Source organism: Nocardioides sp. FY1077 (assembly GCF_058681775.1).
Map to the genome: position 1 here is coordinate 59226 of NZ_JBZWDB010000002.1, position 56152 is coordinate 115377.

54 protein-coding genes, 1 tRNA gene and 1 rRNA gene (2 of these 56 only partly in view) are annotated in these 56152 nt (G+C 74.2%); 36 read left to right on the top strand and 20 right to left on the bottom strand.

The features are described 5' to 3' along the window. On the bottom strand, window positions 1-420 hold the 5' portion of the coding sequence (locus tag AC4OR8_RS05185; protein ID WP_492164526.1) for a hypothetical protein. Its footprint begins 414 nt before the window's first position; the window shows 420 of its 834 coding nt (coding positions 1-420); the start codon lies at window positions 418-420; the stop codon falls past the left edge of the window. Between the two features lie 369 nt (window positions 421-789). Here AC4OR8_RS05185 and rrf point away from each other — a divergent pair. Then, window positions 790-906, top strand: a 5S ribosomal RNA gene (gene rrf, locus AC4OR8_RS05190). 160 nt (window positions 907-1066) lie between these two features. On the opposite strand, the gene AC4OR8_RS05195 is transcribed toward rrf, so the two are convergent. Then, the gene (locus tag AC4OR8_RS05195) at window positions 1067-1309 is read right to left on the bottom strand and encodes a hypothetical protein (RefSeq protein WP_492164476.1); all 243 of its coding nucleotides are present in this window, start codon (window positions 1307-1309) and stop codon (window positions 1067-1069) included. Between the two features lie 55 nt (window positions 1310-1364). On the opposite strand from AC4OR8_RS05195, the gene AC4OR8_RS05200 reads away from it, so the two are divergent. Then, complete coding sequence (locus tag AC4OR8_RS05200) at window positions 1365-1676, top strand: DUF4229 domain-containing protein (RefSeq protein WP_492164477.1); 312 nt, start codon at window positions 1365-1367, stop codon at window positions 1674-1676. A 16-nt stretch (window positions 1677-1692) separates the two neighbouring features. Here the strand turns inward: AC4OR8_RS05200 and AC4OR8_RS05205 are convergent, their stop codons facing one another. From AC4OR8_RS05205 to AC4OR8_RS05215, 3 genes are read right to left on the bottom strand one after another with little or no spacing between them, the layout of a single operon-like run. Next, entirely contained in the window at window positions 1693-1827 is a 135-nt protein-coding gene (locus AC4OR8_RS05205) for a hypothetical protein (protein ID WP_492164478.1), read from the bottom strand. Between the two features lie 9 nt (window positions 1828-1836). After that, window positions 1837-2724: a 1,4-dihydroxy-2-naphthoate polyprenyltransferase gene (locus AC4OR8_RS05210; protein ID WP_492164479.1), complete on the bottom strand. Its 888-nt coding sequence runs from the start codon at window positions 2722-2724 to the stop codon at window positions 1837-1839. 28 nt (window positions 2725-2752) lie between these two features. Further along, window positions 2753-4033 (bottom strand): MFS transporter, encoded by a 1281-nt coding sequence (locus tag AC4OR8_RS05215; protein ID WP_492164480.1) that lies wholly within the window; start codon window positions 4031-4033, stop codon window positions 2753-2755. A gap of 37 nt (window positions 4034-4070) precedes the next feature. On the opposite strand from AC4OR8_RS05215, the gene AC4OR8_RS05220 reads away from it, so the two are divergent. The 5 genes from AC4OR8_RS05220 to AC4OR8_RS05240 all read left to right on the top strand — a co-directional run bounded on the left by AC4OR8_RS05220 (window position 4071) and on the right by AC4OR8_RS05240 (window position 10059). Then, on the top strand, window positions 4071-5135 hold the full coding sequence (locus AC4OR8_RS05220; RefSeq protein WP_492164481.1) for an AMP-binding protein: 1065 nt from the start codon (window positions 4071-4073) through the stop codon (window positions 5133-5135). Beyond that, entirely contained in the window at window positions 5132-6112 is a 981-nt protein-coding gene (locus AC4OR8_RS05225; protein WP_492164482.1) for an o-succinylbenzoate synthase, read from the top strand. Before AC4OR8_RS05220 ends, AC4OR8_RS05225 begins: the two co-directional genes overlap by 4 nt. Next, complete coding sequence (gene menD, locus AC4OR8_RS05230; protein WP_492164483.1) at window positions 6109-7728, top strand: 2-succinyl-5-enolpyruvyl-6-hydroxy-3-cyclohexene-1-carboxylic-acid synthase; 1620 nt, start codon at window positions 6109-6111, stop codon at window positions 7726-7728. The genes AC4OR8_RS05225 and menD overlap by 4 nt, the downstream gene beginning before the upstream one ends. A 35-nt stretch (window positions 7729-7763) precedes the next feature. Further along, on the top strand, window positions 7764-8108 hold the full coding sequence (locus AC4OR8_RS05235; RefSeq protein WP_492164484.1) for a hypothetical protein: 345 nt from the start codon (window positions 7764-7766) through the stop codon (window positions 8106-8108). A gap of 88 nt (window positions 8109-8196) precedes the next feature. Continuing rightward, window positions 8197-10059 carry a Na+/H+ antiporter gene (locus tag AC4OR8_RS05240; RefSeq protein ID WP_492164485.1) on the top strand — a complete coding sequence of 621 codons (1863 nt, stop codon included), beginning with the start codon at window positions 8197-8199 and terminating at the stop codon, window positions 10057-10059. Between the two features lie 37 nt (window positions 10060-10096). Here AC4OR8_RS05240 and AC4OR8_RS05245 read toward each other — a convergent pair whose 3' ends face one another. From AC4OR8_RS05245 to AC4OR8_RS05255, 3 genes are read right to left on the bottom strand one after another with little or no spacing between them, the layout of a single operon-like run. Next, window positions 10097-10957, bottom strand: a complete 861-nt coding sequence (locus AC4OR8_RS05245) for an NAD(P)H-binding protein (RefSeq protein ID WP_492164486.1) — start codon at window positions 10955-10957, stop codon at window positions 10097-10099. Continuing rightward, entirely contained in the window at window positions 10954-12150 is a 1197-nt protein-coding gene (locus tag AC4OR8_RS05250) for a cytochrome P450 (protein ID WP_492164487.1), read from the bottom strand. The genes AC4OR8_RS05245 and AC4OR8_RS05250 overlap by 4 nt, the downstream gene beginning before the upstream one ends. Then, window positions 12147-12659, bottom strand: coding sequence for a GNAT family N-acetyltransferase (locus AC4OR8_RS05255; protein WP_492164488.1), 513 nt, complete (start codon window positions 12657-12659; stop codon window positions 12147-12149). Before AC4OR8_RS05255 ends, AC4OR8_RS05250 begins: the two co-directional genes overlap by 4 nt. Window positions 12660-12698: 39 nt before the next feature. Between AC4OR8_RS05255 and AC4OR8_RS05260 the strand changes: the two genes are divergently transcribed. Continuing rightward, entirely contained in the window at window positions 12699-13334 is a 636-nt protein-coding gene (locus AC4OR8_RS05260) for an MBL fold metallo-hydrolase (RefSeq protein WP_492164489.1), read from the top strand. Window positions 13335-13362: 28 nt separating this feature from the next. Here AC4OR8_RS05260 and AC4OR8_RS05265 read toward each other — a convergent pair whose 3' ends face one another. Then, window positions 13363-14688, bottom strand: a complete 1326-nt coding sequence (locus AC4OR8_RS05265; protein WP_492164490.1) for an isochorismate synthase — start codon at window positions 14686-14688, stop codon at window positions 13363-13365. A gap of 60 nt (window positions 14689-14748) precedes the next feature. Between AC4OR8_RS05265 and AC4OR8_RS05270 the strand changes: the two genes are divergently transcribed. Beyond that, window positions 14749-15381 (top strand): hypothetical protein, encoded by a 633-nt coding sequence (locus AC4OR8_RS05270; protein WP_492164491.1) that lies wholly within the window; start codon window positions 14749-14751, stop codon window positions 15379-15381. 30 nt (window positions 15382-15411) lie between these two features. On the opposite strand, the gene AC4OR8_RS05275 is transcribed toward AC4OR8_RS05270, so the two are convergent. After that, a complete protein-coding gene (locus AC4OR8_RS05275; RefSeq protein ID WP_492164492.1) occupies window positions 15412-16341 on the bottom strand; it encodes a L,D-transpeptidase family protein in 930 nt (309 codons plus the stop codon). A gap of 176 nt (window positions 16342-16517) precedes the next feature. On the opposite strand from AC4OR8_RS05275, the gene AC4OR8_RS05280 reads away from it, so the two are divergent. From AC4OR8_RS05280 to AC4OR8_RS05355, 16 genes are all read left to right on the top strand, one after another. Beyond that, window positions 16518-17207, top strand: coding sequence for a demethylmenaquinone methyltransferase (locus AC4OR8_RS05280; protein WP_492164493.1), 690 nt, complete (start codon window positions 16518-16520; stop codon window positions 17205-17207). 233 nt (window positions 17208-17440) lie between these two features. Beyond that, the gene (locus AC4OR8_RS05285; protein ID WP_492164494.1) at window positions 17441-17800 is read left to right on the top strand and encodes an NADH-quinone oxidoreductase subunit A; all 360 of its coding nucleotides are present in this window, start codon (window positions 17441-17443) and stop codon (window positions 17798-17800) included. A gap of 142 nt (window positions 17801-17942) precedes the next feature. Continuing rightward, entirely contained in the window at window positions 17943-18497 is a 555-nt protein-coding gene (locus AC4OR8_RS05290; protein ID WP_492164495.1) for a NuoB/complex I 20 kDa subunit family protein, read from the top strand. Continuing rightward, window positions 18494-19252, top strand: a complete 759-nt coding sequence (locus AC4OR8_RS05295; RefSeq protein WP_492164496.1) for an NADH-quinone oxidoreductase subunit C — start codon at window positions 18494-18496, stop codon at window positions 19250-19252. Before AC4OR8_RS05290 ends, AC4OR8_RS05295 begins: the two co-directional genes overlap by 4 nt. Window positions 19253-19274: 22 nt before the next feature. Then, window positions 19275-20615, top strand: coding sequence for an NADH-quinone oxidoreductase subunit D (locus tag AC4OR8_RS05300; RefSeq protein ID WP_492164497.1), 1341 nt, complete (start codon window positions 19275-19277; stop codon window positions 20613-20615). Then, window positions 20612-21406 (top strand): NADH-quinone oxidoreductase subunit NuoE, encoded by a 795-nt coding sequence (gene nuoE / locus AC4OR8_RS05305; protein WP_492164498.1) that lies wholly within the window; start codon window positions 20612-20614, stop codon window positions 21404-21406. Before AC4OR8_RS05300 ends, nuoE begins: the two co-directional genes overlap by 4 nt. 59 nt (window positions 21407-21465) lie before the next feature. After that, window positions 21466-22779, top strand: coding sequence for an NADH-quinone oxidoreductase subunit NuoF (nuoF, locus tag AC4OR8_RS05310; RefSeq protein ID WP_492165304.1), 1314 nt, complete (start codon window positions 21466-21468; stop codon window positions 22777-22779). After that, window positions 22776-25235 carry an NADH-quinone oxidoreductase subunit G gene (locus AC4OR8_RS05315; protein ID WP_492164499.1) on the top strand — a complete coding sequence of 820 codons (2460 nt, stop codon included), beginning with the start codon at window positions 22776-22778 and terminating at the stop codon, window positions 25233-25235. The genes nuoF and AC4OR8_RS05315 overlap by 4 nt, the downstream gene beginning before the upstream one ends. Next, window positions 25232-26563, top strand: coding sequence for an NADH-quinone oxidoreductase subunit NuoH (gene nuoH / locus AC4OR8_RS05320; RefSeq protein ID WP_492164500.1), 1332 nt, complete (start codon window positions 25232-25234; stop codon window positions 26561-26563). The genes AC4OR8_RS05315 and nuoH overlap by 4 nt, the downstream gene beginning before the upstream one ends. Then, window positions 26563-27231 (top strand): NADH-quinone oxidoreductase subunit NuoI, encoded by a 669-nt coding sequence (gene nuoI, locus AC4OR8_RS05325; RefSeq protein WP_492164501.1) that lies wholly within the window; start codon window positions 26563-26565, stop codon window positions 27229-27231. Before nuoH ends, nuoI begins: the two co-directional genes overlap by 1 nt. Then, on the top strand, window positions 27228-28058 hold the full coding sequence (locus tag AC4OR8_RS05330; protein ID WP_492164502.1) for an NADH-quinone oxidoreductase subunit J: 831 nt from the start codon (window positions 27228-27230) through the stop codon (window positions 28056-28058). Before nuoI ends, AC4OR8_RS05330 begins: the two co-directional genes overlap by 4 nt. Further along, window positions 28058-28357 carry an NADH-quinone oxidoreductase subunit NuoK gene (nuoK, locus tag AC4OR8_RS05335; RefSeq protein ID WP_492164503.1) on the top strand — a complete coding sequence of 100 codons (300 nt, stop codon included), beginning with the start codon at window positions 28058-28060 and terminating at the stop codon, window positions 28355-28357. Before AC4OR8_RS05330 ends, nuoK begins: the two co-directional genes overlap by 1 nt. 23 nt (window positions 28358-28380) lie before the next feature. Beyond that, entirely contained in the window at window positions 28381-30312 is a 1932-nt protein-coding gene (nuoL, locus tag AC4OR8_RS05340) for an NADH-quinone oxidoreductase subunit L (protein ID WP_492164504.1), read from the top strand. Further along, complete coding sequence (locus AC4OR8_RS05345; RefSeq protein WP_492164505.1) at window positions 30312-32075, top strand: NADH-quinone oxidoreductase subunit M; 1764 nt, start codon at window positions 30312-30314, stop codon at window positions 32073-32075. The genes nuoL and AC4OR8_RS05345 overlap by 1 nt, the downstream gene beginning before the upstream one ends. 3 nt (window positions 32076-32078) lie before the next feature. After that, entirely contained in the window at window positions 32079-33671 is a 1593-nt protein-coding gene (gene nuoN / locus AC4OR8_RS05350) for an NADH-quinone oxidoreductase subunit NuoN (protein ID WP_492164506.1), read from the top strand. Beyond that, window positions 33668-34681, top strand: coding sequence for a polyprenyl synthetase family protein (locus AC4OR8_RS05355; protein WP_492164507.1), 1014 nt, complete (start codon window positions 33668-33670; stop codon window positions 34679-34681). The genes nuoN and AC4OR8_RS05355 overlap by 4 nt, the downstream gene beginning before the upstream one ends. Window positions 34682-34703: 22 nt before the next feature. On the opposite strand, the gene AC4OR8_RS05360 is transcribed toward AC4OR8_RS05355, so the two are convergent. Then, on the bottom strand, window positions 34704-35201 hold the full coding sequence (locus AC4OR8_RS05360; protein ID WP_492164508.1) for a MarR family winged helix-turn-helix transcriptional regulator: 498 nt from the start codon (window positions 35199-35201) through the stop codon (window positions 34704-34706). 117 nt (window positions 35202-35318) lie between these two features. On the opposite strand from AC4OR8_RS05360, the gene AC4OR8_RS05365 reads away from it, so the two are divergent. After that, window positions 35319-36281, top strand: a complete 963-nt coding sequence (locus AC4OR8_RS05365; protein ID WP_492164509.1) for an NADP-dependent oxidoreductase — start codon at window positions 35319-35321, stop codon at window positions 36279-36281. 39 nt (window positions 36282-36320) lie between these two features. Here AC4OR8_RS05365 and rarD read toward each other — a convergent pair whose 3' ends face one another. Continuing rightward, entirely contained in the window at window positions 36321-37229 is a 909-nt protein-coding gene (rarD, locus tag AC4OR8_RS05370) for an EamA family transporter RarD (RefSeq protein ID WP_492164510.1), read from the bottom strand. 101 nt (window positions 37230-37330) lie between these two features. On the opposite strand from rarD, the gene AC4OR8_RS05375 reads away from it, so the two are divergent. Both AC4OR8_RS05375 and AC4OR8_RS05380 read left to right on the top strand, forming a co-directional pair. Then, on the top strand, window positions 37331-37765 hold the full coding sequence (locus tag AC4OR8_RS05375) for a hypothetical protein (RefSeq protein WP_492164511.1): 435 nt from the start codon (window positions 37331-37333) through the stop codon (window positions 37763-37765). Between the two features lie 175 nt (window positions 37766-37940). Next, window positions 37941-38396, top strand: coding sequence for a hypothetical protein (locus AC4OR8_RS05380; RefSeq protein WP_492164512.1), 456 nt, complete (start codon window positions 37941-37943; stop codon window positions 38394-38396). A 42-nt stretch (window positions 38397-38438) separates the two neighbouring features. Here the strand turns inward: AC4OR8_RS05380 and AC4OR8_RS05385 are convergent, their stop codons facing one another. Together AC4OR8_RS05385 and AC4OR8_RS05390 are read right to left on the bottom strand one after the other, a co-directional pair. Beyond that, entirely contained in the window at window positions 38439-39542 is a 1104-nt protein-coding gene (locus tag AC4OR8_RS05385; protein WP_492164513.1) for a 2-oxoacid:ferredoxin oxidoreductase subunit beta, read from the bottom strand. Further along, a complete protein-coding gene (locus AC4OR8_RS05390; RefSeq protein WP_492164514.1) occupies window positions 39539-41581 on the bottom strand; it encodes a 2-oxoacid:acceptor oxidoreductase subunit alpha in 2043 nt (680 codons plus the stop codon). The genes AC4OR8_RS05385 and AC4OR8_RS05390 overlap by 4 nt, the downstream gene beginning before the upstream one ends. Before the next feature lie 281 nt (window positions 41582-41862). Between AC4OR8_RS05390 and AC4OR8_RS05395 the strand changes: the two genes are divergently transcribed. Genes AC4OR8_RS05395 through AC4OR8_RS05410 form a run of 4 tightly spaced genes read left to right on the top strand, consistent with a single transcriptional unit; the run spans window position 41863 to window position 45679 of the window. Beyond that, complete coding sequence (locus AC4OR8_RS05395; RefSeq protein WP_492164515.1) at window positions 41863-42912, top strand: sulfate ABC transporter substrate-binding protein; 1050 nt, start codon at window positions 41863-41865, stop codon at window positions 42910-42912. Then, entirely contained in the window at window positions 42909-43808 is a 900-nt protein-coding gene (cysT, locus tag AC4OR8_RS05400; protein WP_492164516.1) for a sulfate ABC transporter permease subunit CysT, read from the top strand. Before AC4OR8_RS05395 ends, cysT begins: the two co-directional genes overlap by 4 nt. Then, entirely contained in the window at window positions 43801-44631 is an 831-nt protein-coding gene (locus AC4OR8_RS05405; RefSeq protein WP_492164517.1) for a sulfate ABC transporter permease, read from the top strand. Before cysT ends, AC4OR8_RS05405 begins: the two co-directional genes overlap by 8 nt. Window positions 44632-44650: 19 nt before the next feature. Further along, window positions 44651-45679: a sulfate/molybdate ABC transporter ATP-binding protein gene (locus tag AC4OR8_RS05410; protein ID WP_492164518.1), complete on the top strand. Its 1029-nt coding sequence runs from the start codon at window positions 44651-44653 to the stop codon at window positions 45677-45679. A gap of 54 nt (window positions 45680-45733) precedes the next feature. Here the strand turns inward: AC4OR8_RS05410 and AC4OR8_RS05415 are convergent, their stop codons facing one another. Further along, window positions 45734-46225, bottom strand: a complete 492-nt coding sequence (locus tag AC4OR8_RS05415) for a YajQ family cyclic di-GMP-binding protein (protein ID WP_492164519.1) — start codon at window positions 46223-46225, stop codon at window positions 45734-45736. A 126-nt stretch (window positions 46226-46351) separates the two neighbouring features. On the opposite strand from AC4OR8_RS05415, the gene AC4OR8_RS05420 reads away from it, so the two are divergent. Beyond that, window positions 46352-46433: transfer RNA gene (locus AC4OR8_RS05420), tRNA-Tyr, on the top strand. Between the two features lie 89 nt (window positions 46434-46522). Here AC4OR8_RS05420 and AC4OR8_RS05425 read toward each other — a convergent pair. The 3 genes from AC4OR8_RS05425 to AC4OR8_RS05435 form a co-directional block, all read right to left on the bottom strand. After that, entirely contained in the window at window positions 46523-48331 is a 1809-nt protein-coding gene (locus AC4OR8_RS05425; RefSeq protein ID WP_492164520.1) for a thiamine pyrophosphate-requiring protein, read from the bottom strand. After that, window positions 48328-49287, bottom strand: coding sequence for an SDR family NAD(P)-dependent oxidoreductase (locus AC4OR8_RS05430; protein ID WP_492164521.1), 960 nt, complete (start codon window positions 49285-49287; stop codon window positions 48328-48330). The genes AC4OR8_RS05425 and AC4OR8_RS05430 overlap by 4 nt, the downstream gene beginning before the upstream one ends. Before the next feature lie 86 nt (window positions 49288-49373). Next, a complete protein-coding gene (locus tag AC4OR8_RS05435; protein WP_492164522.1) occupies window positions 49374-50429 on the bottom strand; it encodes an SDR family NAD(P)-dependent oxidoreductase in 1056 nt (351 codons plus the stop codon). A gap of 191 nt (window positions 50430-50620) precedes the next feature. Here AC4OR8_RS05435 and AC4OR8_RS05440 point away from each other — a divergent pair, with 191 nt between their 5' ends. Further along, complete coding sequence (locus tag AC4OR8_RS05440) at window positions 50621-51364, top strand: hypothetical protein (RefSeq protein ID WP_492164523.1); 744 nt, start codon at window positions 50621-50623, stop codon at window positions 51362-51364. Window positions 51365-51530: 166 nt separating this feature from the next. Then, the gene (gene mptB / locus AC4OR8_RS05445) at window positions 51531-53126 is read left to right on the top strand and encodes a polyprenol phosphomannose-dependent alpha 1,6 mannosyltransferase MptB (protein ID WP_492164524.1); all 1596 of its coding nucleotides are present in this window, start codon (window positions 51531-51533) and stop codon (window positions 53124-53126) included. Here mptB and AC4OR8_RS05450 read toward each other — a convergent pair. Further along, a complete protein-coding gene (locus AC4OR8_RS05450; protein WP_492164525.1) occupies window positions 53048-54211 on the bottom strand; it encodes a fumarylacetoacetate hydrolase family protein in 1164 nt (387 codons plus the stop codon). The two genes, mptB and AC4OR8_RS05450, sit on opposite strands and share 79 nt — an antisense overlap. After that, the gene (locus tag AC4OR8_RS05455) at window positions 54208-55041 is read right to left on the bottom strand and encodes a hypothetical protein (protein ID WP_492164526.1); all 834 of its coding nucleotides are present in this window, start codon (window positions 55039-55041) and stop codon (window positions 54208-54210) included. The genes AC4OR8_RS05450 and AC4OR8_RS05455 overlap by 4 nt, the downstream gene beginning before the upstream one ends. Before the next feature lie 143 nt (window positions 55042-55184). On the opposite strand from AC4OR8_RS05455, the gene AC4OR8_RS05460 reads away from it, so the two are divergent. Next, a protein-coding gene (locus tag AC4OR8_RS05460; protein WP_492164527.1) for a glycosyltransferase crosses the window boundary here: on the top strand, window positions 55185-56152 show its 5' portion. Its footprint extends 148 nt past the window's final position; 968 of the gene's 1116 nt are visible here — the first part of the coding sequence; its start codon is at window positions 55185-55187; its stop codon lies beyond the right edge, outside the window.

Sequence of the window (56152 nt, forward strand, 5' to 3'; positions counted from 1 at the left end):
GCGCGACGGGCCGGGGCCTGCTGCGCCCGTGGGCGCTCCCACGGGCACCCCGACGTGCACGGCGACGTCGTCGGCGAGGTCGCCGGCCGCCCGGGCGGCGTCGACGGCGGCGACCACGCGCCGGGCGTTGCCGGCGGGGTCGTCGTGGTCGCGCAGGGTCACCTCGAGGCGGGCCAGCGGCACGTCGTGCCGGGCGCACCAGCGCGCCGGCCCGGCCACCTGGCCGGCCCCGCCCGACAGCACCACCGCGAGCGGCACCTCGTCCGGCCGGGGCAGGCCCGGCAGGCCCGGCAGCTCGGTGTCGGGGACCACGTGGGTCCCGACCAGCGAGCGCTGCGGCCCGTCGTACGTCGGCGGGGAGGCGGGCGCGACGCCGACGGCGAGCAGGGCGTCCCAGGGGTGCGCGGGTGCGGTGGACACGTCGGCACCCTAGGCCGCCGGCCCGCGACGGCGCGGCGAGCCCCGGTCACCGCCGTCGTGGCCTCCCGAAGCAGCGGGCGGCAGTCATCGGGGCTCCACCTGGCCCCACCCACCCGTTCACCTGACCACGCGACGTTGGCGCCGTGCGTATCGCCCAGCTGGCCAACTTCATCGGACCGTCCTCAGGAGGCATGCGCACGGCGGTGGCCGCGCTCGGCGAGGGGTACGCCGCCGCGGGCGCGCAGCGGCTGCTGGTGGTCCCGGGCCCGACCGATGCCCGCGAGAGCACCCCGGCCGGCGACGTCGTGCAGGTGCGGGCGCCCCGGGTGGGCGGCGGCTACCGGCTCATCGTGGAGCGTCCGTCAGAGTTACGGCGGCCATGGCGAAAGGGAAACACCCGGTCCCATCCCGAACCCGGAAGTTAAGCCTTTCAGCGCCGATGGTACTGCAACCGAGAGGTTGTGGGAGAGTAGGACGCCGCCGGGCATCTTTTTCCTCGTGGGGCCACCCGACTTCGGTCGGGTGGCCCCACGAGTCATTTCAGGGCATTCCCGCGTGGGGTCGTCGAGGCGCTCGGGGGTCGCCGTGAATGCAGAAGGCCCACCACGTGGTCGTGGTGGGCCTCTCGTGCGTCCGCGGTTCGCTGCTAGGGGGTGCTGCCCGCAGCGGGCGGGGCGTCCGGGTCGTCAGGGTGCAGCCGCTTGCGGTCGAGGTCGCGCAGGAAGTCCTCGTCGTCGTCCGGGGCCACCAGCTTCGGCTTCGCCGGCGGGCGCTGCCGGGCGGCGGGCCGCTGGGGTGCCTGGGGCAGCAGGCCGCGACGCTGCACCGCACGGATGGTGAGGTAGGTCGCGAGCCCGATGAGGGCGACGACGAGCAGGAGCCTGAGCACCCTTCCAGCGTAGGTCGGGAGTGGTGAGCAGCACAGGGGCGCCTAGGCTGGGGGTGTGAAGGAGTTCCTCGTCTACACCGTGCTGCGCCTGCTGCTGTTCCTGGCCGCGCTGGGGGTCGTCCTCGGCGGGTGGCTGCTGATCGCCGGCAAGGCCAACCTGCTGGGGTCGTTCGTGCTGGCCCTGGTCATCAGCGGCATCGGGTCCTACTACCTCCTGCGCACCCCGAGGGAGGCGTTCGCCCAGCGGGTCGACGAGCGGGCCCGGCGCGCTGCAGCGCGCTTCGAGGAGATGAAGGCCCGCGAGGACGACGAGGCGGCCGAGCAGGCCGAGGCCGAGCGGCGGCAGGGCCGGACGCCCCCGGCCTGAGCCGACCAGCGGTGGGTCAGCGCTTGCGGCGGTCGATCGCGCGCTGCACCCGGGTCTCCGACTGGCCCAGCACCTTGGCCATGATCGGGACGCGGAGCTTCCACGCGACCGCGGCGGCGACGACGACCAGGACGAAGATCAGGAAACCCATGCCTGGAGCCTACGCAGCCAGGACCAGCGCCGCAGCGACGAGCGCCGCCCACACCAGCTCTGCCGCGCCGGTGGAGGCCAGCACCGGCACCAGCTCGCGACCGGTGGCTCGTCCGAGCACCAGTCGCAGGCCCGGAGCGGCGGGTAGCAGGAACGTCAGGCCCACCAGCGCCCACCACGTGGTGAGGGCGGCCACGGCCACCACCGCTGCCGCGGCCAGGACGACCAGCGCGGTGTAGAGGCCGCGGGTGCGGGCCTGACCCAGCAGGACGGCCAGGGTGCGCTTGCCGGCGACGGTGTCGCCGGGGATGTCGCGCAGGTTGTTGACCACGAGGATCGCGCAGGCCAGCGCCCCGATGCCGACCGCGGCGGCCCACGCCGGGCCGAGGTCGTCGAGGTCGGTGCTCTCGACCTGCACGTACGTCGTACCGACCACGGCGACCAGCCCGAAGAACACGAAGACCATGACCTCGCCGAGGCCGAGGTAGCCGTAGGGGCGCGCCCCGCCGGTGTAGAACCAGGCCGCCAGCACGCTGACCAGCCCCACCGCCACCAGCCACCACGCCGTGGTCGCGGCGAGCACGAGCCCGGCCGCGGCGGCGACACCGAAGGCGAGGAACGCCGCCCGCTTCACCGCGGCGGCCGGCGCGGCGCCCGACCCGACCAGCCGCATCGGGCCCACCCGGGCGTCGTCGGTGCCGCGGATGCCGTCGGAGTAGTCGTTGGCGTAGTTGACCGCCACCTGCAGGGCCAGGCTCACCACCAGGGCCAGCAGCGCCTTCCACCACACCGCCTCGTCGACGTGGGCGGCGACGCCCGTGCCGGCGAGCACGGGGGAGACGGCAGCGGGCAGGGTGCGCGGGCGCGCACCGGCGAGCCACTCGGAGGGGGTTGCCACCCGAGGATTCAAGCAGCCGCGGGTCGGCTCACCGCGCCGGGTCGAGGTCGTGACGGACCAGGAAGCGCTGCGCGGCCCGGGCGGAGGGGTGCAGGGCCACGGTCGCTGCCAGCACGAGCGCGGCGATGGTCAGCCATCCCGCGGCGCCCCACTCGAGGGCGAGGAACGTGTAGAGCGCGGGCGCCCAGACGTAGCCGAGCTGGCCGCCCAGGTTGCCGGCGCCCTGGTACTCCCCGCGGCGGTCGGGATCGGACAGCTCGGACTCGAACGACCAGCTCGCGGCCGACAGGAAGAGCTCGGCGCCGGTGACGGTGACGTGGCCCAACCAGATGAGCGCGATGGTGAGCAGGCCGACGGTCTCGTGGGTGACCAGCGTGATGACGCACGAGACGACGAAGAAGGCGCTGCTCACCCGGGTGGCCCGCAGGGCGGTGCCGACGTCGCGCACGCCGCGCGCGGCCGCCATCGGCAGGAAGATGCACATCACGGTGTTGGTGCCGAACAGCAGCGCCAGCAGCACCCGCGGCGCGTCGGTCTCCTCCACCAGCCACAGCGGGATCACCAGGTGCAGCAGCACCTGGTTGGTCTCCAGCACGCCGGCGAAGAACGAGGTGGCGAGGAAGCCCCGGTTGCGCAGCGCCCCCGGCACGTCGACGGCCGCCCCGGCCACCGGTGCCTGCAGCGCCGTGCGCCGCGTGCGGTGCGGCGCGGCCGGCAGCCGGGTGATCCACCAGGCGTTGGCGGCGACGAGCAGCGCCGTCAGCCAGGGCAGCGCCCGGATGACGGAGTCGTCCTCGAAGGCCAGGGCGATGCCGCCGAGCGCGGCACCGAGGGTGAAGCCCAGGTTGAGCGCGGAGTACATGTAGGCCTGGGAGCGCACCCGCTCCGCCCGGGGGAGCAGGTCGAGCACGTAGGCGCCGCGCCCGGCGTTCCCGGCGCTGTTGACCACCTCCAGCACGATGCTCATGGCCAGGAACGCGGTGAACCCGTCGATGAACGGCCACACGGCGTACATCCCGGCGGTGCCGAGCGCGCCGAGGGCCCAGGTGTGCTGTGGGCCGATCCGGTCGGCGAGGCGGCCCGCGGGGACGGCGACGAGCATCGAGACGACGCCGGCGATGGTGATGCCGAGCCCGACCTGGGCCGCGGAGAGCCCGACGACCTGGGTGAAGAAGACCGCGCTGGCGGTCATGAAGGTGCCGTCACCGATGGCGTAGAGCACCGACTGCACCGAGAGCCGACCGGCCAGCGGCGTGGGCGGCGCGGCCTTGCGCGCCCGCGCACGCACGGCGCCGAGGAGGGTGCTCACGCGGAGCATGGAACCACGCGTGGTTAGGGTCGGTCGCGTGGATATCGGCGGCACGACGCGCGAGGTGGTCGAGGCCCTGCGCGGGTGGCTGTCGACCGAGCCCGGGCGCGATCCCGAGCCGCTGGTGGTGAGCACGTCGGGCTCGACCGGCCGGCCCAAGCGGGTGCTGCTGTCGCGCCGGGCGGTGCTCGCGTCGGTGGCGGCCACCGAGCGGCGGCTCGGGTCGAGCGGCCCGTGGCTGCTGGCGCTGCCGGCGACCTACGTGGCCGGGGTGCAGGTGGTGGTGCGCTCGCTGGTGGCCGGCCACGACCCGGTGCTGCTCGAGGACCACGGGTCGTTCGCGCAGGCGAGCGCCGAGCTGGTGCGCCGCGGGCCGTTCGCCACCGGGGCCGCCCAGCAGGCGGGGCAGCGCGGAGACCGGTTCGTCTCGCTGGTGCCGACGCAGCTGCACCGGCTGCTCGACGACCCCGACGACGTCTGGGCGCTGCGCAGCTTCCGCACCGTGCTCCTCGGCGGCGGTCCGCTCGACCCGGCCCTGCGCGCCCGCGCCGAGGCCGCCGGCGTGCGGGTCGTGGCGACGTACGGCGCGGCGGAGACCGCAGGGGGCTGCGTCTACGACGGGGTGCCGCTCGACGGGGTGGCGCTGGCGCTGGGGCGCGACGGGCGGGTGCGCCTGGCCGGCCCCACCCTGTTCGACGGCTACGACGGCGACCCCGTGCTGACCCGTGAGGTGCTGGTGGACGGCTGGTTCCTCACCGCCGACGCCGGACGCCTCGACGCCGACGGACGCCTGGAGGTGCTGGGCCGCCTCGACGACGTGGTGGTCAGCGGCGGGGTCAACGTGCCGGCCCCCGCGGTGGCGGCGCGGCTGCGCGAGCACCCCGCGGTGGAGGCCGCCGAGGTGCTCGGGGTGCCCGACGAGGAGTGGGGCCACCGGCTGGTGGCGTTCGTGGTGGGCGACGTCGACCTGGAGGCCCTGCGCTCCTGGGTGGTCGAGACCTGCCCGCGAGCGTGGGCGCCGCGCCAGCTCGTGACCCTCGACGCCGTGCCGCTGCTCGCCAACGGCAAGCCCGACCGGCTGCGGCTGCGGGGCCTGGCGTGACGCCCGGTGCGGTGCGCGTGGTCGCGGTGCCGATGACGACCCGCTTCCGCGGCATCACCGTGCGCGAGGCGGTGCTGCTCCAGGACCCCGCGACCGGTGGGTGGGGCGAGTGGAGCCCCTTCCTCGAGTACGACGACGCGGTGGCCGAGCCGTGGCTGCGCTGCGCCGAGGAGGCCGCGGCCGGCGACTGGCCCGCCGCCGTGCGCACCAGCGTGCCGGTCAACGTGACCGTGCCGGTGGTGGGCCCGGAGCAGGCCCATGCGCTGGTGCTGCGCGGCGGCTGCCGCACCGCGAAGGTGAAGGTGGCCGACCCCGGCACCACCCTGGCCGACGACCAGGCGAGGCTGGAGGCCGTGCGGGACGCGCTGGGGCCCGAGGGCCACGTGCGCATCGACGTCAACGGGCTGTGGTCGCTGGAGGAGGCCCTGGCCGCGATCCCGGTGCTCGACCGCGCCGCCGGCGGCCTCGAGTACGTCGAGCAGCCCTGCGCCGCCGTGGAGGACCTCGCCGCGGTGCGCCGCCGCCTCGACGTGCCGGTGGCCGCCGACGAGTCCATCCGTCGCGCCGCCGACCCCTACCGCGTGCGCGAGCTCGAGGCCGCCGACGTGGCGGTGCTGAAGGTGCAGCCGCTCGGCGGGGTGCGGGCGTGCCTGCGCATCGCCGAGGACATCGGCCTGCCCGTGGTGGTCTCCTCGGCACTGGAGACGTCGGTCGGCATCGCTGCAGGGGTGGCCCTGGCCGCCGCGCTGCCCGAGCTGCCCCACGCCTGCGGGCTGTCCACCGTGCAGCTGCTCACCGACGACGTGGTGACCGAGCCGTTGCTGCCCGTCGACGGCGCCCTCCCGGTGCGCGCGCCGGCGCCCGATCCGGCCGCGCTCGACCGGCTCGCCGCCTCCCCCGACCGGGTCGCCCACTGGGAGGCCCGCCTCGCCCGGGTGCGCGCCCGGCGGGCGGTCGGGCAGGATCGGCCGCTGTGAGCACCTCCACCGACCTCGCCCGTGCCGTGGTGACCGCGCTGGTGCGCTCCGGCGTCACCGAGGTCGTGGTGGCCCCCGGCTCGCGCAACGCGCCGCTGTCGTTCGCGGTCTGGGACGCCGCGGCCGCCGGGCTGCTGCGCCTGCACACCCGCGTCGACGAGCGCTCCGCCGGCTTCCTCGCCCTCGGCCTGACCCGCGTGGGCGCGCGCGCCGCGGTGGTCTGCACCTCCGGCACGGCCGTGGCCAACCTGCACCCCGCGGTGCTGGAGGCCGCACACGCCGCCCAGCCGATGGTGGTCGTCACCGCCGACCGCCCGACCCGGCTCAGCGGCACCGACGCCAACCAGAGCACCGACCAGGTGGGGGTGTTCGGGCGCCTCGTGCCGACGCGCGACCTCGCCGACGCGGTCGACGTGCCGGTGCTCGACGACCCCTGGCAGCCCACCCACCTCAACGTGCGCCTCGACGAGCCGCTGCTGCCCGACGCCCCGTGGCGACCCGCTCTCGACCCGGCCGTGGAGCCCGGTCCGCGCCCGCCTCGGCCCGGGGCGGGCCCCGACGAGGAACCCGAGCGGCTCGCCCTGGGGCCGCGCACGGTGGTGGTCGCCGGGGACGACGCCGGCCCGCGCGCCCGCCGTCTCGCCGAGCGTGCCGGGTGGCCGCTGCTCGCCGAGCCGTCGAGCGGCTCGCGCACCGGCACCCACGCGCTGCGCTGCTACCGGCTGCTCCTCGACACCGACCTCGGCCGCAGCGTGCAGCGCGTCGTGGTGGCCGGGCACCCCACGCTGTCGCGCCCGGTCAGCCGGCTGCTGGCCCGCGACGACGTGGAGGTGGTGGCGACCCCGGGTCGCGGGGTCTGGTCGCGCCGGCCCTACCGCGTCGACCGCACCCTGGCCTCCGACCACGTGGCGGCCGAGGGCGAGGACGACCCGGCCTGGCTCGCCGCCTGGCGCGACGCCGACCGCGACGTGGGCCGGCGCCTCGACGCCCTGCTGGCCGCCGAGCCCGCCCTCACGCCGTACGCCGTGGCGGGTGCGGTGGCCCGCGCCGTGCCACCGGGCGGGCTGCTGCACGTCGGCGCCTCCCACCCGGTGCGCGACCTCGACCTGATGCTGGGCGGACCCGGGAGCCGCTTCGGGGTGGGGGAGCGGCGCTTCGTCTCGGCCAACCGCGGGCTCGCCGGCATCGACGGGGTGGTCTCGACCGCCGTCGGTGCGGCGCTGGGGCGGCCCCGCAGCACCCGTGCGCTGGCGCTGATGGGCGACGTCACGTTCCTGCACGACAGCAACGGGCTGGTGCTCGGCCCCGACGAGCCGCGCCCCGACCTGACCGTCGTCGTGGTCAACGACGACGGCGGCTCGATCTTCTCCGTGCTCGAGCAGGGCGCCCCCGCCCACGCCGACCGCTTCGAGCGGCTCTTCGCGACCCCCCACGGCGTCGACCTCGCCGCGCTGTGCGCCGCCACCCGCACGCCCCACTGGCGCGTCGACAGCCTGCCCGAGCTCGAGCAGGCGCTGGCCTCCCCGAACGGTGGCATCGACGTGGTCGAGGCACGGGTCGGCCGCAGGGATCGCCGCGACCTCGACGCGCGCATCCGCGCGCTCGCCGACGGCTGAGGCGTGAGGCGGGCGGGAGGGGGCAGGATCTCGGTGTGAGCGAGCTGTCCAGGACCCCCGGCGTCATCGCGTACGTCGACCACCACGAGGGGCCGCGGCGCGCCCTCACCCTGCACCTCAGCGGTGGGGAGCGCTTCCTGCTCTCGCGCCACCGTCCGGTCGTCAGCATCGACGGCCGCCAGTACGTCGTGGTGTGGGGGCAGGTGACCTTCGAGGTGCCGGCCGACCGCAACGTGCACCTCAGCGTGCACCTCGAGGCCGAGGCCATCGTCGGGGTGGCCTCGGCGCTGCTGCCGCCCGGCGGCGAGGAGCTGGTGCTGACCTGGACCGTGCAGGGCTCGGGCACCGGCCTGCTCAGCCCGGGAGGCGCCGTCCGCTGAGCCGCCGTCGGCCGGGCCGACGGCTGGGCGGCGCCCACCGCGCGGCGCTCGGTCGGCCGCACGCCCGGCGGGCTGGGAGGATGGGGGCGTGGAGATCGCCCTGCTGCTGTGCGGACTGGCCGCCGGCGTCCTCGTGTGCACCGTGCTCGCCGAGCGCCTGGAGGTGCCGGCGCCGTTCCTGCTGATCGCGGTGGGGGTCGCGGCGTCGTACGTGCCGCAGGTGCCGCAGGTCTACCTCGACCACGACGTGGTGCTGCTCGGCCTGCTGCCGCCCCTGCTCTACGCCGCGGCGCAGCAGACCTCGCTGGTCGACTTCAACGCCAACCGGCGCTCCATCCTGCTGCTGTCGGTCGGGCTGGTGGTGTTCACCGCGGTCGGCGTGGCCTGCGTCGTCAGGCTGCTGCTGCCGGAGGTGTCGTGGGCGCTGGCGCTGGCCGTCGGGGCCGTGGTCGCCCCGCCCGACGCCGTGGCCGCGACCGCGATCGGTCGCCGCATCGGCCTGCCGCGCCGGGTGGTGACGATCCTCGAGGGCGAGTCGCTGTTCAACGACGCCACCGCGCTGGTCTTCCTGCGCACCGCCCTGGCCGTGGCCGCCGGCACCGGGCTGGACGCCGGGGGCGTGGCCGCCGACTTCGTGCTGGCCGCCGGCGGCGGGGCCCTGGTCGGGCTGGCGATGTTCGTCGTCGTCGCCAAGGTGCGCCGCCGCCTCACCGACCCCGTGATGGACTCGGCGATGTCGCTGGTCGTGCCGTTCGCGGCGTACGTGCTGGCCGAGGAGATCCACGCCTCGGGCGTGATCTCGGTGGTGGTCGCCGGCCTGCTGCTGGGGCACAAGGCGCCCGTCCTGCAGACCGCGCAGTCGCGGATCGCGGAGCGGCTGAACTGGCGCACGGTCGCCTACGTCCTGGAGAACGCCGTCTTCCTGCTGATCGGGCTGCAGGCGTGGTGGATCGTCGAGGGCGCCGTGGACTCCGACCTCGGGCTCGGCCGGATCGCGGGGGTGTGCCTGGCCACCCTCGTCGCGGTCATCGTGCTGCGGCTGGCCTGGGTGTTCCCGGCGCGCTACCTGCTGGTGCGCCCGGGCCCCGACCCCGACCTCGGCCACGACGCGCCGTGGACCTACACGTTCGTCCTCGGCTGGGCCGGCATGCGCGGGGTGGTCACCCTCGCCGCGGCGTTCGTCATCCCCGAGGAGACGCCGTACCGCGAGGTGCTGCTGCTCATCGCCTTCACCGTCGTGGCGGGCACCCTGTTCGTGCAGGGGATGACGCTGCCCCTGGTGGCGCGGCGGCTCCGGGTGCCCTCGCCCGACCCCGCCGAGGACGCCCTGGCCCGCGCCACGCTCCTGCAGCAGGCGTCGAAGGCCGCCCTCGAGGAGCTCGACCGCATTGAGTACGACGACCAGCACGGCGCCGTCGACCTGATCCGCCAGCGCCTCGACCAGCGCAACTTCGCCGCCTGGGAGCGACTCGCCACCGTCGGCGGCCAGGAGTCGCCCAGCGACCTCTACGCGCGGGTGCGCCGCGCCATGCTCGCCGCGGAGCGGAGCCGGGTGCTGGAGATCCGCAGCGCCGGCACGACGCCGGCCGAGGTGGTCGCCGACGTGCTGGCGATGCTCGACGTCGAGGAGTCGATGCTCGACGTCGCCAGCGAGGAGCGCGAGGAGCTGCGCGCCACCGCGACCGGGCGTCCGGGCCAGTCCTGCCACGACCTCGGCGAGCACCCCGCGGTGGAGACCCCGCCCGACCCGGTGTGCGAGGGCTGTCTGGTCGACGGCACCCGGTGGGTCGCGCTGCGCCAGTGCCTGAGCTGCGGCCACGTCGGCTGCTGCGACTCCTCGCCGGCACAGCACTCCACGCGCCACTTCCACGACACCAGCCACGCGGTGATCCAGTCGGCCGAGCCGGGCGAGAACTGGCGCTGGTGCTTCGTGCACCACCTCACCGCCTGACCGGTCGGGCGGTGCGCGACGGGAGGAGGCGGGGCGATCAGCCCTGCAGCGCCTGCTCGAGGGTGCGGGGGTCGCGGCCGGTGACGCGGCGCACGTCGTCGGTGACCTCGGCGCACGACCCGTCGGCGATGGCGGTGTAGGTGCTGACCCAGGCGTCGAGCTGCCAGTCCGGCACGTCGTGGGCGGCGCGGCGCGAGGCGTAGGCCTCCTCGAGCGTCTCGTGGTGGAAGCGCAGGTCGCGCCCGAGCACGGCGCCGGCGCGCGTCGCCACCTCGTCCAGCGTGAGCGCCTCCGGCCCGGTGAGGGTGTACGTCGCGCCGGCGTGCGGGTCGGGGTCGCGCAGCACGGCGGTGGCGACGTCGGCGACGTCGGCGCGGGCCACCGCGGCGACCCGTCCCTCGCCGGCGGGGCCTCGGACGACGCCCTCGGCGTCGGCGAAGAGCGGGAGCACGTCGGCGTAGAAGTTGTCGCGCAGCAAGGTCCACGCCATGCCCGACTCGCGGATCGCGACCTCGGTGTCGTGGTGGTCGCGACCCAGGGTGAAGGTGGCCTCGGGTGCGGCGCCGGAGAACGAGGTGTAGACGACGTGGCGCACCCCGGCGTCGGCGGCGGCCCGCACGAACGTGCGGTGCTGCGCACGGCGCTCGCGGTCCTCGGAGGCCGAGACCATCAGCAGCGTCTCGACCCCGCGCAGCGCCTCCACCGACGCGGCGTGGTCGGCGTAGGTGCACTCGCGCACGTCGCAGTCGACGTCGGGCGCGCGGGCCGCGTCGCGCACGAGCATGCGCAGGTCGAGGCGGAAGTCGGCGCCGGCCAGCGCGCGCACCACCAGGCCGCCCACCGCCCCGGTGGCGCCGGTGACGCCGATCGTGCGCTGGCTGGTCTGGGGGCTGGTCATGGGCGGTCCTCGGGTCGGAAGCGGATGGGGAACTCCAGGGGGCCGGTGTTGCCGGAGACCGGCATCCAGCGGCCCGGGCCGTCGGGGCGGGCGTCGGGCATCCGACGGGCCAGCAGCGGCAGCGCGACGGCCAGGTCGGTGCGGGCGACGGCGTGGCCCAGGCAGTGGTGGACCCCCGCGCCGAAGCCGTGGTGGGGCGGGCGCTCGCCGCGCGCCTGCGCCTCGATGTCGAACCCGGGCACGGCCACGGCCGCGGGGTCGGTGCCCGCGGCGTGCGAGAGCACCTGCACGATGCCACCGGCCGGCACCCGCAGGCCGTGCAGGTCGACGTCGACGAGCGCCTCGCGGGTCACCCAGGTGACCGTCGGGTTGACCCGCATGACCTCCTCCACGGCCGCGGCGCCGAGGTCGGGGCGCTCGGCCAGCAGCCGCCACTGGTCGGGGTGCGCCAGCAGCGTCTGCAGGGCCAGCCCGAGCTGGTTGCGGGTGGTCTCCATGCCGGCGAAGGCGAGGAAGACCAGGGCGACCCCGAGCTCGCGGGAGGACAGCCGCTCCCCGTCGTCGCTGGCGCGCACCAGCGTGGTGACCAGGTCGTCGCGCGGGTGGGCCCGCCGGTCGGCCACCACCTCGTCGACGTAGGAGGTGAGGCCGGCCAGCGCCGCCTCGATGCGGGGCAGCTGCGCGGCGACGTCGACGGAGAACGACGCCCCGAGGTCGTCGGCCCAGCGGGCGACCTGGGGCCACCGGTCCTCGTCGAGACCGAGCAGGAGGCAGATGATGTGGGCGGCGTACGGCTCGGCGAAGTCGTGCACCAGCTCGACCCGGCCGGTGGGGGCGAACCCGTCGACCAGCTCGTCGGCCAGGGCCCGGAAGCGCGGCACCATCGCGTCGACCGCCTTCTTGCGGAACGCCGGCACCATCAGCCGGCGCAGCCGGGCGTGGTCGTCGCCCTCCAGGCTGAGCAGCGTCTCGGCCCACCAGTCGGAGAACAGCCCGGAGTGGATGCCGTTCTGCCCGGGCCAGCGTGCGTTGCCCTGCGCGAAGCGGCGGTCCTTCAGCACCTCGGCCGCCTCGGCGTGGCGCAGGACGGCCCACCCCCAGGTGGTCTCGACGTACCAGTCGCGCTCGCGCGCCTCGAGCACGGTCGGCGAGGTCACGTCGAAGGTCGGGTCGCCGAGGTCGAGCACGCTCACGTGCCGGCCCGCAGCATCCGCACGTGGCGACCGTCGTCGAGCTCGTCCTCGGTGCCGTCGAGGCGGAAGCCCTGGCGCTCGTAGAAGCCGATCGCGCGCTCGTTGCCGGCGAGCACCCACAGGTAGGCGGCGCGGTCGCCGATCGCCGCCCGCAGCAGCGTGTGGCCGACGCCGGTGCCCCAGCGCCGGGCCCGGACGTAGAGCGACCACAGCTCGGTCGGGGTGTCCACGTCGTTGTCGCGTCCCGGGCCGGCGCTGGCGAAGCCCACCAGCTCCTCGCCCTCGGGCCCCTCCTCGACGGCCAGCCACAGCGGCTCGGCCCGCTCCCCGCGCAGGATGGTGCTCCACCGCTCGACCCGGCCGGCCACGTCGGCGCGACGCTCGTCGAGCACCCGCTGGTCCATCAGGCCGGTGTAGGCGTCGTCCCACACGTCGAGGTGCAGGTGGGCCAGCGCCTCGGCGTCCTCGGGGGTGGCGTGGCGCAGCACGACGTCGGGTCGGGGGCTCATCGCGCCATCGTAGGGACCCTGCGGCACTACCGTGGCGCCATGCGTCTCACCAAGCACGGGCACGCCTGCGTCCGCATCGCGCACGGCGGCACCACCGTCGTGATCGACCCCGGCGCGTTCACCGCGCCCGGCGCCGTCGACGGCGCCGACGTCGTCCTGCTCACCCACGAGCACCCCGACCACTACCTCGTCGACCACCTGCGCCGCACCGACGCACGAGTCGTCACCGTGGCCGCGGTGGCGGCGCGGATGCGCGACGAGGCGCCCGACGTCGCCGAGCGGCTCACCGTGGTCGCCCCCGGCGACGAGCTCGACGTCGGGCTGCCGGTGCGGGTGGTGGGGGAGCGGCACGCCGTGATCCACCCCGAGCTGCCCCGCGTCGACAACAGCGGGTACGTCGTCACCTGCGGCGACCAGCGGGTCTACCACCCCGGCGACGCGCTCACCGGCCCCGGCGAGCACGTCGACGTGCTGCTGTGCCCGGTGAGCGCCCCCTGGCTGAAGGTGTCCGAGGCCATCGACTTCGCCCGCGACGTGGCCGCCCCCCGGGTGCTGGCGATCCACGACGCGATCTACTCCGAGGTGGGCCTGGGCGTCGTCGACGGCCACCTCGACCGGTTCCTGTCGCCGCGCGGGCAGACCTACGTCCGCCGCGGTGCCGGCGAGGACCTCTGAGCGCCCGGCCCGCCCGTGGGGTCCCGGGTCAGCCGGCGCTGACGGCGTCGCGCACCGGCACGAACTTGGCCTGCGCCTCGGCCAGCTCCGACTCGGGCGCGGAGTCGCCGACGATCCCGCAGCCGGCGAACAGGCGCACGGTCGCGCCGTCGACCGAGGCCGAGCGCAGCGCGATGCCCCACTCGCCGTCGCCTGAGGCGTCCATCCAGCCCACCGGCGCGGCGTAGCGGCCGCGGTCCATGCCCTCGATCTCCTCGATCAGGGCGGTGGCGGCCGCGGTGGGGGTGCCGCCGACGGCGGCCGACGGGTGCAGCGCCTCGGCCAGCTGCAGCGACGACACCGTGGCGGCGTCGTGCACCACGCCGGCGACGTCGGAGGCGAGGTGCATGACGTTCGGCAGGTGCAGGACGAACGGCGCCTCGGGCACGTTCATCGACGAGCAGTGCGGCTCCAGCGCGTCGGCGACCGAGCGCACGGCGTACTCGTGCTCCTCCAGGTCCTTCGACGACCGGGCCAGCTTGGCGGCCAGCGCCAGGTCGCGCTGGTCGTCGCCGCTGCGCCGGATCGTGCCGGCCAGCACCCGCGACGTCACCAGACCGCGCTCGCGGCGCACCAGCATCTCGGGGGTGGCACCGAACATGCCGTCGACGTGGAACGTCCAGCACATCGGGTAGTCCTCGGCCAGGCGCCGCAGCGGCCACCGCACGTCGACCGGCTCGCTGGCGGTGGCCAGCAGGTCGCGGGCCAGCACCACCTTCTCCAGGTCGCCGGCCGCGATGCGGGCCACGGCGTCGGCCACGACCGCCATCCAGCGCTCGCCGTCGAGCGCCCCGTCGACGAAGGTGACCCCCACCGGGGGACGCGGCACGTCGGCGGGCACGAGGCGGACGTCGCTCGCCCCGGGCTCGTCGGCGGGGCCGACGGTGGTGACCCACGCCCGGTCGCCGCGTCGACCGACGACCACCGCCGGCACGACCAGCACCGAGCCGGCGGACGCGCCGGGGTCGCCGGGGCCGCTGGGACCACGGGGCTCGTCGGCGAAGGTGAACGAGCCGAAGCACACCGGGCCGGTGCCGGGCTCCTCGACGTCGTCGGCGACCTCGCAGCGCGCGACCAGCTCCGTCCACCACTTCGCGGCGTCGGCGAAGCGGGTGGGGCCGTCGGTGCGCACCTCGGCGGCCACGCCCCAGCCGACCAGGCCCTCGCCGCGGCGCAGCCAGGTGACGGGGCGGTGTGCGGGGAGCAGGGCGAGCAGGTCGTCGACGGCGTCGGCGGCGACCGCGACGGTGCGGGCCACCAGGGGGCCGGCGACCCGGGGGTCCCCGGTCGCACCGGGCGTCGTACCACTGCTCACGTCGCCGAGCGTACTCAGCCGCCGGTCGGTCGCGACCCGGACGTGGGTAACGTCACCGGGGTGACCACCACTCCCACGATCGTCCGCAGCCGGGTGCTCGGCGTCCTCGGCGGCGCCGTCCTCCTGGCCCTCCTCATCGTCTTCGCCGTGGTGCTGCCGCGCGCCGACGGCGGCTCCGCGAGCGGCTCGGCCGCCCTGCCCGACGAGCTGCCGGGCGGGCTGCGGGCGCTCGACCTCGGCGACATCGAGCCCACCGAGGAGCGCACCGCGGAGCAGGTGGCCGAGGTGGCCGAGCGCCAGGTGGGCCTGCAGGACTCCGCCGCGGAGCGGCTCGAGGAGCTCTACGACACCACGGCGCAGGTGCGCACCTACGCCGACGCCGAGCTGCAGGCCCAGGCCGCGGTGGCGGTCGTCGACGTGCCCGCCGGGCTGTTCCTGCCCGGTGCGCTGCCGGTCGACCCGGGCCTGCTGGGCCTCACGCGCAACGCCTCCGACCTGCAGCGGGTCGGCGACGCGGTGTGCGAGCTGACCTGGGGCCAGCCCGTCGCGGAGGGCCAGGAGGTCCCCGAGGGCGACCCCTCGTCGGTCACCTGCCAGCTCGACGGCGACGAGGCGACGTACTGGATCCAGGGCGGCGGCCTCAGCGCCGAGGAGGCCGCGGCGGTGCTCGACGACATCGCTGCCGCGGCCTGACCCCGGGACGAGGGCAGCGCGCGACCCGGCTCAGGACCAGTACACGACGACGTCGTCGCCGACCTGCACCTGGGCGAAGAGCGCGGCGACGCCGGCCTCGTCACGGATGTTGACGCAGCCGTGGGAGGCGCCGGCGTACCCGACGGCGGCGAAGTCGGGCGAGTAGTGCACGGCCTGGCCGCCGGAGAAGAACATGGCGTAGGGCATCGGGGTGTCGTAGAGGCTCGACACGTGGTCGCGGTTCTTCAGGGTGACCTGGAACGCACCGTCGCGGGTCGGGGTGGCCGCGCCGCCGAAGCGGGCGTCGAGGGTGGTGAGCACCTCGCCGTCGACCACCCAGCGCAGCGTGCTCGACGACTTGTCGACGCACAGGACCCGGCCGGTGAGGCACCGCGGGTCGAGCGGCGCGGCCGGCTGCGTGGCGTCGGTCGACGGGTCGAGCCCGCTCAGCTCGGCGGCGCTGGGCTCGGTCGTCATCGCGAGCAGCCGGTCCTGCGTGCGCCCGTCGACCTCGCCGGTCACCGGGATCTCGCGCTTGGCCTGGAACCCGCTCACCGCGGCCTCGGTGACCTCGCCGTAGAAGCCGGTGACGCCCGCGTCGAACCAGTCGACCTGCGCGAGCCGTGCCTGCAGCTCGCGCACCGCGTCGCCCTCGTCGCCGGGGGTGAGCAGGGCGGGTCCGGGCACGAGCTCCGGGGCCGGCCGAGGTGCCGGTGCGGGGGCCGGCGTGGGCCGGACTGGCGGCGTGCGCCGGGCCACGGGCGAGGGCCGGGCCCCGGGGACGTCGGCCCGCGGGGCCTGCGCGGCCTGCGGGGCCGGGGTGGCCACCGCGCCGCTGCGGTCGGGCCGGTCTCGACCCAGCCCGACCGCGAGGGCGGAGGCCCCGAGGAGCACGGCGACCCCGAGCGCGAGGACGACGACCAGGGCGAGGCGGCGGGCGGGTGTCCGGGCGGGTGACATGGCGGGTCCTCCGGGAGGGGCCGGTGCGGCCGGCGGGTGGGGCCGACGGGTGCCGGTCACCTGGGAGACGCCCCAGCAGCCCGCTTGGTTGCACCGCCCGCGCATCCGGCCCCCGTTCACGGCCGGGCGCCGGAGCCGGATCGGCCGGGGGAGGGGCCACCGCCTAACCTCGGGGTGTGGCCCGTGCGCAGCTCGACAAGCAGCCCTCCGACGTCCGACGGATGTTCGACACCGTCGCCCGTCGCTACGACGTCACCAACGACGTGCTGTCGTTGGGCCAGGACCGCCGCTGGCGCCGTGACGTGATCGACGCCGTCGCGCCGGTCGCCGGCGAGCGGGTGCTCGACCTCGCGGCCGGCACCGGCACGTCGAGCGAGCCGTTCCACGACCGTGGCGCCACCGTCGTGCCGTGCGACTTCTCCCTCGGCATGCTGCGGGTCGGCAAGCAGGCCCGCCCCCACCTGCCCTTCACCGCCGGCGACGGCACCCGCCTGCCCTTCGGCGACGCCACCTTCGACGCGGTGACCATCTCCTTCGGCCTGCGCAACATCGTCGACCCGCTGGCCGGGCTGCGCGAGCTGCGTCGGGTCACCCGGCCCGGCGGGCGCCTGGTCGTCTGCGAGTTCAGCCACCCCACCTGGGTGCCGCTGCGCACGGTCTACCTCGAGTACCTGATGAAGGCGCTGCCGCCCGTGGCGCGCACGGTCTCGTCGGCCCCCGACGCCTACGTCTACCTCGCCGAGTCGATCCGCGCCTGGCCCGACCAGCAGGGGCTGGCCGACCTCGTCGCGGAGGCCGGCTGGGCCGGCGTCGAGTGGCGCAACCTGAGCGGCGGCATCGTCGCCCTGCACCGCGCCACCGCCTGACGCCGGTCCGTCGGCCCGGCAATTACGGCACGCCGTCGTGACGTAACTGCGCAGGTCAGCGCACTGTCGGGGCCCTGGTGTGGTCTGGGACACCCCGGGTCGCCACACCCGAAAGGGAGTGGCAGTATGTGTTCCGCGCCACTTAGTGATTCTCTTCACAAGGCCACAAGCGGGCCCGCGGAGCATCACCCGGACCGGCGCGGACGACCCCGACGGAGACGGAAGGCCCGGCCATGGAGCTCTACACCCCGGTGCTGGTGCTGGCCCTGCTGGCAGCAGGGTTCGCCGTGTTCTCCGTCGCGGTCAGCACGCTGACCGGGCCCAAGCGCTACAACCGCGCCAAGCTCGACTCCTACGAGTGCGGCATCGAGCCCACTCCGCAGCCCGTCGGCGGTGGCCGCTTCCCGGTGAAGTACTACATCACCGCGATGCTCTTCATCGTCTTCGACATCGAGATCATCTTCCTCTACCCCTGGGCCGTGCACTTCGACGCCATGGCGCTCTTCGGGCTGGTCGAGATGGTCATCTTCATCGCCACCGTGTTCGTCGCCTATGCCTACGTGTGGCGACGCGGCGGCCTCGAATGGGATTGAGCGCCGCCATGCGCGCACATCGCCAGCGTTGTCGTCGGTCGACGGCCGCTCCGCTGCGCTCCGCTGAAGGCCGCCTTCCCTCCTCCGCCTTGGCGCTGCGCGCGCCTGGCGACGCTCAACCGCTGCAGAGAGGACCGTCCTGATGGGTATCGAGGAGAAGCTGCCGAGCGGCGTCCTGCTGACGACCGTCGAGGGCGTCGCGGGCTACATGCGCAAGGCGTCGTTCTGGCCGGCCACCTTCGGCCTGGCCTGCTGCGCCATCGAGATGATGACCAGCGGCGGCCCCAAGTACGACCTCGCCCGCTTCGGCATGGAGGTCTTCCGCGCCAGCCCGCGCCAGGCCGACCTGATGATCGTGGCGGGCCGGGTGAGCCAGAAGATGGCGCCGGTGCTGCGCCAGATCTACGACCAGATGGCCGAGCCCAAGTGGGTGCTGGCCATGGGCGTGTGCGCCAGCAGCGGCGGCATGTTCAACAACTACGCGATCGTGCAGGGCGTCGACCACGTCGTGCCGGTCGACATGTACCTGCCCGGCTGCCCGCCGCGCCCCGAGATGCTCATCGACGCCATCCTCAAGCTCCACGACCAGGTGCAGGCCACCAAGCTCGGCGCCAACCGCAAGGCCCAGATCGTCGAGCTCGAGGCCGAGGCCCGCGCCGCGCTGCCGACCTCCGACATGCGGGGCCTGCTGCGATGAGCCCCGAGGAGCCCACGCAGGGCGGCGCCCGGGGCGCGGTCGAGCAGCCCGCCACCGACCAGAGCCCCGAGAACCTCCCCTCGCCCCCCGACGGTCCGGGCGTGCGCCGTGCCGGCGAGCGCCGGGGCATGTTCGGGGTCAAGGGCACCGGCGACACCAGCGGGTACGGCGGCCTGCGCGCGGCGACCACCTACCCCGCGCTGAGCGCGCGGCCCTACGGCGGCTGGTTCGACGAGGTCGCCGACGCCCTCGAGTCCGCGAGCGCCGCCGCCGGCCTCGCGCCCGCGGTCGAGGGCGTCGTCGTGCACCGCGGCGAGATCACCTTCCACGTGCGCCGCGACGACCTGCTCGCGCTGGCCCGGCTGCTGCGCGACGACCCGCGGCTGCGCTTCGAGCTGCTCTCCGGTGTCAGCGGGGTGCACTACCCCGCCGACAGCGGGCGCGAGATGCACGTCGTCCACCACCTGCTGTCGATGACCCACAACCGGCGCATCCGCCTCGAGGTGTCCGTGCCCGACACCGACGCCCGCCTGCCCTCGGTGGTGCCGGTCTACCCGACCGCCGACTGGCACGAGCGCGAGACCTACGACATGTTCGGCATCGTCTTCGAGGGCCACCCGTCGCTGACCCGCATCCTGATGCCCGACGACTGGCCGGGCCACCCGCAGCGCAAGGACTACCCGCTCGGCGGCATCCCGGTCGAGTACAAGGGCGGCTCCGTGCCGCCCCCCGACCAGCGCCGGTCCTACACCTGATGGCCCCCCGGGAGACGCAGCGATGACCACGCAGGACGACATGTACGCCGGCACCAGCGAGACCACCGAGGGGCGGGTCTTCACCGTCACCGGCCAGGACTGGGACCAGATCGCCGACGGCCTGGCCGAGGACGCCGAGGAGCGCGTCGTGGTCAACATGGGCCCGCAGCACCCCTCGACCCACGGCGTGCTGCGGCTCATCCTCGAGCTCGAGGGGGAGACGGTCACCGAGGCCCGCTGCGGCATCGGCTACCTGCACACCGGCATCGAGAAGAACATGGAGTACCGCTCCTGGGTGCAGGGCGTCACGTTCTGCACCCGGATGGACTACCTCAGCCCGTTCTTCAACGAGGCGACGTACGTGCTCGGCGTGGAGCGGCTGCTCGACATCGAGGACCAGGTGCCGGAGAAGGCCCGGGTCATGCGGGTGCTGCTCATGGAGCTCAACCGGATCTCCTCCCACCTGGTGGCCATCGCCACCGGCGGCATGGAGATCGGCGCGCTGACGGTGATGACCATCGGCTTCCGTGAGCGCGAGCTGGTGCTCGACCTGTTCGAGCTGATCACCGGCCTGCGGATGAACCACGCGTTCATCCGCCCCGGCGGGGTCGCCCAGGACCTTCCCGACGGCGCCCTCGACGACGTCGCGGCCTTCGTGGCCCTGATGAAGAAGCGGCTGCCCGAGTACGCCGCGCTGTGCAACGCCAACCCCATCTTCAAGGCCCGCCTCGAGGGCGTGGGCCACCTCGACCTCGAGGGCTGCCTGGCCCTGGGGCTCACCGGCCCCCCGCTGCGCGCCAGCGGCTACCCGTGGGACCTGCGCAAGACCCAGCCCTACAGCGGCTACGAGGACTACGACTTCGACGTGCAGACCTGGGACACCGCCGACGCCTACGGCCGCTTCCGGGTGCGCCTGGCCGAGATGTGGGAGTCGCTGCGCATCGTCGAGCAGGCCGCGGCCCGCCTCGCCGACCTCGAGGGCGCGCCGGTGATGGTCGGCGACAAGAAGATCGCCTGGCCCAGCCAGCTGGCGATCGGCTCCGACGGCATGGGCAACAGCCTCGAGCACATCCGCCACATCATGGGTGAGTCGATGGAGGCGCTGATCCACCACTTCAAGCTGGTCACCGAGGGCTTCCGGGTGCCGGCCGGCCAGGCGTACGTGCCGGTCGAGTCGCCCCGCGGCGAGCTCGGCGCCCACGTGGTCTCCGACGGCGGCACCCGCCCGTTCCGCGCGCACTTCCGCGACCCGTCGTTCACGAACCTGCAGGCCACCAGCGTGATGAGCGAGGGCGGCATGGTCGCCGACGTGATCGTCGCGATCGCCAGCATCGACCCCGTCATGGGAGGCGTCGACCGATGAGCATCACCCAGGAGACCTACGACGAGCTCACCGCGATCGCGGCGCGCTACCCCGAGGCCCGCTCGGGGCTGCTGCCGATGCTGCACCTCGTGCAGTCGGCCCAGGGGCGGGTCACCCCGGAGGGGATCCAGACCTGCGCCGACATCCTCGGCCTCTCCGCCGCCGAGGTCAGCGGGGTCGCCACCTTCTACACGATGTACAAGCGCAAGCCGGTCGGCGACTACCACGTCGGGGTCTGCACCAACACGCTGTGCGCGGTGCTCGGCGGCGACGAGATCCTGGCCCGACTGCAGGACCACCTCGGCGTCGGCAACGACGAGACCACCGCCGACGGCACGATCAGCCTCGAGCACGTCGAGTGCAACGCGGCCTGCGACTACGCCCCGGTGATGATGGTCAACTGGGAGTTCATGGACGACATGACGCCCACCTCGGCCGTCGACCTGGTCGAGGACCTGCGGGCGGGCCGCGAGGTCCGCTCCACCCGCGGCGCCCGCATCTGCACCTGGCGCGAGGCCGAGCGGGTGCTCGCCGGCTTCCCCGACGGCCGCGCCGACGAGGGCCCCTCCGCGGGGCCGTCGTCGCTGGCGGGGCTCACGATCGCCCGCGAGCGCGGCTGGGGCGCCCCGGCGTCCGCCACGGCGCAGGCCGACCACCAGGACGTGCCGGAGGAGCGCGGCGAGGAGCTCGCCGCGGCACGGACCTCCGACGACCACCAGGCCGAGCAGGCCGTGGTGGAGGAGAAGAGCGGCACCAGCGAGACCGCCGCGGAGAAGGGAGAGGCCCAGTGAACGCCTCAGTGAACAGCCCCGTGGCCACCACGGCACCCGAGCCGGGCGGCAGCCCGGCGATCGACACGCTGACGCCCGTGCTGACCGACAACTGGGACGCCGAGCGCAGCTGGACCCTGGCCTCCTACGAGCGCCAGGACGGCTACCAGGCGCTGCGCCGCGCGCTGACGATGACCCCCGACGACGTGATCACCGCGGTCAAGGACTCCGGGCTGCGCGGCCGTGGCGGCGCGGGCTTCCCCACCGGCATGAAGTGGGGCTTCATCCCCCAGGACAACCCCAAGCCCAAGTACCTCGTGGTCAACGCCGACGAGTCGGAGCCGGGCACCTGCAAGGACGTCCCGCTGATGATGGCCAGCCCCCACACCCTCGTGGAGGGCGTGATCATCAGCTCCTTCGCCATCCGCGCCCACACCGCGTTCATCTACATCCGCGGCGAGGTGCTCCACGTCGTGCGCCGGGTGCAGGCCGCGGTCGCCGAGGCGTACGCCGCAGGCCACCTCGGCAAGGACATCCACGGCTCGGGCTTCGACCTCGACGTGGTGGTGCACGCCGGGGCCGGTGCCTACATCTGCGGGGAGGAGACCGCGCTGCTCGAGGGGCTCGAGGGCCGCCGGGGCCAGCCGCGGCTGCGCCCGCCGTTCCCCGCGGTCGCCGGGCTCTACGCCAGCCCCACGGTGATCAACAACGTGGAGTCGATCGCCTCGGTGCCGAGCATCGTGCGCCACGGCGCCGACTGGTTCTCCTCGATGGGCACCGAGAAGTCGAAGGGCTTCGGCATCTTCTCGCTCTCGGGCCACGTCACCCGGCCCGGGCAGTACGAGGCGCCGCTCGGCATCACCCTGCGCGAGCTCGTCGACCTCGCCGGCGGCATCCGCGAGGGCCACCGGCTGAAGTTCTGGACGCCCGGCGGGTCGTCCACGCCGCTGCTCACCGACGAGCACCTCGACCTCCCGCTGGACTTCGAGGGGATGGCCGCGGCCGGCACCATGCTCGGCACCCGCGCCATCCAGCTCTTCGACGAGACCACGTGCGTGGTGCGCGCGGTGCTGCGCTGGACGGAGTTCTACAAGCACGAGTCGTGCGGCAAGTGCACGCCGTGCCGCGAGGGCACCTGGTGGCTGGTGCAGACCCTTGCCGCGCTGGAGCGCGGCCAGGGCACCGAGGCCGACCTCGACCTGCTGCTCGACCAGTGCGACAACATCCTGGGCCGCTCGTTCTGCGCCCTCGGCGACGGCGCCACGAGCCCGGTGTCGAGCTCGATCAAGCACTTCCGCGAGGAGTACCTCGACCACCTGCGCCACGGCGGGTGCCCGTTCGACGCGGCCGCCTCCACCGTGTGGGCCCGCGAGAGCGTCGGGGCCGGACGATGACGACCACCCCCTCGACGTCGCAGGCACCGGCCGTCGTCACGCCGCCCGACCTCGTCACCGTCACCATCGACGGCATCCAGGCGAGCGTGCCGCGCGACACCCTGGTCATCCGTGCCGCCGAGCAGGTCGGCGTGCAGATCCCCCGCTTCTGCGACCACCCGCTGCTGGCCCCGGTGGGGGCGTGCCGCCAGTGCCTCGTCGAGGTGCCGGACGCCGGCAACGGCCGCGGGTTCCCGAAGCCGCAGGCCTCCTGCACCCTGCCCGTGGCCGACGGCATGGTGGTCAGCACGCAGCTGACCAGCGAGGTCGCCGACAAGGCCCAGCAGGGCGTGATGGAGTTCCTGCTGGTCAACCACCCCCTCGACTGCCCGGTGTGCGACAAGGGCGGGGAGTGCCCCCTGCAGAACCAGGCGATGAGCAACGGCCGTGGCGAGTCGCGCTTCACCGGCTCCGGCTCGGGCGGGGTCAAGCGCACCTTCCCCAAGCCGATCAACCTCTCCCCGCAGGTGCTGCTCGACCGGGAGCGCTGCATCGTGTGCCAGCGGTGCACCCGCTTCGCCGAGGAGATCCCCGGCGACCCGTTCATCGCGCTGGTCGAGCGCGGCGCCCAGCAGCAGATCGGCATCGCCGAGGGTGCGCCGTTCCTGTCGTACTTCTCCGGCAACACCATCCAGATCTGCCCGGTCGGCGCGCTCACCTCGCAGTCCTACCGGTTCCGCTCGCGCCCCTTCGACCTGGTCTCCACGCCGTCGGTCGCCGAGCACGACGCGTGCGGCTCGGCGGTGCGCGTCGACCACCGTCGCGGCAAGGTCGTGCGCCGCCTGGCCGGCAACGACCCCGAGGTCAACGAGGAGTGGATCACCGACAAGGACCGCTTCGCCTTCACCTACGCCACGCAGCCCGACCGGCTCGCCTACCCGCAGGTCCGCGACACCGACGGCTCGCTGCGCCCGGCGTCGTGGCCCGAGGCCTTCGCGGTGGCCGCCCGGGGGCTGGCCGCCGCAGGACGGGCGGCGGTGCTCACCGGCGGTCGGCTGACCGCCGAGGACGCCTACGCCTACGCCAAGCTCGCCCGCGTGGGCTTGCGCACCAACGACGTCGACTTCCGCGCCCGGCCGCACTCCGCCGAGGAGGCGTCGTTCCTGGCCGCCCACGTCGCGCTCACCGGCCCCGACGACGGCGCGGTGACCTACGCCGACCTGGAGGCCGCCTCGTCGGTCGTGCTGGTCGGGTTCGAGCCCGAGGAGGAGGCCGGCGCGGTGTTCCTGCGGCTGCGCAAGGCCACCCGCCGCGGGCTGCGCGTGGTGGCGCTGGCGCCGTTCACCACCCGCGGCCTGGCCAAGCTCGACGCCACCGTGCTGCGCACCCGACCCGGTGACGAGCCGGAGGCGCTGCGCTCGCTGCTGGGCCACGCCGACCACGGCGTCGACGCGCGCGCGGTCGTGCTGCTCGGCGAGCGCCTGGCCGGCGTGCCCGGGGCGCTCAGCGCCGCCGTCGAGCTGGCCGCGAAGACCGGTGCCCGGCTGGCCTGGGTGCCGCGCCGCGCCGGCGACCGCGGCGCGGTGGAGGCCGGCTGCCTGCCGGGCCTGCTGCCCGGCGGCCGACCCGTCGCCGACGCCGCCGCCCGCGTCGACCTCGCCGCCACCTGGGGCGTGCCGTCCCTGCCCGAGGCACCGGGCCGCGACGCCGACGCGATCGTGGCCGCCGTGCTCGCCGGTGAGGTGGGCGGCCTGCTCGTGGGCGGCGTCGACCCCGACGACACCACCGACCCCGCCGCCACCCGCCGTGCGCTCGAGGCGGCGTCGTTCGTGGTGTCGCTGGAGCTGCGCGAGAGCGACGTGACCCGCGTGGCCGACGTCGTGCTGCCGGTGGCCCCGGTGACCGACAAGGCCGGCACCTTCGTCACCTGGGAGGGGCGCACGCGTCCCTTCGAGGCCGTGCTGGCCACCGCCGGCTCGCTGCCCGACCTCCGGGTCCTCGCCGGCATCGGCGAGGAGCTCGCCGCCCTCGGCCACGGCGTCCCGCTGGGCTTCCGCACGGTGGCCGAGGTGCGCGCCGAGATGGCCGAGGTCGGCCCCTGGGACGGCGCGCGCGCCCCGTTCGAGGCCGTCGCCGCGCCGGCGTCCCCGGCTGCCCGGGCCGGTCGGCAGGCCGCTCCCGGCATGCTGCTGGCCACCTGGAAGCAGCTGCTCGACCTCGGCTCGATGCAGCACGGCGACGAGCACCTCGCCGCGACGGCGCGCGCCGCGGTGGCGCTGGTGCCCCGCGCGGTGGTCGAGGCCCTCGGGCCGGTGGTCACCGTCACCGGTGACCGCGGTGCGGTGACGCTGCCGGCCCAGGTCGCCGACCTGCCCGACGACGTGGTGTGGGTGCCGACGCGCTCCACCGGCCGCGGCGTGCTGGCCGACCTCGCCTCCCCGGGCAGCCGGGTCACCGTGACAGGAGCAGCCCAGTGAGTCCCGACGACCTCTCCGCCTTCGGGCAGGACCCGTGGTGGCTGGTGCTCGGCAAGGCCGTCGCCATCTTCGTGGTGCTGGTGCTGCTGACCCTGTTCAACATCTGGTGGGAGCGGCGGGTCGTGGCCCGCATGCAGCACCGCATCGGCCCCAACCGCAACGGCCCGTTCGGCCTGCTGCAGTCGCTGGCCGACGGCGTGAAGCTGGCGCTGAAGGAGGACCTGATCCCCAAGGCCGCCGACAAGGTGGTCTTCGTGATCGCGCCCGTGCTGGCGGTGATCCCGGCGTTCGTCACGTTCTCGGTGATCCCGTTCGGCCCCGTGGTCGGCCTGCCCTTCACCGACCGCACCACCCCGCTGCAGCTCACCGACATGCCCGTGGCCGTGCTGTTCGTGATGGCGATCGCCTCGGTCGGCATCTACGGCATCGTGCTCGGCGGCTGGTCGAGCGGCTCGACGTACTCGCTGCTCGGCGGGCTGCGCTCCAGCGCCCAGATGATCTCCTACGAGGTCGCGATGGGCCTGGCGCTGGTCGCGGTGTTCCTCTACGCCGGCTCCATGTCGACCTCGCAGATCGTCGCGGCCCAGGAGGACGTCTGGTTCGGGCTGATCCTGCTGCCGTCGTTCGTCATCTACGTCATCGCGATGGTGGGGGAGACCAACCGCGCGCCGTTCGACCTCCCCGAGGCCGAGGGCGAGCTGGTCGGCGGCTTCCACACCGAGTACTCCTCGCTGAAGTTCGCGCTGTTCTTCCTCGCCGAGTACATCAACATGGCCACTGTCTCGGCCGTGGCCACCACGCTGTTCCTCGGCGGCTGGCGTGCGCCGTTCGGCCTGGAGCGGGTCTGGGACGGCGCCAACGAGGGCTACGTGCCGCTGGTGTGGTTCTTCGCCAAGATGCTGGTCTTCATCTTCTTCTTCATCTGGCTGCGCGGCTCGCTGCCGCGGCTGCGCTACGACCAGTTCATGGCGTTCGGCTGGAAGGTGCTCATCCCGATCGCGCTGATCTGGACGGTGGCGGTCGCCACCATGCGCCTGGCCCGCAACGAGAACTGGTTCGCCGAGCTGCGCGACCCCGTCAGCCTCGCGATCGCCGTCGGCATCGCCGTGCTGCTCGTCGCCGCGCTCTTCTTCATCACCGGCTCCCCGGAGCCCGAGCCGACCGTCAGCCACACCGAGGCCCGGCCCGGCGGCTTCCCCGTGCCGCCGATGCCGACCGGCGGCGCCCGCCGCGGTGCCGCTGCCCCCCTCACGTTCGAGACCGGGACGTCGACCCCGCCGACCCCGGCCCCCGCCACGGTCCCCGCAGGTGCGGGGGAGGAGAACTGATGCCGCCGTCCAGTCCCACCCAGGGCCCCGCCGACGACCCGACCCGCGGTCCCACCGGCCCGGAGGGCAGGCCCACCCTGAAGGAGCAGTTCTGGGACCCCGTCGCCGGCTTCGGCGTCACGTTCCGCACGATGTTCCGCAAGGTGGTCACCGAGCAGTACCCCGAGGACAAGCAGCCCACCGCGCCCCGCTTCCACGGTCGCCACCAGCTCAACCGCTGGCCCGACGGCCTGGAGAAGTGCATCGGTTGCGAGCTGTGCGCCTGGGCCTGCCCCGCCGACGCGATCTACGTGGAGGGCGCCTCCAACACCGACGCCCCCGTGGACGGGGAGGACTCCGGGCGGTTCAGCCCCGGCGAGCGCTACGGCCGCGTCTACCAGATCAACTACCTGCGCTGCATCCTGTGCGGGCTGTGCATCGAGGCGTGCCCCACCCGGGCGCTGACGATGACCAACGAGTACGAGCTGGCCGACGACAACCGCGCCGACCTGATCTACGAGAAGTCCGACCTGCTGGCCCCGCTGCTGCCCGGCATGGAGCAGCCGCCCCACCCGATGCGCCTCGGCGACGACGAGGGCGCCTACTACCGCGGCGCCACCGGCGCGCCCGCCCCCACCGCGGCACCCACCGGCGGGTCCACCGCGGCTCCCGCAGGGGAGCACGCATGATCGCCTTCTGGGCCCTGGCCCCGGTGATGGTGCTGGCCGCGCTCGGCATCCTGTTCGTGCGCAAGGCCGTGCACGCCGCCCTGCTGCTCGCGGTGGTGATGGTCAGCCTGGCCGTGCTCTACGCCGCCCTCGACGCGCCGTTCCTGTTCGCGGTGCAGATCATCGTCTACACCGGCGCGATCCTGATGCTGTTCCTCTTCGTGCTGATGCTGGTGGGCGTCGACGCCTCCGACTCCGTCGTCGAGACCATCCGCGGGCAGCGGGTGCTCGCCGTGGCCGGCGGGCTGCTGCTCGGGGCCCTGCTGGTCACCGGCATCGGCCAGCTGACCCTCGGCACCGTCGTGGGCCTCGACGAGGCCAACTCCGGCGGCAACATCGAGAACCTCGCCAACATCCTGTTCAGCCGCTACGTGTTCGCCTTTGAGACCACCAGCGCGCTGCTGATCACCGCCGCCGTCGGCGCGATGGTGCTGGCCCACCGCGAGCGGCTGACGCCCAAGGCCACCCAGGCCGCGCGGGCCGACCAGCGGGTGCGCGACTTCACCGACAAGGGCACCCACCTCGGGCCGCTGCCCTCTCCCGGGGTCTACGCCCGCCACAACGCCGTGGACACCCCGGCGCTGCTGCCCGACGGCACCCCGGCGCCCGACTCGGTGTCGCGGGTGCTGGCCAGCCGCGGCACGATCCGCTCCGCTCCCGCGCTCGCCGACGACATCGAGCAGGTCCGCCGCTCGGTCGAGGGCCCGCCCGGAGGCGCCTCCGGTGTCGGCCCCGCCCCCAGCGGCCACGACACCGAGCAGCGCGCGCACGAGGAGGACGGACGCTGATGGAGACCATGCCCTACGTCGTGCTCTCCGCGATCCTGTTCACCATCGGCACGATCGGGGTGCTCACGCGCCGCAACGCCATCGTGGTGTTCATGTGCGTCGAGCTGATGCTCAACGCCGGCAACCTGGCGCTGGTCGCCTTCGCCCGCCAGCACGGCAACCTCGACGGGCAGGTCGCGGCGTTCTTCGTCATGGTCGTCGCCGCGGCCGAGGTCGTCGTCGGGCTGGCCATCATCATGACCATCTTCCGCACCCGTCGCTCGGCCTCGGTCGACGACGCGAGCCTGCTGAAGTACTGAGAACAGGACCGGTGACTTCGCCGATGTACCTCATGTCCGAGGGTGGCCACAGCATCCCCGTGGTCGCCCCCCTCGAGGCCGACGGTGCCCTCTCGTTGGTGTGGCTGGTGATCGCGCTGCCGCTGGCCGGCGCCGCGATCCTGCTCCTGGGCGGGCGCGCCACCGACCGGTGGGGCCACCTGCTCGGTACGGCCACCGCGCTGGGCTCGTTCGTCACCAGCGTGGTGCTGTTCCTCCAGCTCCTCGGTCGCGGGGAGGAGGAGCGCCAGGTCGGCCTGCGGCTGTGGGAGTGGATGGAGGTCGGCGGGTTCTCCGTCGGCATGGACCTGCTCTACGACCCGCTGTCGGCGCTGTTCCTGCTGCTGATCACCGGTGTCGGCACCCTCATCCACGTCTACTCCATCTCCTACATGGAGCACGACCCCCGCCGGCGCCGCTTCTTCGCCTACCTCAACCTCTTCGTCGCCGCGATGCTCGTGCTGGTGCTGGCCGAGAACTACGTCGTGCTGTTCCTCGGCTGGGAGGGCGTCGGCCTGGCCTCCTACCTGCTGATCGGGTTCTGGCAGCACAAGCCGTCGGCGGCGGCCGCGGCCAAGAAGGCGTTCGTGATCAACCGCGTCGGCGACATCGGGCTCAGCCTCGCCATCGCCCTGATGTTCGTCACCTTCGGCACCGCCTCGTTCACCGGCGTGAGCGAGCTGGCCTCGGGTGCCAGCGAGGCCACGCTGACCACCCTCGGCGTGCTGCTGCTCCTCGGGGCCTGCGGCAAGTCGGCGCAGGTGCCGCTGCAGGCCTGGCTGCTCGACGCGATGGAGGGCCCCACCCCGGTCTCGGCGCTCATCCACGCCGCCACCATGGTCACCGCCGGGGTCTACCTGGTGGTGCGCTCCAACTTCGTCTTCGAGCTCGCCCCCCACGCCCGCACCGCGGTGGTCGTCGTGGCCACCGTGACGCTGCTGTGGGGCGCGGTCATCGGGTGCGCCCGCGACGACATCAAGAAGGTGCTGGCCGGCTCCACGATGAGCCAGATCGGCTACATGATGCTCGCCGCCGGCCTGGGCGTGTACGGCTACGCGTTCGCGATCTTCCACCTGATCACCCACGGCTTCTTCAAGGCCAACATGTTCCTCGGCGCCGGCTCGGTGATGCACGGCATGGACGACGACGTCGACATGCGCCGCTACGGCGCGCTGCGCGCGGCGATGCCGGTCACCTTCCTCACCTTCGCGATGGGCTACCTCGCGATCATCGGGTTCCCGCTGTTCTCCGGCTTCTGGTCCAAGGACAAGATCATCGAGACCGCGCTCGTCGAGAGCCCGGTCGCCGGGGTGTGTGCGCTCATCGGGGCCGGGGTCACCGGCTTCTACATGACCCGGCTGATGCTGATGACGTTCTTCGGCGAGAAGCGCTGGAAGGACGGCGTCCACCCGCACGAGTCGCCGTCGCTGATGACCGGCCCGCTGGTCGTCCTCGCGGCGCTCTCGGTGCTGGGCGGCCTGCTCTACCTCGGGCACTGGATCGTCGACTGGCTCTCGCCTGTGGTCGGCGAGGCCCCCGAGCACGAGCCGCCGGTGCCGGCGATCTTCATCACCCTGCTCGTCCTCGCCGTCGTGGCGGCCGGCGTGGCCACGGCGTTCCTGGTCGTCGGGCGCCGCCCGGTGCCGGCCACCGCGCCGCGCGACGTCTCGTTCGCGACCCGCGCCGCCCGCGCCGACCTGTACGGCGACGCCGTCAACGACCGCCTCGTCGTGCGGCCCGGCACCCGCCTGGTCGGCGGCCTGCTCGCCTTCGACCGTCGCGGTGCGGACGGGTTGTTCAGCGGGGGAGGCCGGTTCGTCGGCGCGGTCGGCGGCCAGCTGCGCCGCGTGCAGAACGGCTTCGTGCGCTCCTACGCCCTGTCGGTGCTCGCCGGCGTCCTGATCGTCGTGCTCGCCCTCCTGGTGGTGAACCTGTGATGACCGACCTCCCCTGGCTGACAGTCCTGGTGCTGGTGCCGCTCGTTGGCGCCGTCGCCCTGGCCCTCCTGCCGCTCGCCGCGACCCGGGCCAAGCAGCTCGGCCTCGCGGTCGCGCTGCTGACCCTCGGCCTCGCCGTGGCGGTGGCGGTGCAGTTCGACGTCGACGGCGGCATGCAGCTCACCGAGACCCACGACTGGATCTCCGCCTTCGGCGTGCACTACGCGCTCGGCGTCGACGGCCTGGGCCTGCTGCTGATCCTGCTCACCGCGGTGCTGGTGCCGGTCGTGCTGCTCGCGGCCTGGCCCGACGCCGACGCCACCGGGTCCGCCGACGGGCCCACCCACGAGCACGACGACGACCCCGAGGCCCACGGCCGCGGCAGCGCCCGGGCGTTCGTGGCCTGGACGCTGGCGCTGGAGAGCCTGTCGCTGGCGGTCTTCGCCGCCACCGACGTGTTCCTCTTCTACGTCGTCTTCGAGGCCACCCTCATCCCGGCCTACTTCCTGGTCGGCGGCTTCGGCCGCGACGGCCGCAGCGCCGCCGCGTTGAAGTTCCTGATGTTCCAGCTCGCCGGCGGCCTCGTGCTGCTCGGCTCGGTCATCGGGCTCTACGTCGTCTCCGCGCAGCAGGGCACCCCGTCGTACCTGCTCTCCGACCTCGAGCAGCTCGACATCGGCACCGAGGCCGGCCGCTGGCTGTTCCTCGGCTTCTTCATCGCGTTCGCGGTCAAGGCGCCGCTGTTCCCGCTGCACACCTGGCTGGCCGACACCACCGAGAAGGCGACCCCGGCGACCAGCGTGCTGCTGGTCTGCGTGCTCGACAAGATCGGCACCTTCGGCATGCTGCGCTTCTGCCTCGGGCTGTTCCCCGAGGCCTCGCGCTGGGCGACCCCCGTGGTGGTCGCCCTGGCGCTCGTCTCGATCGTCTACGGCGCGCTCATCGCGATCGGCCAGGACGACCTGCTGCGCCTGATCGGGCTGACCTCGCTGAGCCACTTCGGCTTCATCACCCTCGGCATCTTCGTGCTGAACACCCAGGGCGGCTCGGGCGCGGTGCTCTACATGGTCAACCACGGCCTCGGCACCGCCGCGCTGTTCCTGGCCGCCGGGTTCGTGATCCGGCGACGGGGCACCGCCCTGATCAGCCAGATGGGCGGGGTCGAGAAGGTCACCCCGGCGCTGGCCGGCCTGTTCCTGGTCGCCGGCCTGGCCACCCTGGGCCTGCCCGGCCTGAGCACCTTCGTCTCGGAGTTCCTGGTGATCATCGGTGCCTTCCAGTACCGGTGGTGGGTCGGTGCGATCGCCGTCACCGGCATCGTCCTGGCCGCCATCTACGTGCTGTGGGCCTACCAGCGGGCGATGACCGGGCCCACCGTGCCGGCGCTGCCCGGCGGCGAGCACCCGGTGGAGCACGACGCCGACCACGACCCCGCCGACCACACCGGCCACGACGGCCACGACACGGGCCACCCGGTGCACCGCACCGGCGGCGCCACGGCGGTCACCACCGCCACCCGCCCCACCCGGGCCACGGGCACGACGGGCACGACCCGGCGCGACCTGTCGTTGCGCGAGGGCGTGGTGCTGGCCCCGCTGGTGGCGGGGCTGGTGCTGTTCGGCTTCTACCCCGCGCCCCTGCTCGAGACCGCCAACCCGTACGTCGGGTCGCTGCTCGAGCGGGTCGGGGTCGACGACGACGCCCCCACCGTCACCTCCCCGGCGTCCGAGACCGCCGAGACCTCCTCCGAGGAAGGCCGCTAGCCCATGGACTCCGTCGACTTCGTCAAGCCCAGCCTCGACTACGCGACCATCTGGCCGATCCTCCTGGTCCTCGGCGTGGCCGCCCTCGGGGTGGTGGTCGAGGCGTTCCTGCCGCGCGGGCGCCGCTTCCTCGCCCAGACCGTGCTGGCCCTGGCCGGCCTGGTCGGTGCCCTGGTCGGCACGGTGCTGGTCGGCCTCGACCTCACCGAGGTCGGCGGGGGCGCCGCCCGCGGTGCGATCACCGCGGGCGGCACGCTCGTGGTGGACGGCCCGGCGGTCTTCCTGTGGGGGCTCATCCTGGTCTTCGCCATCGGCGGGGTGCTCCTGTTCGCCGAGAGGCGCCTCGAGGGCGGCGTCTCGGCCTTCGCCGGGCAGGCCGCGGCGCTGCCCGGCACCGAGGCGGAGCGGCAGGCCCAGGGCCTCGACCACACCGAGGTCTACCCGCTGATGATGTTCGCCGTCGCGGGCATGCTGATCTTCCCGACCGCGGGCGACCTGCTGACGATGTTCGTGGCGCTCGAGGTGCTCTCGCTGCCGCTCTACCTGCTCTGCGGCCTGGCCCGTCGCCGGCGCCTGCTCAGCCAGGAGGCGGCGCTCAAGTACTTCCTGCTGGGTGCCTTCTCCTCGGGCATCTTCCTGTACGGCGTCGCGCTGACCTACGGTTTCGCGGGCTCGATGGACCTGACCGCGATCGACCTCGCCGTGCGCTCCGACACCGGCAACGACACGCTGCTGGCCCTCGGCATGGGCCTGCTCGCGGTGGGCCTGCTGTTCAAGGTGGGTGCGGTGCCGTTCCAGTCGTGGACCCCCGACGTCTACCAGGGCGCACCGACCCCGGTGACCGCCTTCATGGCGGCCGGCACGAAGATCGCGGCGTTCGGCGCCATCCTGCGGCTGTTCTACGTCGCCTTCGGCTCCGACCGCTGGACCTGGCAGCCGATGCTGTGGGTCGTGGCGATCCTGACCATGGTGGTCGGCGCCGTGCTGGCGATCTCGCAGACCGACGTCAAGCGGATGCTCGCCTACTCCTCCATCGCCCACACCGGCTTCCTGCTGACCGGGGTGCTCGGCGTGCAGAGCAGCGCCGACCTCGCCGACGGCGAGGTGACCTCGATGCAGGCGATCCTCTTCTACCTCACCGCCTACGGCTTCTCGATGGTCGCGGCGTTCGCGATCGTGACGCTGGTGCGCGACTCCTCCGGCGAGGCCACCGCCTTCGACCGGTGGGCCGGGCTGGGACGGCGCTCGCCGTGGGTGGCCGGGGCGTTCGCGTTCCTGCTGCTGTCGATGGCCGGCATCCCGCTGACCGGCGGCTTCGTCGGCAAGTGGGCGGTCTTCACCGTCGCCTTCTCGGCCGGGGCGTGGCCGGTGGTGCTGGTGGCGATCTTCTCCAGCGTCGTGGCGATCTACTTCTACGTGCGCCACATCCGGCTGATGTTCTTCACGATGCCCACCGACGCCTCCGCGTCGGTGGTGACCCCGTCGCTGCTCACCTCCGCCACGATCGCCGTCGGTGTGCTCGCCACCGTCCTGCTGGGCGTGGTGCCCGGCCCGGTGCTCGACCTCGCCGGCCATGCAGGACAATTCATCAGGTGACGTCTCCTCCTGCTCCGGCCGGCCTGGCGCTCCCGGTGACCGACGCCGCCCTGGCCGCTCGCCTGCGGGACCGGATGGCGGCGGTGGAGGGCCTGCTGGTCGGCCACGTCGAGGGCCGCACGGCGTACGTCTCGCAGGCCGCGCGCCACCTGCTCGACGCCGGCGGCAAGCGCATCCGCCCGCTGCTGGTCCTGCTGGCCGCCGAGGCCGGGCCCCGCCCCGACGCCGACGAGGTGCTGACCGCTGCCTGCGTCGTGGAGATCACCCACCTCGGCTCGCTCTACCACGACGACGTGATGGACGAGGCTGCGCTGCGCCGCGGTGCGGTGTCGGCCAACGCCCGCTACGACAACCTGGTCGCCATCCTCACCGGCGACTTCCTGTTCGCCCGCTCCTCCGAGCTGACCGCCACGCTGGGTGCCGACGCCGTGCGGATCCAGGCCGAGACGTTCACCCGCCTCGTCGAGGGCCAGATCATGGAGACCGTCGAGCCCGGCCCCGACGAGGACCCGCTGGGCCACTACCTCGACGTGGTCGCCGGCAAGACCGGCTCGCTGATCGCCACCTCCGCGCGCTACGGCGCCCGCTTCAGCGGCGCCCCCACCGACGTCGAGCTGGCCCTGGAGGCGTACGGCGAGATCGTCGGCTGCGCCTTCCAGCTCGCCGACGACATCCTCGACGTGGCCTCCGACTCCCAGGAGTCGGGCAAGACCCCCGGCACCGACCTGCGCGAGGGCGTGCCGACGCTGCCGGTGCTGCTGGCCCGTGCGTCGGTCGATCCCGCCGACGCCCGGCTGCTCGAGCTGCTCGACGCCGACCTCGCCCACGACGACGTCCTGCACGCCGAGGCGCTCGCACTGCTGCGCGCCCACCCGGCCATGGACGAGGCCCGCGCCTACGTGCTGGCCCAGGCCACCGAGGCCAAGGCGCTGCTCGGGGTGCTGCCCGCCGGGCCGGTCCGCGAGGCGCTGGAGGCCTTCGCCGACCTCGTCGCCGTCCGCACCGCCTGACGCACCTGACCAGGGGCCCGGGTCAGCGGCGTCGCCGCGCGCCTGCCGACCGCGGGGGCGCGGCGCGCATGTGCTCGCGCACCGGCGCCAGGAGGTCGCCCAGCGCCCGGGTGTCGTGGTGCGACAACGGGGCGAGCAGCTGCTGACGCACGACCTCGACGTGACCGGGGAGCACCTGCGCGAGCCGTGAGCGCCCGGCGTCGGTGATGGTGACGGTCACGCTGCGCTCGTCCTCGACCGACGGCGCGCGCACGACCAGGCCGGCCTTCTCCAGCAGGCCTGCCTGGTACGTCAGGCCGCTGCGGCTGTAGACCACGCCGTCGGCCAGGTCGGTCATCCGTCCGCTGCCGGTCGGTGAGTCCAGGCCGAGCCGCGCCAGGACCTGGAACTGCACGTAGCTCAGGTCGCCGTCGTCGCGCAGCTGCTGCTCGACCGCGTGGCGCAGCAGCCCCGCCACCTCCATCAGGGAGAAGTAGGTGCCGAGCTGGACGGGGTCGAGGGAGGGGGCGGGGTCGGTCACGGCGGCAGCCTACCAACTGCTTCAGGTTCGAAGTGCTTGCTTTGAAGTCGAAGCATGTGTACCGTCCGTCGTGTGCTTCGAACTCGAAGCACTTGACCCCCGACGAGAGGCTCCACCATGAAGGTCATCCGCTTCCACCAGTACGGCGACGCCGGCGTCCTGCGCCACGAGGACGTCGAGGTCCCCGTCCCCGGCCCCGGCCAGGTGCGCGTCCGCGTCGCCGGCACCACGTTCAACGGCGTCGACGCCAACATCCGCGCCGGCCTGATGCAGGGGCCGATGCCCCTGACGCTGCCGCACGTGCCCGGCCTGGACGTCGCGGGCACGGTCGACGCGATCGGCGACGCGGCGGGTGAGGAGACCACGGGCCTGCGGCTCGGCGACCGGGTCGTCGGCTTCCTGCCCTTCGGTGCCGACGGCGCCTCCGCCGAGCTGGTCGTCGCGCCGGCCGACGCCCTGGCCCCGGCCCCGACCTCCATCCCGCTGGCCGACGCCGCGGCCCTGCCGGTGGTCGGCCTGACCGCGTGGCAGGCCCTGTTCGACCACGCCGGCCTCCGGTCCGGTCAGCGCATCCTGGTCAACGGCGCGAGCGGGGCGGTGGGGAGCTACGCCGTGCAGCTGGCGAAGGCCGCCGGAGCCCACGTCGTGGCCACCGGCAGCGCCCGCAGCAGCGCGCACCTCCTGGCCCGCGGTGCCGACGAGGTGGTCGACCACACCACCACCGACGTGGCCACCGCGGTGACCGAGCCGGTCGACGTCCTGCTCAACCTCGCCCCGGTCACCCCCGAGCAGCTCGAGGCGCTGACGGCCCGGGTCGGCGACGGTGGGGTCGTGGTGAGCACCACCGTGTGGATGCCCACCCCGGGGGACGAGGGGCGCGGTGTGCGCGGCGTCGACCTCTACGTGCGCAGCGACGCGGCGCAGCTCGCCGAGCTCACGGCGCGCGTCGACCGCGGCGAGCTCGTCGTCGACGTCGCCGAGCGGGTGGCGCTGGCCGACCTCGCCTCCGTGCACGCCCGCGCGGCCGCCGGGACGCTCGGCGGCAAGGTCGTCGTGGTCCCCGACGGCGGCCCGCGCTGACGCCCTCGCCCGGCGGCCTCGCGGGCGGGTCCACCGGGCCTACTGGGCCGTCGAGGCCGCCACCGTGAGCCGCACCTGGCGGTGGTGGTGGGTGGCCTCGACGGTGAACAGCGCGAGCGCCACCCACACGATCGCGAAGCCGACCCACCGTCCGGTCGACATGTCCTCGCCGAACCACAGCACGCCGAGGGCGAACTGCAGCACCGGCGCGAGGTACTGCAGCAGCCCGAGGGTCACCATCGGCACCCGCGTGGCCGCGGCACCGAAGCACAGCAGCGGCACGGCGGTGGCGACCCCGGTGGTGGTGAACAGCAGCGCGTGGCCCAGGCCGTGCTGGCCGAACTGCGCGGCACCGGTGGCGCCGAGCCAGCCGAGGTAGGCCACGGCGAACGGCGTGATCAGCGCCGTCTCCACGGCCAGGCTCTCCACCGCGCCGACGTCGGCGGTCTTCTTGGCCAGGCCGTAGGTGCCGAAGGAGAACGCCAGCACCAGCGCGACGTACGGCGGGCGCCCGTAGTCCCAGGTCAGCACGGCCACCGCGGTGGCGGCCACGCCCATGGCGACCCACTGCAGCCGGCGCAACCGTTCACCGAGCAGCAGCACGCCCATCAGCACGGTGACCAGCGGGTTGATGAAGTAGCCCAGCGAGGTCTCCACGACGCGGCCGTTGGTGACGCCGTAGATGTAGGTCGCCCAGTTGCAGGTGATGGTGGCCGAGGCCAGGACCAGCAGCAGCAGGGTGCGGCGGTCGGCGAGCAGCGTGCGCACCCCGCCTGCGCGGCGCAGCACCACCACGACGACGGCCATCGTCAGCGCCGACCAGAGGACGCGGTGGGCGAGGATCTCCAGCGCCCCGGCCGGCTCGAGCAACGGGAAGTACAGGGGGAAGGCGCCCCACATGAGGTAGGCCGCTGCCCCCAGGGACACGCCCCGTCGCGAGTCCGACACCTGCGCAGCATAGGTCGCCGGGCGAGCCGGGTTTGCGCCCGGTGCGCCGGGGCAGGGTGTCGGTCGTCCCCACCCCCCACGACCCACCAGGAGCCCCCTCCATGCGGATCACCCGCCTCGTCGCCGGACTCGTCGCGCTGCTGCTCGCCGCAGCCATGTCCGTCGTCGTCACCTCCTCCGCCTCCACGGCCGCGCCCGCGCGCGCCAAGGAGGCCCGCACCATCACGATCAACATCGAGGAGGTGAGGACCAACCGGTTCGTCATCCGCGGTGCCATCAAGCCGGGCTCCGGTCCCATCAAGTACGTCGTCGAGCGCAAGCTGTGCAGCCAGCGGGCAGGGCAGGCGGAGCGACCGTGCAAGGGGAGCTGGAAGCGCTACACCAGGGACAAGTCCAAGGCCAACGGCCGCTACAACGAGAAGGTCGGCCTCCCGCCGCGCGGCAGCAACTACGCGTGGTACCGGGTCAAGACCCTGGCCTCGCCCAAGTACAAGCGCGCGGCGTCGGGCGCGGTGGCCATCTACGTCATCCGCTGACGCGTCGGCGACCCGACCCGAGCAGGGCCCCCACCGCGGTGCGGTGGGGGCCCTGCCGCGTCCGGGACACGCCCCGCCGCGAAAGCCGCGCCTCCGCAGCACCGAGCGGAATCCTGGGATGCTCGCTGGAGCACCACCCCTTCCCCGTACGCCTCGCACCACCCAGGAGCACCCCATGCGCCACCCCCGCCTCACCGCCGGGCCCACGGCCGGCCTGGTCGCCGGCCTGGTCGCCGGACTCGTCGCCCTGCTGCTCGCCGCCGCCCTGCTGCCGTTCGTGAGCGCCTCGGCCTCGGCCTCGGCACCGGAGCAGCGCGCCAAGCAGGAGCGCCGCATCGTCATGGAGCGCGACGCCGTCGGCCAGAAGTTCTACGTGCAGGGCCGCATCTCGCCCGGTGACGGCCGCATCCGCTACCAGATCCTGCGCAAGGTCTGCGGCGCCGACCGCAACTGCGACAAGCCCTACCGCACCTGGGACACCCGCAAGACCTACGAGGCCGGCCGCTACCGCGACCGCATCTACGGCCCGCGGGGCGACGCCCGGCGCGTCTACTACAAGATCGCCACCCGGGCCACGCCGAAGTACAAGCGCTCCGTGGCGCGCAACTCGTTCTACATCTACTACCTCTGATCCAGGCCGTCGGGCGCTGGTCAGCGCACGATCAGAGCACGGTCAGAGCACCGTCCAGCTGTCGCCGCCCCCGAGCAGGGCCGCCAGCCGCTCGTCGGGATCGCCGGGCGCGGCGTCGCGGGCGCTGGCCAGCTGAGCACGGCTCTGGTCGTCGTACGTCGGCCGCTCGACCTGGCGGAAGACGCCGATCGCCGAGCGGTCGGGGTGCCCGGCCCGGGTCAGCCGCGAGATCGCGAACGCCGTCGACGGGTCGTCGGCGTGGGCGTCGTGCACCAGCAGGTCGGCGTCGTCGACGTCGGTGACCGTCACGACCTCGACCCCGCCGGAGGCCGCGCGCACCAGCCCGCGCCTGCCGCGGCCGTCGTCGCCGGGCGCACCGAACCGCACCTGCTCGCCGTGCACCAGCGGGACGACCGCCTCGACCCGGTTGTCGCGGTCGGTGACGTCGTCGAACGCGCCGTCGTTGAAGATCGGGCAGTTCTGGTAGATCTCCACCAGCGACGTGCCCCGGTGGGCCGCGGCGGCGGCCAGCACGCCGGTGAGGTGACGCCGGTCGGAGTCGACGGTGCGCGCCACGAACGTCGCCTCCGCGCCCAGCGCCAGCGACACCGGGTTGAACGGGTGGTCCAGGGAGCCCATCGGGGTCGACTTGGTGATCTTGCCGGCCTCGGAGGTCGGCGAGTACTGGCCCTTGGTCAGGCCGTAGATGCGGTTGTTGAACAGCAGGATCGTCATGTTCACGTTGCGCCGCAGCGCGTGGACGAGGTGGTTGCCGCCGATCGACAGCGCGTCGCCGTCGCCGGTGACCACCCACACCGACAGGTCCGCGCGCGCGGTGGCGATGCCGGTCGCGATGGTGGGGGCGCGCCCGTGGATCGAGTGCATCCCGTAGGTGTCCAGGTAGTAGGGGAAGCGGCTCGAGCAGCCGATGCCGGAGACGAACACGATGTTCTCCCGGCGCAGCCCGAGGTCGGGCAGGAAGGACTGGACCGTCTTCAGCACGGCGTAGTCGCCGCACCCGGGACACCAGCGCACCTCCTGGTCGGAGGCGAAGTCCTTCCCGCTCTGGGTCTCGCCCTCGCCCAGGGCGGGCACGGCCTCGGTGCCGTGGCGGCGACCGGGCGACGGCAGGTCGGTGGTGCTCATGCGGGGTCCTCCCCGTCGTGGGGCGCGGTCTGGGCCACGGTGGTCGGGTCGACGGTGGTCAGGTCGACGGTGGTCGGATCGACAGGTGTCAGGTCGACAGGGGTGCCCTCCACCTCGCCGACGAGCACGGCGACGGCCTCCGCGAGCTCGGCGGCCCGCAGCGGTCGTCCCCGCACCTGCTGGTAGCCCACGGCGTCGACGAGGTAGCGCGCCCGCAGCAGCAGGGCGAGCTGGCCGAGGTTCATCTCCGGCACCAGCACCCGGTCGTAGCCCCGCAGCACCGCGCCGAGGTCGTGGGGGAACGGGTTGAGGTGGCGCAGGTGCACCTGGGCGACGTCGTGCCCGGCCCGGCGCACCCGGCGTACGCCGGCGCCGATCGCGCCGTAGGTGGAGCCCCAGCCGACCACCAGCACCCGGGCCCGTCCCGACGGGTCGTCGACCTCGAGGGGCGGCAGCGCGTCGGCGACGGCGTCGACCTTGGCCTGGCGGGTGCGCACCATCAGGTCGTGGTTGTCCGGGTCGTAGGAGATGTCGCCGTGCCCGTCGCCCTTCTCCAGCCCGCCGACGCGGTGCTCGAGCCCGGGGGTGCCCGGCACCGCCCAGGGCCGGGCCAGCGTCCCGGGGTCGCGCAGGTAGGGCCAGAAGTCGCGCCGCGGCTCCGCGCCGTCGGCGACGGCCACGTCGTGGTTGGGCGCGGTCGCGAAGCCGGGGTCGATCACCGGCAGGTCCGCGACGTCGGGCACCCGCCACGGCTCGGAGCCGTTGGCGAGGTAGCCGTCGGAGAGCAGCAGCACCGGTGTGCGGTGGGTGACCGCGATGCGGGCGGCCTCGAGTGCGGCGTCGAAGCAGTCGGCGGGGGAGCGGGGCGCCACCACCGGCACCGGTGACTCGCCGTTGCGCCCGAACATGGCCTGCAGCAGGTCGGCCTGCTCGGTCTTGGTCGGCAGCCCGGTGGAGGGCCCGCCGCGCTGCACGTCGACCACCAGCAGCGGCAGCTCGGTCATCACCGCCAGGCCGATGGCCTCCGACTTCAGCGCCAGCCCCGGCCCCGAGGTGGTGGTGACGCCGAGCTGGCCGACGAACGACGCACCGATGGCCGCACCCACCCCGGCGATCTCGTCCTCAGCCTGGAAGGTGGTGACCCCGAACGCCTTGTGCTTGCTCAGCTCGTGCAGCACGTCGGAGGCCGGGGTGATCGGGTAGGACCCCAGGAACACCGGCAGCCCGCTGCGCACCCCCGCAGCGACCAGGCCGTAGGCGAGGGCGAGGTTGCCGGTGATGGTGCGGTAGGTGCCCGGCGCGACCGGTGCCGGCGCCACCTCGTAGCGCACCGCGAACGTCTCGCTGGTCTCGCCGAACGCCCAGCCGGCCGCGAACGCCGCCAGGTTGGCGTCGCGCACGGCCGGCGTCCGCGCGAAGCGCCGGGCGAGGAACGCCTCGGTGGAGCCGGTCGGGCGGCCGTAGAGCCACGACACCAGCCCGAGGGCGAACATGTTCTTGGCCCGGGCGGCGTCCTTGCGCGACAGCCCGTGCTCGGCCACCGCGGCCACCGTCATCGCGGTGAGGTCGAGGGCGTGCACGGCGTAGCCGGCCAGGGGTGAGGCGGCCGAGCCGACGTCGGCGAGCGGGTCGGCGGCGTAGCCCGCCTTCGCGAGGTGGCGGCGGTTGAAGTCGTGGGTGTCGACCACGACCGTCGCCCCGCGGGGCAGGTCGGGCAGGTTGGCCCGCAGCGCGGCGGGGTTCATCGCCACCAGCACGTCGGGGGCGTCGCCCGGGGTGAGGATGTCGTGGTCGGCGAAGTGCACCTGGAACGACGAGACGCCCGGCAGGGTGCCCTGGGGGGCCCTGATCTCGGCGGGGAAGTCGGGCAGCGTCACCAGGTCGTTGCCGAAGGCCGCCGACTCCTGGGTGAAGCGGTCGCCGGTGAGCTGCATGCCGTCGCCGGAGTCGCCGGCGAAGCGGATCACCACCCGGTCGAGGCGCCGCACCTCGCGCTCGGGCCGGTCCGGTACGGGCTGCTGCGCGGGCTGGTCGGGCACCTGGGCCACTCCTCGACCTCGGCACGGCTCCGGCACCGCCGCGGACGGCGGTCGGGTGCGGGGTCGCGGAGGCGGGCGCAGCCGGACGGACGTCCTCAATGTAGTCCGCGTCACACCGAAGGCCCGCCCGGCAGGCTCCGGGACGGCGGGCGACACGCCGTGGTCCAGACCGGTGCGCCGCGCTGTAGTAAATGCAGTAATCTACGCGACATTACTGTTTCGCTCTGGTTCGCGCCGGGCGACGAGCAGCCCCTGGGTGCAGGGGCAGGGAAGAGAACGACATGAAGACGACCACCACCGCACGGGTCGTGCTCGCGGCCACCGGGGCGCTGGCGCTGACCGCGTGCTCCACCGCGGACGGGAGCGAGTCGGGCCCGGGCATCGACGTGAACGCGTTCTCCGTGATGGAGGCCGCCAACGTCCCCGTCTTCGAGGCGTTCACCGGCACCGACGCCGGTGCGGACATGGCGACCGACGACTTCAGCACCTCCTACGGCGCCTCGGGCGACCAGAGCCGTGCCGTGGCGGCCGGGGCCGACGCCGACGTCGTGCACTACTCCCTCGACACCGACATCACCCGGCTCGTCGACGAGGGCCTGGTCGCCGAGGACTGGAAGGACACCCCGACCGAGGGCATCGCCACCTCGTCGGTCGTCGTCTTCGTCGTGCGCGCCGGCAACCCCGACGACATCCAGACCTGGGACGACGTCGTCGAGCCCGGCGTGGAGGTCATCACGCCCAACCCCGGCTCCTCGGGCTCCGCGCGCTGGAACATCCTGGCCGCGTGGGCCCACGTGACCGGGGCCGGCGGCTCCGAGGACGAGGCCAGCGAGTTCCTGACCTCGCTGCTCGACAACACCATCGCGCTGCCGGGCTCGGGCCGCGAGGCCACGACCGCGTTCACCGACGGCAGCGGCGACGTCCTGCTGTCGTACGAGAACGAGGCCATCCTGGCCAAGCAGAGCGGTGCCGACATCGACTACGTCGTGCCGCCGGACACCCTGCTGATCGAGAACCCCGCGGCGGTGACCGTCGACGCCGACGAGACCGCCCAGGCGTTCCTCGAGTTCATGACCAGCCCCGAGGCCCAGGCCGGCTACGCCCAGTCGGGCTTCCGCCCGGTCGTCGACGGCGTCGACATCGGTGAGATCGACGGCGCCAACGACCCGGCCGACCCGTTCCCGACCCCGGAGACCCTCTACACCATCGACGACGACTTCGGCGGCTGGGACGAGGCGGCCGACCTGTACTTCGGCGACGGCGAGGAGGGCAACCCGCTCGGCATCATCACCGAGCTGCAGCAGGAGACCGGCAAGGTGGGCGAGGAGTGACGAGCTCCGTGCTGGTCGGCCCGGGCACCCCACCGGGCGGCACGACCGGGCCGGCGTCCTCCCCCGCGGGAGGGCGCCGGCCCCGGCGCACGGGTCGGACGACCCCGCGCAGCACCCTGACCCCGGGCGCCGGCCTGGGCCTCGGCATCGCGATGCTGTGGTTCAGCATCCTGGTGCTGCTGCCGCTGGCCACCGTGGTGGCGGTGGCCGCCGAGGGCGGCTGGTCGCGCTACTGGTCGGTGCTGCACAACGACCAGACCTGGGCGGCGGTGACCCTCACGGTGTCGCAGGCGCTGGTCGTGACGCTGGTCAACGCCGTGGTCGGCACCGTGATCGCGTGGGTGCTGGTGCGCGACCGGTTCTGGGGCAAGCGGGTGCTCGACGTCGTCATCGACGTCCCGTTCGCGCTGCCCACCATCGTGGCCGGGCTGGTGCTGCTCTCGCTCTACGGGCCCAACAGCCCGCTCGGGCTGCACTGGGCCTTCACGCCGAACGCCGTCACGCTCGCCCTGGCCTTCGTGACCCTGCCCTTCATCGTGCGCACCGTGCAGCCGGTGCTCGAGGAGCTCGAGACCGACGTGGAGGAGGCCGCGGCCTCGCTGGGTGCCAAGCGCTCGACGATCTTCCGTCGCGTGATCCTGCCCAGCCTGGTGCCGGCGATCACGGCCGGAGCGGCCCTGTCGTTCGCCCGGGCGATCTCGGAGTACGGCTCGCTGGTGCTGCTGAGCGGCAATCGGCCCTTCGAGACCGAGGTCGTCTCGGTGCGGGTGCTGACCTTCATCGAGAACGGCAACAACGCCTCGGCGGCGGCGCTGGCCTCGGTGATGCTCGCGATCGCCCTGGTGGTCATCGTCCTGCTCGACCTGCTCCAGCGACGGGTGTCGCGCCGTGGCTAGCCGGGTCGCGACCAACACGATGGTGACCCCGCCGGTGCGGTGGGCCCTGCGCCTGGTCGCCGTGGGCTACGTCTTCTTCCTGGTGGCCTGGCCGCTCGCGCTGCTGGTGCGCCAGACCTTCGACGGCGGCATCGGCAACCTGGTCGACACCCTCGGTGACGAGCAGGTCGTCGGCGCCCTCCAGCTGACCGCGATGGTGGCGCTGTGGGCGGTGGCGATCAACCTGGTGTTCGGGGTGACCATCTCGATCCTGCTGGTGCGCTACGAGTTCCCGGGCAAGCGGGTGCTCTCGGCGCTGATCGACCTGCCGCTCTCGGTGTCGCCGGTCGTGGTCGGGCTGGCACTTGTGCTGGCCTACAACGGCCGCGACGGCGTGCTGGGGCCCTCGCTGGAGGGTGCCGGCGTCCAGGTCATCTTCGACTCGCCGGGCATGATCATGGCGACCTGCTTCGTGGCCCTGCCGCTGGTGATCCGCGAGGTCGTCCCCGTGCTGGTCGAGGTCGGTGACGACCAGGAGCAGGCCGCGCGCAGCCTCGGGGCGAGCGCGCCGCAGACCTTCTGGCGCATCACCCTGCCCAGCATCAAGTGGGGGGTCGTCTACGGCGTGGTGCTCAGCCTGGCCCGCTCGGTCGGCGAGTTCGGCGCCGTGAAGATCGTGTCGGGCAACTACACCGGCCGCACCCAGACCGCGACGCTCGCGGTGGAGCAGAAGTACCAGAACTTCCAGCAGGGCGAGGCCTACGCCACGTCGTTCCTGCTGATCCTGGTCAGCATCGCCTGCCTCGTCGTCGTCGCCCTCCTCCGTCCCTCGCACGACTCGTGACCCTCCGAAGGAGCCACCCGTGAGCATCGAAGTCTCAGGCCTCACCAAGAAGTTCGGTGACTTCGTCGCCCTCGACGACGTCTCCGTGTCGCTGCCCACCGGCCAGCTGACCGCCCTCCTCGGGCCGTCCGGCGGGGGCAAGTCGACGCTGCTGCGCATCATCGCCGGGCTCGACACCGCCGACTCCGGCACCGTGTCGATCGAGGGCACCGACGCGACCCGGCTGCCGCCCCAGAAGCGGGGCGTCGGGTTCGTCTTCCAGCACTACGCGGTCTTCAAGCACATGACCGTGGCCAAGAACGTCGCGTTCGGCCTGGAGATCCGCAAGCGGCCGAAGGACGAGGTCGCGCGTCGCGTCGAGGAGCTCCTCGAGCTGGTGCACCTCTCGCAGTTCTCCCACCGCCTGCCCTCCCAGCTCTCCGGTGGTCAGCGTCAGCGCATGGCGCTGGCGCGGGCGCTGGCCGTCGAGCCGAAGGTGCTGCTGCTCGACGAGCCGTTCGGCGCGCTCGACGCGAAGGTGCGCAAGGAGCTGCGCGACTGGCTGCGTCGCCTGCACGACGAGGTGCACGTCACGACGGTGTTCGTGACCCACGACCAGGAGGAGGCCCTGGAGGTCGCGGACGAGATCGTGGTGATCAACGAGGGGCGGGTCGAGCAGGTCGGCTCGCCCGACCAGCTCTACGACGAGCCGGCCAACGACTTCGTCATGGGCTTCCTAGGGGAGGTCACCAGCCTCGGCGGGGTCGTGCTGCGTCCGCATGACATCGACGTCGCCCTGCAGCCCGGGGTCGTCGGCGCGCTGCCGGGGACCGTGACGCGCGTGCTGCGGGTCGGCTTCGAGGTGCGGGTCAGCGTCGTCCTGGGGACGCACGGCACCGACAGCGACGCCCGGCCCGACACCACGGTGGTGCTCACCCGCACCCACGCCCGCCAGCTCGCCCTGGCGCCCGGCGCCCGGGTCTGGCTGGCGCCCACCACGGGGGCCACCGCGGTGCCGTCGATGGCGCGGGCCGCCCTGGACGACCGCGCTGCCGTGGCAGCGGGGTAGGGGGTCCGCAGAGCTCGTGCGGCGGGCGGAGGCGCCCGCCGCGCGAGCCGGGGCTCAGCGGTAGTTGGTGAACTGCACCGCGAAGTCCCACTCCTGGCCGCGCACCAGCGCCTGCACGGCCTGCAGGTCGTCGCGCTTCTTCGACGACACCCGCAGCTCGTCGCCCTGGATCTGCGCCTTCACGCCCTTGGGGCCCTCGTCGCGGATGAGCTTGGAGATCTTCTTGGCGTCCTCGGTCGTGATGCCCTCCTTGAGCGCGATCGCGATCTTGCTCTGCTGGCCCGACTGGCGCGGCTCGGAGGCGTCGAGCACCTTGAGGCTCACGTCGCGCTTGACAAGCTTGCCCTGGAACACGTCGAGCACGGCGCTGGCGCGGTCGTCGGCCGAGGCGCTGATCTCGATGGCCTCGTCGCCCTGCCACTCGATGGTGGCGCCGGTGCCCTTGAAGTCGAAGCGCGTCGCGATCTCGCGCGCGGTCTGCCCGAGGGCGTTGTCGACCTCCTGGCGGTCGAGCTTGCTGACGATGTCGAACGACGAGTCGGCCATGGTGCGGTCCTCCGTGCCGGTGGTCCGGCGGTCGGTGCAGGTGCCGCGGGGGTTTTCTCCTGCGCTGGCGGCTGCGCTATTGTTCCGTCTCGTCGTCCTCCGGCCAAGCCGGGGTGACGGACACCCGGCAGGTTGCCCGAGCGGCCAATGGGAGCGGACTGTAAATCCGTCGGCGTAGCCTTCGAAGGTTCGAATCCTTCACCTGCCACGAGAAGCCCCGGGTCTCCACCGACCCGGGGCTTCTTTCGTTCCGCAGCCACCCGTCAGCGCCACCCGACAGCGTCGTCAGCGCCGTCGTCAGCGCCGTCGGCGGGCCTCTTGCTCGGCCTGGGCGTCGAGCAGTGCCCGGGCCCGGGGGTTGCCACCCGGCTCCTGGGCCAGCCCGCGGTGGAAGCTGTCCAGCTTCTGCTCCCCGGACGGGAACGGCGGGAGCAGCGGCACGTCGGGGTCGACCAGCGCCTCGAGCACCACCGGCCGGTCGGCGGCCAGCGCCCGGTTCCACGCGGCCTCGACGTCGTCGGGCCGCTCGAGCAGCACCCCGCGCAGGCCGAGCAGCTCGGCGTAGGCGGCGTACGGGAACGTCGGCAGCGCCTGGCTGTCGGCGAAGCGCGGGTCGCCCTCGGTCTCGCGCTGCTCCCAGGTGACCTCGGCGAGCTCGCGGTTGTGCAGCACCAGCACGACGAAGCGCGGGTCGGCCCAGTCGCGCCAGAGCCGCGAGACCGTGACCAGCTCGGCGATGCCGTTCATCTGCATCGCGCCGTCACCGGCGAGCGCGACGACCGGCCGGTCGGGTGCGTCGAGCTTGGCGGCGATGCCGTAGGGCAGCGCCGAGCCCATCGTGGCCAGGGTCGACGACAGGTGGGCCTGCACCCCGGACGGCAGGGTGAGGTGGCGGGCGTACCAGTAGACCGACGACCCGACGTCCACGCTGACGCGGGCGTCGGCGGGCAACCGGGGGGTCAGCGCCCGCACGACGTGCTCGGGGTTGATCGGCTCGGCGGGCAGCGCGGCGCGCTCGGCGGCGATCTCGTGCCACTCGCGCACCCAGCCCTCCACCTGCTCGCGCCAGGCGGTGGACGCGCGCGGCTCCAGCAGCGGCAGCAGCGCGGTGAGGGTGTCGGTGGTGTCCCCGGTCAGGCCCACCTCCACCGGGTAGCGGTTTCCGAGGTGGCGCCCGTCGAGGTCGACCTGCACCGCCCGGGCCTGCCCGGGCGCGGGGTAGTACTCCGTCCAGGGGCTGTTGCACCCCACGAGCAGCAGGGTGTCGCACTCCTCCATCAGCCGGCCGGAGGCGGTGGTGCCGAGGTGGCCCATGACTCCGCAGCTGGTCGGCAGCGTCTCGTCCCACCAGGGCTTGCCGAGCAGGCTGGTGGTCACGCCGGCGCCGAGGAGCTCGGCCACCTCGCGCACGACGGCCTCGGCGCCGCGCACGCCCTGGCCCACCATCAGGGCCACCCGCTCGCCGGCGTTCAGCACGGCGGCGGCCTCGACCAGGTCGGCGTGGCGCGGCACGACGTGCGGACGCCGCCACTCGACCGCCGTCGGCACCACGCCGTGCTCGTGGGCGGGGAGCTCGCCCAGCGCCTGGGGCGCCGGCTGCTGCTGCACGTCGTGGGGCACGATCACCACGCACGGCGAACGGGTGGCCAGCGCGGTGCGGAACGCCCGGTCGACGACCATCTCGGCCTGCTCGGGGGCCAGCACGGTCTGCACGTACTGCGCCGCCACGTCGCTGAACAGGTGGGCGAGGTCGATCTCCTGCTGGTACTCCGAGCCGAGCACGGTGGTGTCCTGCTGGCCGACCAGCGCCACCACCGGCACGTGGTCGAGCTTGGCGTCGTAGAGGCCGTTCAGCAGGTGCACCGCACCCGGGCCCTGGGTGGACATCATCACGCCCACCTCGCCGGTGTACTTCGCGTGGCCGACCGCCATCAGGGCGGCGTTCTCCTCGTGGCGTGCCTGGACCAGCACCGGGTCGCCGTCGGCGCGGCGCAGCGCGCCCATCACGGCGTTGATGCCGTCACCGGAGTAGCCGAAGACGCGGTGCACGCCCCAGGCCCGCATCCGGTCGACGATCAGGTCGGCGACCAGGCGCTCGCCGCTCACGTCAGCGCACCCTCGGCGACCGGCGCCCCGTCGACGGCCCCGTCGTCCCCCTCGGCCCCGTCGTCCCCCTCGGCGCTGTCGTCGCGACGGCGGGAGACCAGGTCGAAGACCGGGCCGACGGTGCGGTCCCACACCGCGGGGGCCAGCGCGAAGGCGAGGATCAGGCCGTAGTTGCTCAGCGCGGTCTGGGCGCGCGGGCGCGGGTCGTCGACGACGGCGGCGAGCTGGCGGGCGACGCGCTCGGGGCTGATGCTGGGCGGCGGCGGGGTGTTCACCATGCCGGCGGAGTCGAGGGCGCTGGAGTAGATCGGGGTGTCCACGCTGCCGGGCGACACGTGGCACACGTGCACGTGGGGCATGTCGGAGCTCTCGATCTTCAGCTGCCGGGCCAGCGCGCGCACGCCCCACTTGCTCACGACGTACGGCGTCATGTCGGGCACGTTGACGTGGCCGAGCAGCGAGCCGACCAGCACGAGCACGCCCTGCTCCTGCTCGCGCAGGCGCCGCACGGTGTGGCGCGCGACGTTGGCGGAGGCGAGCAGGTCGGTGCGCACGACGGAGTCGAAGGTCTCGGCGGGCAGCTCGTGGGCACGGCCGTAGGCCACCACGCCGGCGCAGTGCAGCACGGCGTCGACGCGGCCGTGGCGCTCGACCACCAGGTCGATCATGGCGGCGACGTCGGGGTCGTCGTCGAGGTCGCAGGGCAGCACGGTGGCGCTGGCGGCACCGGCGTCGCGGCACTCCTCGCCGACCTCGTCGAGCACCTCCTCGCGGCGGGCGACCAGCACCAGGTGGTCGCCGCGGGCGGCCATCTCCAGGGCGGTGGCGCGGCCGATGCCGCTGGAGGCGCCGGTGACCACGACGACGCGGGGGTCGTCGGAGCGACGTGCACGCAGCGGGAGCACGAGGGGCAGGGGCAGCGGGGGCAGCAGGCGGGGGATCAGTCGGGTGAGCACAGGAGTCTCCGGAGGGTCGGTGGCGGCGGTCGAGGTGACCGGGTGGTCGCGGTGGTCGGGGAGGGCGAAGGGGAGGGCGGCGCGCGTCAGCGGCGCCAGTGCGCCCCGCCCTCCTGGCGGCGCCGGCGTCCGAGCAGCGTCCAGACGCCGTGCTCGGTGTGGCCGGTGCGGGCCGGGGCGAGCACGTTGCCGGCGTCGGGGCCGACGGCGGGACCGCGCAGCACCACGCGCTCGACGAGCGGGCCGGCGAGCCGGTCGAAGGCCCACGGCGCGAGCCGGAAGCCGAGGACGGTCACCACGTTGGCGGGGCCGACCTCGACGTGCCGGCGGCGCGGGCGGTCGAGGCAGCCCTCCACCGCGCGGGCGACCCGGTCGGGACCGACGACGGGCGGCGGCGCCGAGCCACGGCTGCCGGCGTACGTCGCCGCCTCGTCGTAGATGGGGGTGTCGATGGCGCCGGGGGAGACCAGGCAGACGTGGAGGCCGCGCTCGGGGCGCAGCTCGAGCTGCAGCGAGCGCACCAGGCCGAGCTGGCCCCACTTGGCGCTGACGTAGGTGCTCATCGACGGCACCGCGATCTCGGCGAGCAGCGAGCTCACCACGACCAGCGTGCCGGAGCCCTGGGACCGGAAGACCGGGACGACCGAGCGGGCGAGGTTGGCGGTGCCGTGCACGGCGGTCTCGACGACGTGCTCGAACACCTCGCGCGGCACCTGGTCGACGCGCCCGTAGGCCATGCCCTGTGCGGTGGTGACCACGGCGTCGAGGCGGCCGTAGGTGGCCACCGCGTGGTCGACGGCGTGCTGCACGGCGTCGGCGTCGGTGAGGTCGGCGGTGACCACGGTGGCCGCGGCCGCGCCGTGGTCGACGGCGACCAGCGCCGCCCGGTCGAGGGCCTCGGCGTCGCGGGCCACCAGCGTGAGGCGGGCACCGCGGGCGGCGAGGCGTCGCACCGTGGCCAGCCCGATGCCGGAGGAGGCGCCGACCACCATCACCGCGGGCACGGCCGCGCGGGGACCGGTGGCGGGGGTCCGGTCGAGGTGGCGGGCCGGGTGGGCCGGGTGGTCGGGCGCGGGCGGGTCGGCGGGCGGGGCGGTGGGGTCGGGACGGTCGGGCGACGGCGGCACGGAGGGCCCTCTCACGGGGGACGGGTCCTCCTCGACGCTACCCGCGCCGCGCCCGCCGACCCCCGCCCCAACGGGTGGAAGTGACGGTGGTGGACCAGACCGGCCGAAGGAACTTCGCCGCCGCCCCATCCGGATGCCGAGCGGCTCCGAACAGCAGGCGTCACGACCTCGTGCGCCAGGTCACACCCGCCAGGAAAGGCCCCACCGTGAAGCTCCCTCAGCTCCGCCGTCCCTCCCCGTCGATGGCCGTCTCCGTGATGGCCCTCGTGGTCGCCACCGGCGGCACCTCGTACGCCGCCGCGACCATCTCGTCGCCGGACGTCGTCAACAACTCCCTCACCGGCTCCGACATCAAGAACGACTCGGTGGCCTCCATCGACGTCCGCAACGGCACCCTGCAGTCCAAGGACTTCCGCGACGGCGTGCTGCCCCAGGGCCCCGAGGGTCCCGCGGGCCAGGACGGCGCCGGTCGCTGGGCCCTCATCGGCACCGACGGCACCATCACCGCCCAGTCCGGCGGGTTCACCCTCGTCGAGGGCTACCCGACCCTGCCGAACACCGCTCCCGCCGGCAGCCCGAGCAACGCGCTGCGCGCCAACGGCAACGTCTACATCAACGCCGGCGAGGAGCTGTCGGACAACGGCATCGTCGCCAGCGTCGTCCTGCAGAACACCGTCGACCAGAACGGCGACGGCGTCACCTCCGGCCGCGCCCCGGCGGCCGACGCCAACCCGGAGTTCTCCGGCGAGATCGCGGTGAGCCGCTGCAACACCGGCGCGCCCACCACGCCCCCCTCGGGCCCGACCAACTGCGCGCCCGCCGGCGCCCAGAACGCGTCGAGCTTCGTGGTGAGCCCCCGCAACAGCGACGGCACCGTCACCACCGACGGCACCCGCAAGGCGTTCTACGTGATCGTCACCGGCGACTCCTCGGACCTCGCGACCCGCTGAGCCCCCGCACCGCCCCGCACCCACCCCGCAGCACCCGCAGCACTCCGACGCCCCGGGCACCCGCCCGGGGCGTCGGCGCGTCCCGGGGGGCACCTGTCGACCCCGGTTGTCGTGTCGTTCACCCGGCGCTCCGCGCGGGGTCGCCCGGCGTCCCTAGCCTGGGCAGGTGCTGACTCGTGGCCTGATCGGCAGCCTGCTGGTGCTCCTCGGGGGCCTGGTCGTCTCGACGCTGCCCCAGAGCGCCCCGATCATGTCCTCCCACCTGCTGGTCGCGCTGCGCACCTCCGAGGCCGGTCGGATGCTGGGGCTCGCCACGGTGCTGCTCGGGCTGGGCCTGCTGGCCGCGGCCTGGTTGCGGCTGTCGCGCCACGTCGCCGGCCTCGCCCCGACCACTCCCGGCGGTCGCCGCGCCGCCCTGGCCGACGACGAGGCGGTCGCGCTCGTGCGCCACGCCACCGTCGTCTGGAGCGCCCCGCTCGTGGTCGCACCGCCGCTGTTCAGCCGCGACGGCTGGTCGTACGCCGCGCAGGGCATGCTCACCCACGTGGGGCTCTCGCCCTACGAGCACGGTCCGTCGGCGCTGCGGGGCCCGGTCGTGGAGGCCGTCGACCCGATGTGGTTCGACACCGTCGCCCCCTACGGCCCGGTGCCGCTGGTCGGTGGCGACCTCGCCGCAGGCCTCACCGGCAACCCGTGGATGCTCGTCGTGGCCCACCGCGGCCTGGCCCTCGTGGGGCTGGTCCTGCTGGCCTGGGCGGTGCCGCGCCTCGCGGCGTGGGCGGGCGTCGACGCGGGCCTGGCCAGCGCGCTCGTGCTGGCGTCGCCGCTGATGCTGGCCAACGGCGTCGGTGGCCTGCACAACGACCTGCTGATGGTGGGGCTGATGGCGGCCGCGCTGGTCGTGGCCGCCGAGCAGCACTGGGTGGCCGGTGCGCTGCTCGGCGCCCTGGCCGCCGGGGTCAAGGCCCCCGGCGGACTGGTGTGCGTCGGGGTGGTGCTCCTGTCGCTGCCGGTGGCCGCGTCGCTGGCCGACCGGGTGCGCCGCACGCTCAGCGTGGCCGCGGTCTCGGTGGGGGCGCTGCTCGGCCTCGGGGTGGTCGCCGGCACCGGCGCGGGCTGGATCGGCGGGCTGGCCGTCCCGGCCACCGTCAACACGCCCCTGTCGCTGACGACGCTGCTCGGCGGCGCCCTCGACCGCGTCGCGGGCTGGCTCGGCCTCGGGCTGGCGCCGGCCACCTTCCTCGACCTGGTGCGCGACGCCGGCACGGCGGCGGCGCTGGGGCTGGCCGTCTGGGCGATGCTGCGCCGCCCCACCGGCGACCGGTCCTCGGCGGTGGCCACGGTGGCGCTGGTGGTGGGTGCCACCGTGCTGCTCAGCCCGGTGGTGCACCTCTGGTACTTCCTCTGGGTCGTGCCGCTGCTGGCGGTGCTGCCGCTGAGCCGGCTCGGCCTGATGGGGCTGGTCGGCGCCTCCACCGTGCTGGGGCTGGTCGCCCCGCTCGACTCCTCGCTGCACGGGGCCTACCTGGCCATCGTCTTCGGGTCGATGCTGGTGGCCGGTCTGGTGCCGGTGCTGCTGCTCACCCGCGGTGCCCGGGCGCGCCTGGAGCGCATCGTGGGCGCCCACTGGCTGCGCGCCCCCGTGCTCGGTCCGGCCCAGCCAAGCCGGCCAGGACAGCCAGGTCAGCCGGCGGCCGGGAGGACCGTGGCCCTCACCTCGCCGAGGGTGATCCGTCCGCCCGAGGTGCCGAGCGCGGAGTAGCGGAGCACCACCTCGTCGCCGTCCTCGAGGAAGCCCCGCCCGGCCACCTGCACGGTGCCGCCCCGGGTGAGCTCGAGCAGGCAGCCCCGCTCGTCGTCGCCGGGTCCGCTGACGGTGCCGGAGGCGAACAGGTCGCCGGTGCGCAGCGCGGCGCCGTTGACGGTGAGGTGGGACAGCATCTGCGCCGGCGACCAGTACGTCGAGGCGTACGACGGGCGGCTCACCACCGTGCCGGCCACCTCCACCTCCACGGCGATGTCCAGCCCGCGGGGCGAGCCGCCGTCGGCGGGGCGCAGGTAGTCCAGCGGCACCGGGTGCTGCGGGGGCACGTCGCACCACGCGGCGTCGAGCGCCGCCAGGGGGGTGACCCACGCCGAGACGCTGGTGGCGAACGACTTGGCGAGGAACGGCCCGAGCGGCACGTACTCCCAGCCCTGCACGTCGCGCGCCGACCAGTCGTTGAGGCCCACCACGCCGAAGACGTGCCCGGCGAGGTCGTCGTGGGCCACCGCGGTGCCCGGCGCCGACGGCGCGCCCACCACGAAGCCGAGCTCGGCCTCCAGGTCGAGGCGCCGGGTCGGGCCGAACGTCGCCACGTCGGGCCGCTCGCGGGTGGGCCGGCCCTGCCCGCGCGGCCGGGTCACCGGCGTGCCGCTGACCACGACCGTGCCGGCCCGGCCGTGGTAGGCCACCGGCAGGTGGCGCCACTGCGGCGGGAGCGGGTCCTGGCCCGGGCGCATCAGCTCGCCGACGCGGGTGGCGTGGTGCTCGGAGGCGTAGAAGTCGACGTAGTCGGCCACCTCGAACGGCAGGTGCAGCCGCACCCGGTCCAGCGGCAGGCTCGGCGCCGCGCCGGTGGCGGCGAGGTCGCGCACCTGCTCGCGGGTCTCGCGCCACACCACCGGGCCGAGGGCCATCAGCGGGTTCAGGCTGCCCGCGGCCAGCTCGGGGCGACCGGTGGCCCCGGCCAGGTCGACCACCCGGTCGCCGAGGCGCACGCCCACCCGCGGCGCGTCGCCGTCGACGGAGAACACGCCGTAGGGCAGGTGGTCGAGCCCGAACCCGACGAGGTCGTCGGCGCTCACCCGAGCACCCCCTGCGCGCGCAGGCCGGCGAGGTCGTCGGCGGCGGTGACCACGTCGGCGGGGGAGGCGACCCCGACCGCGGTGAGCCAGCGGCGGGCACCGCCGAGGGACTCGGTGGCCAGCAGGTCGGCGGCGTCGGTGGAGGCCAGGGTGGCCTCGACCTCCGCGCGCGGGGCACCGTCGAACGCACGGCGGACGGCGGCCAGCAGCGCCAGCCAGCCGTGGTGGCCCGGGCCCGGCAGCGCGTGGCCGCTCCCGCCGGTCAGCACGACCGGCGTTTCCCGGTCGAGGGCGGCGTCGAGCCAGGCCGCGAGCGCGGCGCGCTCGGCGGGCCCGGCGCCCGACACGTCGAGGCGCAGCGCGAGGCCCAGCTCGGCGGCCGCCACCTCGTCGGCCGCGGCGAGCCACCCGCGCGACGGGCCGGGGCCTGCTGCGCCCGTGGGCGCTCCCACGGGCACCCCGACGTGCACGGCGACGTCGTCGGCGAGGTCGCCGGCCGCCCGGGCGGCGTCGACGGCGGCGACCACGCGCCGGGCGTTGCCGGCGGGGTCGTCGTGGTCGCGCAGGGTCACCTCGAGGCGGGCCAGCGGCACGTCGTGCCGGGCGCACCAGCGCGCCGGCCCGGCCACCTGGCCGGCCCCGCCCGACAGCACCACCGCGAGCGGCACCTCGTCCGGCCGGGGCAGGCCCGGCAGGCCCGGCAGCTCGGTGTCGGGGACCACGTGGGTCCCGACCAGCGAGCGCTGCGGCCCGTCGTACGTCGGCGGGGAGGCGGGCGCGACGCCGACGGCGAGCAGGGCGTCCCAGGGGTGCGCGGGTGCGGTGGACACGTCGGCACCCTAGGCCGCCGGCCCGCGACGGCGCGGCGAGCCCCGGTCACCGCCGTCGTGGCCTCCCGAAGCAGCGGGCGGCAGTCATCGGGGCTCCACCTGGCCCCACCCACCCGTTCACCTGACCACGCGACGTTGGCGCCGTGCGTATCGCCCAGCTGGCCAACTTCATCGGACCGTCCTCAGGAGGCATGCGCACGGCGGTGGCCGCGCTCGGCGAGGGGTACGCCGCCGCGGGCGCGCAGCGGCTGCTGGTGGTCCCGGGCCCGACCGATGCCCGCGAGAGCACCCCGGCCGGCGACGTCGTGCAGGTGCGGGCGCCCCGGGTGGGCGGCGGCTACCGGCTCATCGTGGAGCCGTGGCGCGTCACCGACGTGCTGGAGGACTTCGCCCCCACCTCGGTGGAGCTGAGCGACAAGACCACGCTGCTGCCGGTGGCGCGCTGGGCGAGGCGCCGCGGGGTGCGCACCGTGCTGTTCTCCCACGAGCGCCTCGACGACATGCTCGCCATGCGCACCGGCCTCGACACCGGCGCCAAGGCCTCGGTGCGCCTGCTCAACCGGGTGCTGGTGCGCAGCGTCGACACGCTCGTGGTCACCTCCACCTACGCCCGCCGGGAGTTCCAGGCGGTCGCCGACGCCGCGGGTTGCCCGCTGGTGCAGGTGCCGCTCGGTGTCGACCTCGCGACGTTCCGACCCCACCCCGTGCCGCACCGCGACGGGGTGCTGCGCCTGGCCCACGCCGGGCGGCTCTCGCGGGAGAAGTCGCCGCACCTCGCGGTCGCCACCGCCGTCGAGCTGCACCGGCGCGGCGTGCCCGTGCGCCTCGACGTCTACGGCGCCGGGCCCCACCGCGACGAGCTGGTCGAGCTCGCCGGCGACGCCCCGGTGGTGTTCCACGGCTTCGTCGACAGCCGGGCCGAGGTGGCGCGCCACCTCGCGGCGGCCGACGTCGCCCTGTCGGTGTGTCCCGGGGAGACGTTCGGGCTGGCGGTGCTGGAGGCGCTGGCCAGCGGCACCCCGGTCGTCACCTGCGACCGCGGCGGTGCCCGCGAGCTGGTCGACCGCCGCTCCGGCGCGTGGGGTGCGCCCGACCCCGCCGCGCTGGCCGA

What these genes read in the sequence shown, in the direction of transcription:
- AC4OR8_RS05205 (WP_492164478.1), bottom strand. Translation starts at nt 1,827, where the DNA reads ATGGGTTTCCTGATCTTCGTCCTGGTCGTCGTCGCCGCCGCGGTCGCG.
- AC4OR8_RS05245 (WP_492164486.1), bottom strand. Translation starts at nt 10,957, where the DNA reads ATGACCAGCCCCCAGACCAGCCAGCGCACGATCGGCGTCACCGGCGCC.
- AC4OR8_RS05255 (WP_492164488.1), bottom strand. Translation starts at nt 12,659, where the DNA reads ATGAGCCCCCGACCCGACGTCGTGCTGCGCCACGCCACCCCCGAGGAC.
- AC4OR8_RS05260 (WP_492164489.1), top strand. Translation starts at nt 12,699, where the DNA reads ATGCGTCTCACCAAGCACGGGCACGCCTGCGTCCGCATCGCGCACGGC.
- AC4OR8_RS05275 (WP_492164492.1), bottom strand. Translation starts at nt 16,341, where the DNA reads ATGTCACCCGCCCGGACACCCGCCCGCCGCCTCGCCCTGGTCGTCGTC.
- AC4OR8_RS05285 (WP_492164494.1), top strand. Translation starts at nt 17,441, where the DNA reads ATGGAGCTCTACACCCCGGTGCTGGTGCTGGCCCTGCTGGCAGCAGGG.
- AC4OR8_RS05290 (WP_492164495.1), top strand. Translation starts at nt 17,943, where the DNA reads ATGGGTATCGAGGAGAAGCTGCCGAGCGGCGTCCTGCTGACGACCGTC.
- AC4OR8_RS05295 (WP_492164496.1), top strand. Translation starts at nt 18,494, where the DNA reads ATGAGCCCCGAGGAGCCCACGCAGGGCGGCGCCCGGGGCGCGGTCGAG.
- AC4OR8_RS05300 (WP_492164497.1), top strand. Translation starts at nt 19,275, where the DNA reads ATGACCACGCAGGACGACATGTACGCCGGCACCAGCGAGACCACCGAG.
- nuoE (WP_492164498.1), top strand. Translation starts at nt 20,612, where the DNA reads ATGAGCATCACCCAGGAGACCTACGACGAGCTCACCGCGATCGCGGCG.
- AC4OR8_RS05315 (WP_492164499.1), top strand. Translation starts at nt 22,776, where the DNA reads ATGACGACCACCCCCTCGACGTCGCAGGCACCGGCCGTCGTCACGCCG.
- nuoI (WP_492164501.1), top strand. Translation starts at nt 26,563, where the DNA reads ATGCCGCCGTCCAGTCCCACCCAGGGCCCCGCCGACGACCCGACCCGC.
- AC4OR8_RS05330 (WP_492164502.1), top strand. Translation starts at nt 27,228, where the DNA reads ATGATCGCCTTCTGGGCCCTGGCCCCGGTGATGGTGCTGGCCGCGCTC.
- nuoK (WP_492164503.1), top strand. Translation starts at nt 28,058, where the DNA reads ATGGAGACCATGCCCTACGTCGTGCTCTCCGCGATCCTGTTCACCATC.
- nuoL (WP_492164504.1), top strand. Translation starts at nt 28,381, where the DNA reads ATGTACCTCATGTCCGAGGGTGGCCACAGCATCCCCGTGGTCGCCCCC.
- AC4OR8_RS05345 (WP_492164505.1), top strand. Translation starts at nt 30,312, where the DNA reads ATGACCGACCTCCCCTGGCTGACAGTCCTGGTGCTGGTGCCGCTCGTT.
- nuoN (WP_492164506.1), top strand. Translation starts at nt 32,079, where the DNA reads ATGGACTCCGTCGACTTCGTCAAGCCCAGCCTCGACTACGCGACCATC.
- AC4OR8_RS05365 (WP_492164509.1), top strand. Translation starts at nt 35,319, where the DNA reads ATGAAGGTCATCCGCTTCCACCAGTACGGCGACGCCGGCGTCCTGCGC.
- AC4OR8_RS05375 (WP_492164511.1), top strand. Translation starts at nt 37,331, where the DNA reads ATGCGGATCACCCGCCTCGTCGCCGGACTCGTCGCGCTGCTGCTCGCC.
- AC4OR8_RS05380 (WP_492164512.1), top strand. Translation starts at nt 37,941, where the DNA reads ATGCGCCACCCCCGCCTCACCGCCGGGCCCACGGCCGGCCTGGTCGCC.
- AC4OR8_RS05385 (WP_492164513.1), bottom strand. Translation starts at nt 39,542, where the DNA reads ATGAGCACCACCGACCTGCCGTCGCCCGGTCGCCGCCACGGCACCGAG.
- AC4OR8_RS05395 (WP_492164515.1), top strand. Translation starts at nt 41,863, where the DNA reads ATGAAGACGACCACCACCGCACGGGTCGTGCTCGCGGCCACCGGGGCG.
- AC4OR8_RS05415 (WP_492164519.1), bottom strand. Translation starts at nt 46,225, where the DNA reads ATGGCCGACTCGTCGTTCGACATCGTCAGCAAGCTCGACCGCCAGGAG.